The organism is Enterobacter cloacae complex sp. 309I3 (assembly GCF_050031595.1).
In the GTDB taxonomy this organism is placed as follows: Bacteria; Pseudomonadota; Gammaproteobacteria; order Enterobacterales; family Enterobacteriaceae; genus Enterobacter; species Enterobacter cloacae.
Window position 1 is genome coordinate 515597 of record NZ_JBLGWI010000001.1, and the last position, 57671, is coordinate 573267.

Here is a 57671-nt window from a genome sequence, read left to right on the forward strand (position 1 = left end):
CCCAGCTTTATTGCCGACAGCAAAGCAGTGAGTTCACCGGTAGCATGAGAGAACTCGTGCTGCTTTTCGACAATAAATTCACCTAACGTTTTCATAACACTTTCCCTGCATCTTTGTGAGTAGAGCGATTGTATGTTCACTAAAACGACTAATGCCCAACAATCTTAACAAATATTCAAATAGTAGCGCAGAGGTGAATCGCGCCAGCAATATACGGATTTACCTGAAATGCGTTTCACACCCGCTAACATGTGAGTAAAATGTGCGCCACATTGAAGAAGGATAGTGACGTATGCGCATTCATATATTGGGGATTTGTGGCACTTTCATGGGCGGACTGGCAATGCTGGCGCGCTCGCTGGGCCATGAAGTGACTGGTTCGGACGCCAATGTGTATCCGCCGATGAGCACGCTCCTGGAGAAGCAGGGCATCTCTCTGATTCAGGGTTATGATGCCAGCCAGCTGGATCCCGCGCCGGATCTGGTGATCATTGGCAACGCCATGACGCGAGGTAATCCGTGCGTTGAGGCGGTACTGGAACGCAATATTCCGTTCATGTCTGGCCCACAGTGGCTGCATGATTTCGTCCTGCGCGACCGTTGGGTTGTTGCCGTGGCCGGTACGCACGGTAAAACCACCACCGCCGGTATGGCGACCTGGATCCTTGAAGCCTGTGGTTACAAGCCTGGCTTTGTCATTGGCGGCGTTCCGGGCAATTTCGACGTGTCTGCGCGTCTGGGGGAGAGCCCGTTCTTTGTGATCGAAGCCGATGAGTACGACTGTGCGTTCTTCGACAAGCGCTCCAAGTTTGTACACTACTGCCCGCGCACGCTGATCCTCAACAACCTTGAGTTCGATCATGCGGATATCTTTGACGATCTGAAAGCCATTCAGAAACAGTTCCACCATTTGGTGCGCATCGTTCCGGGTCAGGGCCGTATCATCCTGCCGGAGAACGACATCAATCTTAAGCAGACCATGGCGATGGGCTGCTGGAGCGAGCAGGAGCTGGTGGGTGAGCAGGGCCACTGGCAGGCGAAAAAACTCAACGTGGATGCCTCGGAGTGGGAAGTGTGGCTCGACGGCGAGAAAGTGGGTGAGGTGAAGTGGGGCCTGGTTGGCGAACACAACATGCATAACGGCCTGATGGCAATCGCTGCCGCACGCCATGTGGGTGTTCAGCCTGCGGACGCGGCGAATGCACTGGGTTCATTTATCAATGCCCGTCGCCGTCTGGAGCTGCGCGGTGAAGCCCACGGCGTAACCGTGTATGACGATTTCGCGCACCACCCAACTGCTATTCTGGCGACGCTTGCAGCGTTACGCGGCAAGGTCGGCGGTACCGCGCGCATTCTGGCGGTGCTGGAGCCACGCTCTAACACCATGAAAATGGGCATCTGCAAAGACGATCTCGCGCCATCCTTAGGGCGTGCCGACGAAGTCTTCCTGCTGCAGCCACAGCATATTCCGTGGCAGGTAGCTGAAGTGGCCGATGCCTGCATTCAGCCTGCGCACTGGAGTGCGGATGTTGATGCTCTGGCGGATATGGTGGTGAAAGCCGCTCAGCCGGGTGACCATATCCTGGTGATGAGTAACGGCGGTTTTGGTGGGATCCATCAGAAGCTGCTGGACGGTCTGGCGAAAAAGGCTGAGGCCGCAGAGTAAAAAAAGCCCGGTGGCGCTAGCGCTTACCGGGCCTACATTACTCTTCTCCCTCTCCCCTATGGGGAGAGGGCTGGGGTGAGGGGGGAACAGGCGGTTCGATATTACTCTTCGTTCTCAGACAGCTCGCGCAGATACTGGAAAATCAGACGCGCGGACTTCGGCGGCTTATTCCCTTCTTTCTCTTTCTTCGCGTTGCGGATCAATGAACGCAGCTGCTGGCGGTCGGCATCCGGCCACAGGTTCAATACTTCCGGTACCGCATCATCACCCTGTTCAATCAGACGGTCGCGGATCTGCTCCAGCTTGTGGAACAGCGCAACCTGCTGGTTGTGGCGGTTTTTCAGTTTATCCAGCGCCTGGCGGATCGGATCGACGTCGCGCTGACGCAGCATTTTACCGATAAGCTGAAGCTGGCGACGACGGCCTTCTTTTTTGATTTTCTGTGCCAGTTCAATGGCATCACGCAGATCCTGGTCGAGCGGGATCTTATCCAGCGCGTTTTTACCCAGTTCCACCATTTCTGCGCCAAGCTGTTTTAACTCTTCGGCGTCGCGTTTAATTTCACTTTTACTGACCCAGATGATCTCATCATCTTCGTCTTCGATGTCATCACCGGGAACGTCGTCGAGCCAGTCTTCGGGCTGCTTAGTCATGTCAGGCTCCTTAAAAAAAGAGGCTAATGTTACCAGTTAAGACGCGCACTGAAAAACGGTTCTCTGTTAGACTTCAGTTAACTCTCTCTTACAGTATGGCATTTGCGATGAAAGTAACCTCACAAGTTGAAGCGCAGCGTAAAATTCTGGAAGAAGCCGTCTCCACCGCGCTGACGCTCGCTTCAGGTAAATCAGATGGCGCCGAAGTGGCGGTCAGCAAAACCACCGGCATTAGCGTGAGCACCCGCTATGGCGAAGTGGAGAATGTAGAATTCAACAGCGATGGCGCACTGGGGATCACGGTCTATCACCAGAACCGCAAAGGCAGCGCGTCGTCTACCGATCTCAGCCCCGATGCCATTGCCCGTACCGTGCAGGCGGCGCTGGATATTGCGCGTTACACCTCACCGGATCCTTATGCTGGCGTTGCGGATAAAGATCTGCTGGCGTTTGATGCCCCGGATCTCGATCTTTTCCACCCGGCGGAAGTTACCCCGGACGAAGCCATCGAGCTGGCCGCGCGTGCCGAACAGGCGTCTTTGCAGGCGGATAAACGCATCACCAATACCGAAGGCGGCAGCTTCAACAGCCACTACGGCATCAAAGTCTTCGGCAACAGCCACGGAATGCTGCAGGGCTATTGCTCAACCCGTCACTCGCTTTCCAGCTGCGTGATCGCCGAAGAGAACGGCGATATGGAGCGGGATTATGCTTACACCATCGGCCGCGCGCTGGGGGATTTGCAGTCTCCGGAGTGGGTGGGCAAAGCGTGTGCCGAACGCACGCTGTCTCGCCTGTCACCGCGTAAGCTCTCCACCATGAAAGCCCCGGTTATTTTTGCCAATGAAGTGGCGACCGGCCTGTTTGGCCATCTGGTGGGCGCTATCGCGGGCGGCTCAGTTTACCGTAAATCGACCTTCCTGCTCGGCTCACTGGGCAAACAGATCCTGCCGGAATGGCTGACCATTGAAGAGCACCCGCACCTGCTGAAAGGGCTGGCCTCCACGCCGTTCGACAGCGAAGGCGTGCGCACGGAACGCCGCGATATTGTTAAAGACGGCATTCTGACCCAGTGGCTGCTGACCAACTACTCCGCGCGCAAGCTGGGGCTGAAAAGCACCGGACATGCGGGGGGCATCCATAACTGGCGCATTGCCGGACAGGGCCTGAACTTCGAGCAGATGCTGAAAGAGATGGGCACCGGCCTGGTGGTGACAGAACTGATGGGCCAGGGCGTGAGCGGCATTACCGGAGACTACTCTCGCGGTGCGGCAGGCTTCTGGGTCGAAAACGGCGAGATTCAGTATCCGGTGAGCGAAATTACCATCGCCGGCAACCTGAAGGACATGTGGCGCAATATCGTTACGGTCGGTAACGATATTGAAACACGTAGCAATATACAGTGTGGTTCTGTATTACTGCCGGAAATGAAAATTGCCGGCCAGTAATACCCGAAAAGCGTTTTAATAATAAAAAAGGAAGTGAGCAATGCGTAAACACCTGTTAGCGATCGTCGCGGCTTCAACGCTGGTTCTTGGTTCTTCTGCGTTTGCTGCCGATCTTGAAGACAACATGGACATCCTCAGTCAAAACCTGAAGGTCGTTCAGAAAACGGACAATGCGGCAGAAATGAAAAGCGCATTGACCAAAATGCGTGAAGCGGCGCTGGACGCGCAAAAAGCGACGCCGCCAAAGCTGGAAAGCAAAGCGGCAGACAGTGCAGAGATGAAGGACTATCGCCACGGCTTTGACGTGCTGGTCGGTCAGATTGACGGCGCGCTGAAGCTCGCTAACGAAGGCAAAGTGAAGGAAGCCCAGGCGGCAGCCGACCAGTTTGTCGCGACGCGTAACACGTATCACAAAAAGTATCGTTAATTGGGTGCCTGAGCTGTACGTCCTTTCCCGTATGCGGGGGCGCAGTTAGCGCCCCCGCATCTTTGCTCCCTACTGGCCGGAGCGACACTCCATCCGCGCTGTCACTTCAAGCGAGCCGTTTCGAAAACGGATCTCGCACAGTGTTTTCCTCGTCACCAGCGTTAAGATGATTATTGTCAAAGCAATAATCATCAAAACCCGGATAATTGGGGATTGGCGTTTCATGGATGCCTCCTTGCTTTAAAGCGGGCGAGGTAGCGAACTCCACGGTCCGACGTGTCGTTTCGAGCCCCCGCCCTGATTTTTTATCAGGCGGGGCTTTCCACTTTCCGTCCCATGCCTGAGACGGTCAGTCTCAAGCACCCGCCGCCACTCTAGCGAATCCCCATAAGAAAACCTTATCCACGTCACATTTCTACGAGTCGGCTCGTAATCTTTTCCGCTTCGCTCTCCCTGTATTTGCCGTCAGATAACGTGATATTCATCACGCAAATACAGCGATTTATCCAGATTCAGCCTATTTATGTGGCACAGATCACTGCTGCGGCTCGCCTTTCCACTTCGAAGTGGAAAACAACTCGCTACAAACCCGCCATCGCCAACGTTAGTTTTATTCCAGAGCCATTAACGGGGTAAGACCAGTGAGTAACGGAGCGGTAATGAACGACGTTGGGGATCAGGCGGAGCAAACAGAAAAGCTCGCGAACACCATGCTACAGCAGGTTTATGCCCTGCTGGCCCGGCACAACATCATCCCCAATGCAGTACAGGAACAGATGCTCACCTCCCATGTCCGCGCGATGGCGCACCGGTCCGTGACCGGCGAGCCGCTGCCGGAAGTGGAGGCAGAGCTGTTCGACGAAATTTCACCGGATTCAATGCGGCTCGCCCGTGAAGTGGTAGCGCAGTTTGGCAACCTTCCTGATGAAGAAGCCTGGCTGCTCTCCGTTCACTTTGAAGTCGCGAAAGACAACCTTTAAGGAGCAACACATGGAACAGATTACAGTCGTGATTGGCGATCGCCTGGGTAAAGGCCAGAAAGTGGCTGCCGGTGTGGAAAAAGCGGGTGGACGTGCGGTTGTCGTGCCGGGTATGGCGGCAGATATGAAACTCGGCGACGTCATGAAAGCGGAAAACGCCACCTTCGGCATCTCCTTCTGCGGCAGCGGCGGCGCGGGTGCCATCACGGCGCAAACCAAATATGGCTACAAAGCGAAATACGGCATGCGCTCCGTGGATGAGGGGGTGACCGCCATCAACGAAGGCTGCAACGTGCTGGGCTTTGGCTTTATGGATAAAGAAGAGCTGGGCGAGCGTCTGGTGCAGGCGTGGCAGAAGAAGCACGGCGCATAAGCATGAAAGAACAGTTCACAACCACGGTGAGAGTGAAGGGGAAGGGCGACGCCAAAGCGCGCGCCTTTGCCGACGCACTCAACCACGTTCAGGCCGCGGTGATGAAAGCCTCACCGCATATCTTACTGCGTATTGAGCCACAGGATGTGCAGGTCGTTCAGGCGCAAGAAGCGGTGCGTAAAGAAGCGTTTCTGTTCTTCTTTTTGCGCCGGGAAAGACGCACCTACAGCGTGGAGCTGGATGTGACCGTCAACGTGACCGCCATCAATCTCGACCAGGTGGATTTCGTCACGCAACGCTGATTATTCATAAAAGGGCAGACTGATGTTCTTAATTATATTAATAAAATCGCTCATCATTGGCGGCCTGGTAGGCGTCGGTGTTGGAGCCGGGGCTGCACGCATGTTTCATGCGCCTACCACTCAGGGTATGGGCGCGTTTCGTACGTTGGGGGAACTGAACTCCTGCGAAGGGGATCCGGCTTCTCACTTCTCCTTTGGGTTAGGCTTCTTCTTTAACGCCTGGGCCTCTTCCGTGGCCGCAGGTGCCTTCACACAGGACGTAGACCACCGCATCATCCCAAACTGGGGTGCTGCAGCCTTGATGATCAAAAACCGTAACGTCGGCGAAACGCTGCACGATCCCCGCAAGATGGCGATTGCCTGCGGCATCATCGGCATGATTGTTGTCACCTTCCTTAACCTGACTGCCTCGTCTGTTCCGGCCGCACTGCAGGTCACCGCCGTGAAGGTGCTGGTACCGGCGGCAAACCTGCTGGTCAACACCGTGATGCCGGTGATCTTCTGGCTGGCGGCCATCGACGCGGGTAAAAAATCCGGCTTCTGGGCGACCATCTTCGGCGGCGCAGCGCAACTGATTATGGGTAACGCCGTACCGGGCCTGGTACTGGGGATCCTGATCGGTAAAGGCGTGGAAGAGAGCGGCTGGAACCACGTCACCAAAGTGATGATGGCGGCCATCGTTCTGCTCTTCGTGCTGAGCGGCTTCTTCCGCGGCTTCGACATGAAGATGATTGAATCCTTCCATCTGACCGTGCCGAACTGGCTCGACATGATCCACAACTCGCTCAGCGGTAAATAACAGGAGCCTCTACATGGAACAGAATAAAGGTTTTTGGTATGCCGACTGGTCGTTCCCGATCTTCGTTGGCCTGCTCTCCTCCGGCGTGTTTGCCGGGACGCACATGTACTACCTCTACGGCATCGGCGCGTTTAACGAAGTGGCCTTTGTGGCGATGCTGAAGGCGGGAATTGATACCGGTGTATACGGCGCAGTGGCGGCGTTCGGCGCAAGCTTCCTGTTCGCCCGTATTATCGAAGGATCGCTGGTAGGGATCCTCGACATCGGCGGGGCTATCCAGACCGGCGTGGGTCTGGGTGTGCCAGCACTGCTGCTGGGCGCGGGAATCATGTTCCCGGTGACCAACTTCATTGCCTCGCTGATTACCGGCCTGGTGATTGGTCTGGCGATCGGCTACGTCATCATCCTGGCGCGTAAGTTCACCATCAACCAGAGCAACTCCACCTACGGGGCGGACGTGATGATGGGCGCGGGCAATGCCTCCGGTCGTTTTCTGGGGCCGTTGATTATCCTCAGCGCCATGACCGCTTCTATTCCGATTGGCGTCGGTTCCCTGCTGGGCGCGCTGCTGTTCTACATCTGGCAGAAGCCGATCACCGGTGGTGCCATCCTTGGCGCCATGATTTTAGGCTGGTTGTTCCCGGTCGCCCTTTAATACCTGCGGGCGCGCTGGCGCCCGCCTTATCAGGAGAACCCCATGTTTGATTTACTCCTGCGCCGTGCGCGCCTTAGCGACGATACCCTGACCGATATCGCCATTCTGGACGGGAAAATTGCCGCAACAGGCGATATAGACGCTCCCGCCCGCAAAACGGTGGAGCTGAACGGTGACGTGTTCGTCAGCGCAGGCTGGATCGACTCCCACGTCCACTGCTACCCGAACTCCCCTATTTACCACGACGAACCGGACAGCGTGGGTATTGCCACTGGCGTCACCACCGTGGTGGATGCGGGCAGTACCGGTGCCGACGACGTGGACGATTTCTACGAAATCACCCGCAAAGCCTCAACCGAGGTCTTTGCCCTGCTGAATATCTCCCGCGTGGGGCTGATTGCCCAGAACGAGCTGGCCAATATGGCGAATATTGATGCCGATGCCGTGAAGCAGGCGGTGAAACGGCATCCTGATTTTATCGTCGGGCTGAAAGCGCGCATGAGCAGCAGCGTGGTGGGTGAAAATGGTATTACGCCGCTGGAGCGCGCGAAAGCCATTCAGAAAGAGAACGGCGACCTGCCGCTGATGGTGCACATCGGCAATAACCCGCCTAACCTCGACGAAATTGCCGAGCTGCTGAGTTCGGGCGACATCATTACCCACTGCTACAACGGCAAGCCAAACCGCATTCTGACGCCCTCCGGCGAGCTGCGCGCCTCCATCACCTCCGCCCTGAAACGCGGTGTGCGGCTGGACGTAGGCCACGGTACGGCGAGCTTCAGCTTTGAAGTGGCGAAACGCGCCATCGCGATGGGCATTCTGCCGCACACCATCAGCTCGGATATCTACTGCCGCAACCGCATCAACGGCCCGGTGGGCTCGCTTTCGAGCGTGATGTCGAAATTCCTCGCCATCGGCATGTCATTGCCGCAGGTGATTGACTGCGTCACCGCCAACGCCGCCGACGGCCTGCGCCTGACGCGCAAAGGGCGTATCGAACCCGGCCTCGACGCCGACCTGACGCTGTTCACCCTTAAACGTCAGCCGACGGTGCTGACGGATGCTGAAAACGACAGCCTGCAGGCTGAACACATTCTGGTGCCGCTTGCCGCGATCCGCGCGGGCAAGGGCTACATGACCGAACAAGGGAGCACGGAACATGCCTTCGATTTATGAGAAGTACAACTTAAAGCAGGTTATCAACACCTCCGGCCGCATGACGGCGCTGGGTGTCTCCACGCCGCGCCCGGAGGTGGTGCAGGCGGCGATGGACGGCATGAATCACTATTTCGAGATGAAAGATCTGGTCAATAAAACCGGGGAATACATCGCGAAGCTGCTGGATGTGGATGGCGCGACGGTGGTCTCCTGCGCATCCGCGGGCATCGCCCAGTCCGTGGCGGCGGTGCTGGTGAAAGACAGCGACTGGCTGCTGGAAAACCTGCACGTTACCCCAATTGAGAACAACGAAATCGTGCTGCCGAAAGGGCACAACGTTAACTTTGGCGCGCCGGTGGGCACCATGGTGGCGCTGGGCGGCGGCAAGCTGGTGGAAGCGGGCTACGCTAACGAATGCTCAGCCGAGCAGCTGGCGGCGGCCATCACCCCGCGCACCGCGGCGATCCTTTACATCAAATCGCACCACTGCGTGCAGAAAAGCATGCTCAGCGTTGAGCAGGCAGCGGTCGTGGCGCGCAAACACGATCTGCCCCTGATCGTCGATGCCGCAGCGGAAGAAGATCTGCATACCTATTACCGCTCCGGCGCCGACCTGGTGATCTACAGCGGCGCGAAAGCGATCGAAGGGCCCACCAGCGGCCTGGTGATCGGCAAGACCCAGTACGTTGAGTGGGTGAAGCGCCAGACGGCGGGCATTGGCCGCGCCATGAAGGTGGGTAAAGAGGGGATCCTCGGCCTGACCTGTGCCATCGAACACTACCTGACGGCGACTAAAGAGAGCGGGGCGGAGATGGTGGCGAAGATGACGCCGTTTATCGACGCGCTCAACACCCTGAACGGCGTTACCGCGCGCGTGGTCTGGGACAGCGCCGGTCGCGATATCGCGCGTACCGAGATTAAGTTCGACGAAGCCGTAACCGGCATCGGCACCGGCGAGCTGGTGAATGCCCTGAAGCAGGGCGAATACGCCATTTATTTCCGCGGCTACAAGGCCAACGAAGGGATTATCGAAGCGGACGTGCGCAGCGTGAACGCTGACCAGCTGAACATTGTTTACCGCCGCATAAGCGAAGTGTTAGGACAGGAGAAAAAGGCATGAAACTGACCCCCAATTTTTACCGTGACCGCGTCTGCCTGAACGTGCTGGCAGGCTCAAAAGCGAACGCCAGCGCCATTTACGAGGCGGCGGAAGGTCATGTGCTGGTGGGCGTGCTCTCCAAAAATTACCCGGACGTGCCCAGCGCGGTTGCTGATATGCGCGAGTACGCGGCGCTGATTGATAACGCGCTCTCGGTAGGCCTGGGGGCGGGTGACCCGAACCAGTCGGCGATGGTGAGCGAAATCTCCCGTCAGGTGCAGCCGCAGCACGTTAACCAGGTTTTCACTGGTGTAGCCACCAGCCGTGCGCTGCTGGGGCAGAATGATTCGGTGGTCAACGGTCTGGTCTCCCCGACCGGCACCGTCGGGATGGTAAAAATCTCCACCGGCCCGCTGAGCAGCGCGGCACCGGACGGCATTGTGCCGGTTGAAACGGCGATCGCCCTGCTGAAAGATTTTGGCGGCAGTTCAGTCAAATACTTTCCGATGGGCGGCCTGAAGTGCCGTGACGAATACCTGGCCGTGGCGGAAGCCTGCGCCCGTCACGACTTCTGGCTGGAGCCGACCGGGGGAATCGATCTGGAAAACTACGAGGCGATCCTGCAGATCGCCCTGGACGCGGGCGTGAGCAAAATCATTCCGCATATTTATAGTTCGATTATCGATAAAGCCAGCGGCGATACGCGTCCGGAAGATGTGCGTACGCTGCTTGCGATGACGAAGAAGCTGGTGAAGTAAAACAAAACCTTACCCCTCACCCCAGCCCTCTCCCCAAAGGGGAGAGGGTGTAATCGTCCCCTCTCCCCTTTGGGGAAAGGGTTAGGGTGAGGGGGGAACACACCGCATAACCCCAAAGGAGCCACCATGCACACCCGTACCCTGCTTGTCGCTTCACTCTCTTTACTGGCTAACGCCGCTATCGCCCAGCCGCAGTACGCCTGGGTCGGCACCTATAACCCCAACGGGGAAGGGCTGTACCGCTTTACCGTCGACCCGAGCACCGGTGCGCTCGGCGATAAAACGCTGGTGAGTCAGCTGCCGAACGCCGCGCAGCTGGCCGTCTCGCACGATGGCAAAACGCTGTATCTGGCAAGCGAAGTGGAGCAGGGCGTGGTGCAGGCGCTGCGGATAGATGATAACGGCGAGCTGAGCGAGCTGAATCAGGTCTCCTCCGGCGGTGCGGGGCCGGTGTATCTTTCGCTCACGCCGAACGGTCAGCATCTGCTGGTGGCGAACTACGTAAGCGGATCGATCGCAGTGCTGCCGATCAAAGCCGATGGCAGCCTGGGTGACGCCACGGATCGGCATCAGGATCAGGGTGAGCCAGGCGCTGCGAAACCGGAGGCGGCAGCAGAAGGCAGTTTTGCTATCAGCGATCATAATGGCCCCCATGCGCACATGATCGCCGCCGATCCGAGCGGGAAATATGTGTTTTCCACCGATCTGGGGCTGGATCGTATCTATCAGTACCGCTTTGACGATCGAACCGGCAAGCTGACGCCGAACGATCCGCCGTTTATCAGCGCCTCCTCAAAAGGAGCCGGGCCGCGGCACTTTGCCTTTACGCCGAAGGGGGATGCGCTGTGGCTGATTAACGAAGAGGCGTCTACGCTCACCCATTATACGCTGGACAGCAACGGCAGGCTGAAAGAGGGCAAAACGCTCTCCGCGCTGCCAGAAGGTTACAAAGGCACCAGTTTTGCGGCCGGACTGGCGCTGAGTGCAGATGGTAAACAGCTGTACGTGGCTAACCGTTTGCATAACAGCATCGGGCATTTTACCGTAACAGCGGAGGGCACGCTGACGCATCAGGACGATGTCTGGACGCGTGGCGACTACCCGCGCACCCTGACGCTCGATAAACAGGGGCGCTGGCTGTACGTCATGAACCAGCGCAGCGACAACATTACCCGTTTCCGCGTCGGTCAGGACGGCAAGCTAAGCTTTGAGTCAGACTACACCCCGGTCGGCAGCCCATCCCAGATGGTCATTTCACCCTGAGCAGTAAGAGGACAACGACGTGCGATTTCCGAACCAACGTTTAGCGCAACTTTTTGATCTGTTGCAAAACGAGACGCTGCCGCAGGACGAGCTGGCGCAGCGGCTGTCGGTCTCCACGCGAACCGTCCGGGCGGATATTTCCGCCCTGAACGCGCTGCTGGCAAGCCACGGCGCGCAGTTTATTCTCAGCCGCGGCAATGGCTACCAGCTCAAAATTGACGATGCGGTACGTTATCAGCAGCTACAGGCTTCCCATCCGCGCGCGCTGCGCATTCCCCGTACCGGGCCGGAGCGCGTGCATTATCTGGTGGTGCGTTTTCTCACCTCGGCGTTTTCACTCAAGCTGGAAGACCTGGCCGATGAGTGGTTCGTCAGCCGCGCCACGCTGCAGAGCGATATGGTGGAGGTGCGGGAGTGGTTCCACCGCTACAACCTGACGCTGGAAACGCGTCCACGCCACGGCATGAAGCTGTTTGGCAGTGAGATGGCGACCCGCGCCTGTCTGACCGATCTGCTCTGGGAGCTGGCCCAGCAGGACAGCCTGAACCCGCTGGTGACCGACGTGGCGCTCAATGCCGGAGTAGCAGAGCAGATGGTGCCCGTACTGCACGAGGCGCTGACGCGGCATCACATCCGCCTGACCGACGAAGGCGAGCTGTTCCTGCGACTCTACTGCGCGGTGTCGGTGCGCCGGATCAGCGAGGGGTATCCACTGCCGGAATTCCACGCCGAAGATGTGGAAGAGAATGTGCGTGACGCGGCGAAAGATATCGCGGTGACCATTCAGCAACTGGCGGGCAAAGCGCTGTCCCCTTCGGAAGAGAGCTGGCTGTGCGTGCATATCGCCGCGCGGCAGATCCAGGATATCGCGCCGAGCGCCATCAATGCGGATGACGACGAAGCGCTGGTCAACTACATCCTGCGCTATATCAACACCCACTATAACTACAACCTGCTCAGCGACGAGCAGCTGCATGCGGATCTGCTTACCCATATCAAAACCATGATCACCCGCGTGCGGTATCAAATCATGATCCCGAATCCGCTGCTGGATAACATCAAGCAACACTATCCGATGGCGTGGGATATGACGCTGGCGGCAGTCTCAAGCTGGGGCAAATACACGCCGTATGTGATCAGCGAAAACGAGATTGGCTTCCTGGTGCTGCATATTGGCGTCGGGCTGGAGCGCCACTACAACATTGGCTACCAGCGCCAGCCGCGCGTGCTGCTGGTGTGCGATGCCGGTAATGCCATGGTGCGTATGATTGAGGCGGTGCTGCAGCGCAAATACCCGCAGATTGAGGTCACACGCACGCTTACGCTTCGCGAGTACGAGCAGACGGAATCCATTAACGAAGACTTTGTGATCTCAACTGCCCGCGTCAGTGAAAAGTCTAAGCCGGTGGTGATGATCGCCCCGTTCCCGACGGACTACCAGCTGGAGCAGATTGGCAAGCTGGTGCTGGTTGACAGAACCCGTCCGTGGATGCTGGACAAATACTTCGACGCTGCGCATTTCCGTATTCTCAACGCCCCTGTGGACCAGCAAACGCTGTTCCGCGAGCTCTGCGTCCAGCTTGAAGAGGAGGGTTTTGTGGGGGCTGAGTTCCTCGACTCGGTCGTTGAGCGTGAAGCCATCGTCAGCACCATGCTCGGCGACGGCATCGCGCTGCCGCACTCCCTTGGCCTGCTGGCACAGAAAACGGTGGTCTATACCGTGCTCGCCCCGCACGGCGTCCAGTGGGGCGACGAAACCGCCCACGTTATCTTCCTGCTCGCCATCAGCAAAAGCGAATACGAAGAGGCGATGGCGATCTACGATATTTTCGTCACCTTCCTGCGCGAACGTGCGATGTCACGGCTCTGTAGCTGCGGAGATTTTGCCGAGTTTAAGGCGGTGGCGATGGAGAGTTTGAGCCGGTTTTGAGAGGCGTTATCCAGAATTCGATGTAATGCGAATGTAATGCTAAACTGCATTACACATTCGATTCGCCTGGAGGCATAATGGCTACGCTTAACGTCCGTCTGGATGACAAACTCAAAAACGAGGCTTATGCCGTGCTGGAAAAACTCAATATCACCCCAACAGAAGCCGTGCGACTCCTTTTTCAGTACGTTGCGGAGACGGGGCGCATGCCGGTGAAAACGGTCACGATTAGCGACAGCGAAGATGCGCTGATACAGACAGTCCGGGAGCGACTGGCTAATCCGCAAAAGGGAATTAAGGTTAGTCTGGATGACTTATGAACTGGAATTTGACCCGAGGGCGTTAAAAGAGTGGAGCAAGCTGGGGGAGACTGTAAAAAAGCAGTTCAGGAAGAAACTTGCCGAGGTGTTGGTAAACCCCCGGATCGAATCGGCCCGTCTGCATACCCTGCCTGATTGCTACAAAATAAAACTCAGATCCCAGGGTTACCGTTTGGTCTATCAGGTTCAGGACAACGTGGTAACGGTAGTTGTCATCGCTATTGGGAAAAGAGAGAAATTAACCGTATATCACGATGCTAACAAACGGCTATAGCGTTCAGCGCAAATGATGCACAACCTGGTTACTGCTGCCGCGCCAGATAAGCGCCGGGTCTTTTAAATCCTGTACAAATTTGCCGTCGACCAGCACGTTAATCAGATCCACCACTTCCCTTTGCTGCGCGTTCAGCTCGTCCAGCTTATAGCCCGTCCAGACCCAGATATCTTTTCCTGCGCACTCGCGGCGAATGCGTTTCACCAGCTTCAGGATCTCCGGCACGTTTTGCGGATGCAGCGGATCGCCGCCGGAGAGCGAAATCCCCTGGCGTTTGATGCGGGTGTCGTTGAGGTCGTTAATGATCCGGTCTTCCACCTCGGCAGTAAACGGCATGCCGGAATTGAGCCGCCAGGTGCTTTTGTTGTAGCAGCCAGGGCATTCGTGCACGCAGCCTGAGACAAAAAGAGTGCAGCGGGTGCCGGGGCCGTTAACGATGTCGACGGGGTAGTACTGGTGATATCGCATAGAAATGTCCAGAGAATGTATGCGCGCTGATGCCCTCACCCCGGCCCTCTCCCACGGGGAGAGGGGGAAGAGTTCCCTCTCCCTTGAGGGAGAGGGCTAGGGTGAGGGGGAGAACACGGAACTTACCCGATCTGCCCATTCCCTAAATGCTTCACGCGGCGTTTCACCTCTTCCTGCTTACCGGCGTTGAACGGACGCGCATCCGGGCTGCCAAGATAGCCGCACACGCGGCGGGTTACCGATACGCGGGCCGCATCGTGGTTGCCGCATTTCGGGCAGGTAAAGCCTTTACTGGTACACTCAAACTCGCCGGTAAAGCCGCACTCGTAGCACTCGTCGATAGGCGTGTTGGTGCCGTAATACGGCACGTGCTGATAGCTGTAATCCCACACGTCTTCCAGCGCTTTAAGGTTGTGCTGGATGTTCGGGTATTCGCCGTAGCAGATAAAGCCGCCGCTGGCGATAGGGGGATAAGCCGCTTCAAAGTCAATCTTGTCGTACGGGTTAACCTTTTTCTCCACGTCCAGGTGGAAGCTGTTGGTGTAGTAACCTTTATCAGTCACCCCTTCCACAATACCGAACTCGGCGGTGTCCAGACGGCAGAAACGGTCACACAGGTTTTCGCTCGGCGTGCTGTACAGGCTAAAGCCGTAGCCGGTCTCTTCTTTCCACTGGTCAACGGCATCGCGCAGGCGCTGAACAATGGCGATGCCTTTCTCGCGCAGCGCGTCGCTGTCATACATATGCGTGTTGCCAAACAGGGCGTTGATGGTTTCGTGAATGCCGATATAGCCCAGCGAGATCGACGCACGACCGTTTTTGAAGATCTCAGACACATCGTCGTCCGCTTTCAGACGTACGCCGCAGGCCCCTTCCATATAGAGGATCGGTGCCACGCGTGCCTTGACCCCTTCCAGACGGGCTATGCGGGTCATCAGCGCTTTACGTGCCAGGTGTAAACGCTCATCCAGCAGCGCCCAGAAGGTGTCTTCATTACCTTTGGCTTCCAGCGCGATGCGCGGCAGGTTCAGGCTTATCACGCCCAGGTTGTTGCGGCCGTCATGCACCTGCTCACCATTTTCGTCCTCATACACGCCGAGGAAGCTGCGACAGCCCATCGGGGTTTTAAACGAACCGGTGACTTTCACCACCTGGTCGTAGTTCAGAATGTCCGGATACATACGCTTGCTCGCGCACTCCAGCGCCAGCTGTTTAATGTCGTAGTTCGGGTCACCAAACTTATGGTTCAGGCCGTCGCGGATGGCGAATACCAGTTTCGGGAACACCGCCGTTTTGCGGTTTTTGCCAAGACCGGAGATACGGTTACGCAGAATGGACTGCTGAATCAGACGCGATTCCCAGCTGGTTCCCAGACCAAAGCCGAACGTGACAAACGGCGTCTGACCATTCGCGGTATGCAGCGTGTTCACCTCGTACTCCAGCGACTGGAACGCGTCATAGCACTCTTTCTCGGTGCGGGAATGGGCGTAGCCGTCAGCATCGGGGATCTGCCACTCTTCCGCCGTTTTACGGTGCTTCTTAAAGCTGGCGGTAACAAACGGGGCCAGCACTTCATCAATGCGGTTAATGGTGGTGCCGCCGTAAATGTGGCTCGCGACCTGGGCGATAATCTGCGCCGTGACGGCCGTCGCTGTGGAGATGGACTTCGGCGGCTCAATCTCGGCGTTACCCATTTTAAAACCGTGGGTCAGCATGCCTTTGAGGTCGATCAGCATGCAGTTAAACATCGGGAAGAACGGCGAGTAGTCGAGATCGTGGTAGTGGATCTCACCGCGCTCGTGCGCCGATACCACGTCGCGCGGCAACAGATGCTGACGGGCGTAGTGTTTAGCCACGATACCGGCCAGCAGGTCGCGCTGGGTCGGGATCACCTTGCTGTCTTTATTGGCGTTTTCATTGAGCAGGGCGGAGTTGGTCTGCTCGACCAGACCCCGGATTTCCTGATTCAGACGACCGCGCTTCTCACGCTGGACGTCGCGGTCGTGGCGGTACTCAATATAAGCGCGCGCTAACTGCTTGTAAGGACCAGACATCAGCTGGTTCTCAACCGCAGTCTGGATCTCGCTGATATCCACCTGGCTGCGTTCGTTCATCTGGCGGCTAACGACGTCTGCGACGGTGGCGCAGTAATCTGCGTCATCGACTCCCGCTGCTTTAGCTGCACGCAGAATGGCTTCCTGAATGCGCTCTGATTTAAACGGCACTTTACAGCCATCACGTTTCATCACATGCGGTGTCATGATCACTCCATTTTAAAAACAGGTTATCCACAGAGGTGGGGAAGTATGCACCGGGTGGATTATCAGCCAGCCCAATGACTTCCCGCGTTCCCGACCCTTGTTATCCACAATCCCGGAGAGCGGAGTCGCCGTGTTGTTGTTGGAATAGTAGACGATAAATACAAGATGTTGGGTCGGCCAGCATTTTAAGTGCTACATATAGTGATTTGCATCAAACATGTTTGCGATTTTTTTGATTCAGAACAAAGTAAAAAGACGAGAGTACAAACGGCGGGCGCTGGAGCGAATGTAAATCCGCAAAGGAAAAATCTGATTAATTATTCAACAAAAACAGTAAAGTAAGCCGGGCGCTGCTGTTACGCCCGGCGGGAGATTACGCCTGTAGCCACCAGACGGCTTCAAACGGACGTAGCGTGGTGGTATGTGGGGCCGGGTAATTACTCATGACGGCCTGCCACTCACCGCTGAGAACATCAGATTCCCATTCATGAGACTGATGGCTGAGGTTAGCCACCACCACCAGGGTTTTCCCCTGCCACTGGCGGCGATAACACCACAGGAACGGATGTTCCGGCAGCAGATCCTGATAATCGCCCCACGTCAGCACCGGCAGGGTTTTGCGCAGGCGAATCAGCGACTGGTAGGTATAAAACACCGAATCGGGATCGTCCAGCGCCGCGCGGGCGTTCACCGTCTCGTAGTTGTCGCAGACGCCAATCCACGGCTCACCTTCGGTAAAACCCGCATTGTGCGAGGCATCCCACTGCATCGGCGTGCGCCCGTTATCGCGCGACTTACTCGCCAGAATCGCCAGGAGTTCGTTCGGATCGCGGCCGTTAGCCCGCAGTTCGGCGAACATGTTCAGGCTTTCCACGTCGCGGTAATCGGTGATGCGGCTGAAGTGCGGGTTGGTCATGCCAAGCTCTTCACCCTGATAGATATACGGCGTGCCCTGCATCCCGTGCAGCACCATGCCCAGCATCTTCGCCGCCGGTACGCGGTATTCGCCTTCATCGCCAAAGCGCGACACAATGCGCGGCTGATCGTGGTTACACCAGAACAGCGCGTTCCACGCTTTGTTATGCATCCCCTGCTGCCAGTGGTTGAAGAGGGTTTTCAGCGCCACGAAATCCGGTTTTGCCAGCGTCCATTTTTCGCCGCCGGGGTAATCCACCTTCAGATGATGGAAGTTAAAGGTCATCGACAGCTCGCGCCCGTCGAGAGACGCATACTGCTGGCAGTTCTCCAGCGAGGTGGAGGACATCTCGCCCACCGTCATCAGATTACGCGGCGTAAAGACGTCGCGGCTCATCTCCTGGAGATATTCATGAATGCGCGGCCCATCGGTGTAGAAGCGGCGACCGTCGCCAATATCGTCATTCGGGAAAGCCTGGTCTTTCGAAATCAGGTTAATCACATCCAGACGCAGGCCGTCCACGCCGCGATCGGCCCAGAACTCGCACACCTTTTTCAGTTCGGCGCGCACGGCCGGATTCTCCCAGTTGAGATCCGCCTGCTCCGGGGCGAAGAGGTGCAGATAATACTGCTCGCTCTCGGCGTGCCAGCGCCAGGCGTTGCCGCCGAATTTGGAGCGCCAGTTGTTGGGAAGCTGCTCCGGCGTGCCGTCGCGCCAGATATAAAACTGGCGGTACGGGCTGGCTTTATTCAGTGATTCACGGAACCAGGCGTGCTGGGTTGACGTGTGGTTAAACACCATATCCAGCACGATGCGAATGCCGCGTTCATGCGCCCGGGCGACCAGCTCGTCAAAGTCATCCAGCGTGCCGTACGCCGGGTCGATGGCGGTGTAATTCGCCACGTCGTAGCCGTTATCCACCTGCGGGGAGATGTAAAACGGCGTCAGCCAGATGGCGTCAATACCGAGGGTTTTCAGGTAGTCCAGCCGCTGCGTCACGCCGCGCAAATCGCCGGTGCCGCTGCCGGTCGTGTCCTGAAAACTTTTTGGGTAAATCTGATAGATGACTCCGTTCTGCCACCAGTGAGGAAGGGTATTCATAATGCGTTCCTGCAAATGCGAAGGGGCGCAACTGCGCCCCGAAAGATGAAGTTAAACAATCTGCAGCGCGCCCTGACGGAACTTACGCTGGTAAACCACGGTAGTGAGCGCCATAGGGACGATGATCGCGATGGCCATCGCCAGGGCAAACACCTGCCAGAAGGCGGGCTGAATGGAGAGAATACCCGGCAGGCCACCAACGCCGATGCCGTTTGCCATCACGCCGTTGAGACCACACACCAGACCCGCCAGACCAGAGCCGATCATGGCGCAGAGCATCGGGAAGCGGTATTTCAGGTTGATACCGTACATCGCCGGTTCGGTGACCCCGAGATACGCGGAGATGGCGGCCGGAACGGAAATTTCACGCTCGTTATGCTTACGGCTGACCAGAATAATGCCCGTTACGGCAGATGCCTGAGCGATGTTAGACAGCGCGATAATCGGCCAGACCGGCGTGCCGCCAAGGCTCTGGATCATCTGCATATCAATCGCCAGCGTGGTCTGGTGTACGCCGGTGATCACCAGCGGGGCGTACAGGAAGCCGAACAGCGCGGCACCAATCGGCGCGAAGCTGCCGGTCATCAGGTGACGGACGGCAAAGGCCACGCCGTCGCCGATCATGCGGCCAAACGGACCGATAAAGGCGTGCGCCAGGAACACCGCCAGGATCAGCGAGCAGACCGGCACCACTACCAGATAGAGGTAATCTGGCACGATGCGTTTCAGGCGCGTTTCAATAAAGCCCAGCGCCAGACCCGCCAGCAGTGCCGGGATAACCTGCGCCTGATAGCCCACTTTGGCGATGGTGAACAGGCCAAAGTTCCACACTTCCGGCGCCTGCTGGCCAAGTAAGTAAGCGTTCATTAACTGCGGAGAGACCAGCGTTACGCCGAGTACGATACCCAGAATCGGGGTACCGCCCATTTTACGCACGGCGGACCAGCAAATCCCCACCGGCAGATAGAAGAAGATCGCTTCGCCAATCAGCCACAGGAAGTCGTAAATGGTTTTCAGCGCCGGGTACATCTGCGCCAGGGTTTTGCCGTCGCTCATCGGCACATCACCGATGACGTTACGGAAGCCTAAAATTAAGCCCCCGCTGATCAGCGCCGGCAGCAGCGGGAAGAAGATCTCTGCGAAGTGGGAGATAAGCTGCTCGTGCCATTTCATATTCTGGCGCGCGGCTTTTTTGGCCTGCTCTTTATCTGCCGCGTTGTGCCCGGTAGTGGCGAGCAGAGCCTGATAGTAATCGCCCACTTCGGTACCAATAACCACCTGGAACTGCCCGGCGTTGGTGAAGCAGCCTTTCACCATCGAAAGCGCTTCAATCGCTTTCGGATTGGCTTTGGCCGGATCGTTCAGCACGAAGCGCAGGCGGGTAATACAATGGCTGACCGTCGCGATGTTTTCGCGACCGCCCACCAGGACGATCAGCTGATCGATATCTGCTTGTTTGACTTTACTCATCATGAAACCTCATGACAGATGGGAGGGGTGTAATGACCTGAGCGCAAGCCTACTCCTTCAGCGGGACGGCGAAAATGGGAACGTTCCCGAAATCGGGCGAAGATCACAATAAACCGATTTATGGCGGTTATGAAAGATGGACGGGAATGACGATTTGGCGGGGTTCTGCGCGCCCGTTGATCTGCTCAATCAGCTGTGCGGCGGCCTGACGGCCGGACTCAGCGTAGCCCGGATCGACGGTGATGATCTCCGGGTGCAGGAACTTCATCAGCGGGGTACTGCCTACGCTGGCAACCTGCAGCTCGTCGATGCGCTGTTCCTGTAAATATTTGCTCGCACCCAGCGCCAGGGTGTCGGTCGCGCACACCAGCGCGGTGGTCTGCGGGGTCAGCACGCTGGCGACCTGTTCATAGCCCTGCTTCATGCCAAGCCCGGGCAGGGAGGCCACGGCAGAGAGGTTGTGCTTTTTGCAAAACGCCAGATAGGCTTCGTGACGGCGTTTGCCGGTGGTGACGTCCGCGTGCGGTACGCCAAGATAGCTGATATGACGATGGCCTTTTTCGTACAGGCGCTGCATCAGGGTAATAATCGCCCCTTCATCGTCATAGCAGACGGAGGCAAATCCGTGGGCATCGCGTGCCAGCAAGACCAGCGAGGGTTGCCAGGGTTTGAGCATCTCTTCTTTAATGCCGGTAAAGCCAAACAGGACCACCCCGTCGATGTTGCGTCGCGCCAGCATCCCCAGATGCTCTTCCACCAGCTGTGGCGAGAACTGGCTCTCCATCATGATTGGATCGTAACCCTGCTCATAGAAGGCGGGCAGCATGGTTTGTACGGCGAGGTTTTCAGAGAGGGAATCCAGACGCGAGACAATAATGGCGACCACTTTATCGCTCTGTCCGCGCATGGCGCGTGCGGAACGGGAAGGGGAAAACCCGTGCTGATTCATCACCGCCTCGACGCGCTCGCGCGTGCGTTCGCTGACACCGCTCTCGTTGTTCAGCACGCGCGACACGGTGGATTTCCCCACGCCGCTTAAACGCGCAATGTCTTTAATCGTAAGGCGGTTTTGCATGCTGTATTCCCTGTAACAACGATAACGGTGTCAAATGAGCCTAATGCTATAGCGCTAATTCGCTATGGGCAAAGTCTGGTTTACGTTCGGTTTATTTGAGGGTGGGTATAATACCGCCCGACGCGCCGCTTAGGGTACGGTTAAATCCTTATACTGCGCGGCGTACCCCTTATTTTTACTTACCGGAGGCGACATGGATCCCGATCCCACACCTCTCCTGACCAGGAGAACCCCTTCTTTCCGGTAAGCCAGCCTTGTGCTGTCTCACCGGTGATGTGAGGCAGCAACGTTCTGAACGTTCCTGCTTGAAAATTTAAGTGCCTGTCAGGTACGGCTTTGCCACGCCTGCAGGAATGACTGCGTCCGCCCTGGCGGATGCGGGGGAATGACTATGTTTAAAAATATCACCCGGCAGCTGCAGGCGCTGCTGAGCCGCCACCTGCCACACCGTCTGGTTCAGCGCGATCCGCTGCCAAACGGCAAAAATTTCTCCGGCGCCACTATTCCCGCCAGCCTGACCGAGCGTTGCCTTAACGTGGCGGCGATGGATGAGAACGAAGTCTGGCGCGCCTTTAACGGACACCCGGAAGGGCTGAATGCGGCTGAAGTGCAAAAAATCCGGGCCGTGCATGGCGATAACCTTATCCCGGCGCAAAAGCCAGCGCCGTGGTGGGTGCATCTGTGGATCTGCTACCGCAACCCCTTCAACCTGCTACTGACGGTGCTGGGCATTATCTCTTATGCCACTGAAGATCTGTTTGCCGCAGGCGTTATCGCCCTGATGGTGGGGATCTCCACGCTGCTTAACTTTATCCAGGAAGCGCGCTCCACCAAAGCGGCGGATGCCCTGAAGGCGATGGTCAGCAACACCGCGACTGTGTCGCGAGTCATTAACGATCTGGGTGAAAACGCCTGGGTCGAACTGCCCATCGACCAGCTGGTGCCGGGCGATCTGGTGAAGCTCGCCGCCGGGGATATGATCCCGGCGGATTTACGCATCATCCAGGCGCGCGATCTGTTCGTGGCCCAGGCCTCGCTCACCGGGGAGTCCCTGCCGGTGGAAAAGGTGGCGCGGAGCCGCGATCCGCAGCAGATGAACCCGCTTGAGTGCGACACCCTGTGCTTTATGGGCACCACGGTGGTCAGCGGCACGGCGCAGGCGATTGTCACCGCCACCGGTGGCAATACCTGGTTTGGTCAGCTTGCCGGACGTGTGACAGAGCAGGAGAGCGAGCCGAATGCGTTCCAGAAAGGGATTGGCCGCGTCAGCATGCTGCTGATCCGCTTTATGATGGTGATGACGCCGATTGTGCTGCTGATCAACGGCTACACCAAAGGCGACTGGTGGGAAGCCGCGCTGTTTGCGCTCTCCGTGGCGGTTGGCTTAACGCCGGAAATGCTGCCGATGATTGTCACCTCCACCCTGGCGCGCGGGGCGGTGAAGTTGTCAAAACAGAAGGTAATCGTCAAACACCTCGACGCCATTCAGAACTTTGGCGCGATGGACATTCTCTGCACCGACAAAACCGGCACGCTGACGCAGGACAAAATCGTGCTGGAGAACCACACCGATATCGCCGGTAAAACCAGCGAACGCGTGCTGCACAGCGCCTGGCTGAACAGCCACTACCAGACCGGGCTGAAAAATCTGCTCGATGTTGCTGTGCTGGAAGGGGTGGATGAAGAGTCTGCCCGCTCACTCTCTGGCCGCTGGCAGAAGGTGGATGAGATCCCATTCGATTTTGAGCGCCGCCGGATGTCGGTGGTGGTCAGCGAGCAGCCGGATGTGCACCAGCTGATCTGCAAAGGCGCGTTGCAGGAGATCCTCAATGTTTCCACCCAGGTGCGCTACAACGGCGACATCGTGCCGCTGGACGACACCATGCTGCGCCGCATCAAACGCGTCACGGATAACCTGAACCGTCAGGGGCTGCGGGTGGTGGCGGTGGCGAGCAAATTCCTGCCTGCACGCGAGGGAGACTATCAGCGTATCGACGAATCCGATCTGATCCTCGAGGGTTATATCGCATTCCTCGATCCGCCGAAAGAGACCACCGCTCCGGCGCTGAAAGCGCTGAAGGCCAGCGGGATCACCGTGAAAATCCTTACTGGCGACAGCGAGCTGGTGGCCGCCAAAGTGTGCCACGAAGTGGGGCTGGACGCGGGTGACGTGGTGGTAGGCAGCGATATCGAACACCTCAGTGACGACGAGCTGGCTCAGCTTGCCCGGCACACCACGCTGTTTGCCCGCCTGACGCCGATGCATAAAGAGCGCATCGTCACCCTGCTGCGTCGCGAAGGGCACGTGGTGGGCTTTATGGGCGATGGTATCAACGATGCGCCCGCGCTGCGTGCGGCGGATATTGGCATCTCCGTGGACGGGGCGGTGGACATCGCCCGCGAAGCGGCAGACATCATCCTGCTGGAAAAGAGCCTGATGGTGCTGGAAGAGGGCGTGATCGAAGGGCGTAGGACTTTTGCCAACATGCTGAAATACATCAAAATGACCGCCAGCTCCAACTTCGGTAACGTCTTCAGCGTGCTGGTGGCGAGCGCGTTTCTGCCGTTCCTGCCGATGCTGCCGCTGCATCTGCTGATCCAGAACCTGATGTACGATGTCTCTCAGGTGGCGATCCCGTTTGATAACGTCGACGACGAGCAGATCCAGAAGCCGCAGCGCTGGAACCCGGCGGATCTGGGGCGTTTTATGCTCTTCTTTGGCCCGATCAGCTCCATCTTTGACATCCTGACCTTCTGCCTGATGTGGTTTGTGTTCCACGCCAATACACCGGAACATCAGACCCTGTTCCAGTCCGGCTGGTTCGTGGTGGGGCTGCTGTCGCAAACGCTGATTGTGCATATGATCCGCACACGTCGTATTCCGTTCATCCAGAGCCGAGCCGCCTGGCCGCTGATTGTGATGACGGGGATTGTGATGGCGCTCGGCATCGCGCTGCCGTTCTCACCGTTGGCCAGCTACCTGCAGCTGCAGGCGCTGCCGCTGAGCTACTTCCCGTGGCTGGTGGCGATCCTCGCGGGCTATATGGTGCTGACGCAGATGGTGAAAGGGTTTTACGCGCGTCGGTATGGGTGGCAGTAAAAACATACCCTCACCCTAACCCTCTCCCTGGAAGGGAGAGGGGATGATTACACCCTCTCCCCTTTGGGGAGAGGGCCGGGGTGAGGGGATTGGCTTTCCTCTCAAATTCAAGAACCTGTGATCTCCGTCGGCGCATTCGCTTGACGACAAATTGAGCGCATGTTAACAGAATGTTTTGCCTTTATACCCTAAATAATTCGAGTTGCATGAAGGCGGCAAGGGAGTGAATCCCCGGGAGCTTACATAAGTAAGTGACCGGGGTGAACGAGTGCAGCCAACGCACAGGCAACTTGAAGTATGACGGGGATATTTGGCCCGTCAGATAAGGAACATTCATGTTACGGTACAGCCTCTTAACCGCCGGGCTGCTGCTCGGCGCGTCAGCGTTTGCCGCCCCGGCAGGCGATCTTCCCCTGATGCCCTGGCCTGCGAAGGTTGAACGCCCGACCACTCAGGGCGCGCTGGTGCTCAATAATCAACTCTCCGTAAGCGTCAGCGGAGACGATCTCGGTGACGCCGTTAACCGCCTGCGCCAGCGCATTGCCCTGCAAACCGGCTGGACGCTGCAGCCGCAGGCCGACAAACCCGAAAAACCGACCATCCGCATTGCCATCGCCAAAAAAGTGAAGCCGCAGCCGCTGCCGGACAGCGACGAAAGCTACAGGCTGACGGTGGATGCCAACGGGGTGGATATCTCCGCCAATACCCGTTTCGGCGCGCTGCGTGCCATGGAAACGCTGCTCCAGCTAGTGCAAAACGGCGCGGAAAACACCTCTGTACCGTGGGTGACCATTGAAGATTCCCCGCGCTTCCCGTGGCGCGGGCTGCTGCTGGACTCGGCGCGCCACTTTATCCCGCTGGCGGATATCAAACGCCAGATCGACGGTATGGCCGCGGCAAAACTCAACGTGCTGCACTGGCATTTAACCGACGATCAGGGCTGGCGTTTCAGCTCAAAGCGCTATCCTAAGCTGACCCAGCTTGCCAGCGACGGGCTGTTCTACACGCCAGAGCAGATGCGCGAGATTGTCCGCTATGCTGCCGATCGCGGTGTCCGCGTGGTGCCGGAGATCGATATGCCGGGCCACGCCTCGGCCATTGCCGTGGCCTACCCGGCGCTGATGAGCGCGCCGGGGCCGTACGAAATGGAGCGCCACTGGGGAGTCTTAAAGCCGGTGCTGGATCCGACCAAAGAGGCCACTTACGCGTTTGCTGACGCGATGGTCAGCGAACTGGCGGCGATCTTCCCCGATCCTTATCTGCACATCGGTGGCGATGAGGTGGACGACAGCCAGTGGAAAGCGAATCCGGCCATTCAGCAGTTTATGCGCGACCACAAGCTGGCGGACAGCCACGCGCTGCAGGCGTATTTCAACCGCAAGCTGGAAACGATCCTTGAAAAACACCACCGGCAGATGGTGGGCTGGGATGAGATCTACCATCCCGATCTGCCCAAAAGCATTCTGATCCAGTCCTGGCAGGGGCAGGATGCGCTGGGACAGGTGGCGCAGAACGGCTACAAAGGGATCCTCTCGACGGGCTTCTATCTCGATCAGCCGCAGTCCACCGCTTACCACTACCGCAATGAGATCGTGCCGCAGACCTTAAACGGCGTGGACGTGATTGCCGACACCGACAGCGCCCAGAGCTGGGCCTTCTCCATGCCTCGTCTGAAAGGCAAGCCGATCGAAGGCAGCTTTACGCTGGTGAAAGGGGAGTCCGGCTGGCGCGGATTTATTGATTTTGCCGGCAAGTCCCGCCGCGCGGTGGATAACATTGCGTGGCGCGATGACAATCAGGTGACGTTTACCGTTGATACCTGGATGGGCGAAACGCGCCCGGTGGTGTCGGTTGATAACGATAAGCTCACGGGTTATTTCCTGGTGGGGAATGTCCGCTACCCGATCAGCGGCACGCGTCTGGATGAGGTCCCTAAAGGCACTCCGCCGGTAGTGCCGGATATCGCGCATCAGGTTAATCTGCTTGGCGGAGAAGCCGCGCTGTGGGCGGAAAACGTGGTGGCGCCGGTGCTGGATATCCGTCTGTGGCCGCGTACCTTTGCGGTGGCGGAGCGGTTATGGTCCGCGCAGGATGTTACCGATGTCGACAACATGTACACCCGCCTGCAGGCGATGGACAGCTGGTCGACGGTCTCGGTCGGGCTGCAGCAGCACACCCAGCAGCAGGTGCAGTTCACGCGCCTTGCCGGGAATGCCGATACGCTGCCGCTGCAAATCCTCGCCCAGGCGGTGGAGCCTGTGCAGTATTACACTCGTCAGCATCTCAAATTCCAGGCCGGAAACTACCATCAGTTTGAGCCGCTCAACCGCTTCGCGGATGCGCTGAACGCTGAAAGCGCCACCGTGCGCCAGATGAACAAATGGGCCGACCGTCTGGTAAGCGACGCCGAGGATACCGAAAGTGCCGACGCGCTGCGCCATGTGTTTAACCGCTGGCAGAGCAATACCAGCGACGCGCTGGCACTGAGTGAAAACAGCTATCAGCTGAAGGCGATCAAGCCGGTGATGCAGGAGGTGGACAAGCTGGCCTCGATTGGCCTGAGGCTCACCGATCTGGTGGCGCGTCAGGGCACGCTGGACGATAAAGAGATCGCCTCAATTCAGAGCGAGCTGGATAACGCGGCGAAGGTTCAGGACGAAGTGGTGATTGCGGCGGTGTACCCGCTGGAGACGCTGCTGCGCGCGACGCGGAATCAGTAGACCCCCTCACCCTAACCCTCTCCCAGGGGGAGAGGGAATTAATACACCCTCTCCCTTTGGGCTGAGGGTTCCCCAGAAAAATGAAAAGCACGATGAAGTGTGATCTACTGGTTGCGCTAACAAATCAGAAGAGACCTCATCGTGCCTTTACAGACAGTCTGCCAGAAATTTTTCTCCGCGTCTTTACCGGACGTTCACAGCTTCCGGATTAATGTCCTTGTTTCCATGGCCGTTGCCCTCACGCACGGTGCGGATCTGACCCTGACCAGCCTTGGTCGCACTCTTCCCGGCAGGGCGCACGTCAAAAATAAAATTAAACGTGTTGACCGTGCCCTGGGTAATACCGCCCTTCACCGGGATATTCCCCGTATTCAGCATCTGCTCACACATACCATCACCTCCCTTATGCCCTTCTGTGTGATTGCTGTCGACTGGACAGGCTGGCATGACAGGAACTGGTATCTTCTGCGGGCAAGCCTGGTCTGTAATGGTCGCTCACTGCCGCTTATGAGTGAGGTTGTCCCCGCAGAGCTGGCGCAGAACAGCGATGTACAATGCCGCTTCCTTGACCGCCTGCATGATGCCATCCCGAAAGATAAAGCCGTCACCATCATTACGGATGCAGGCTTCAGGACAGACTGGTTCCGGCATGTCAGCCAGCTGGGCTGGAGCTTCACCGGCAGGGTCAGGGGCTGCATCAGCTTCCGGCTGGACGGAGATAAAAAGTGGATGAAAATCAGTGAGCTTGAGGCTACCGGACAACCGGTCTGCGTGGGTTACGGTGTCCTGTCCCGTAAACCACGAACGCCCTGTTACGGCCGGTTCTATCTGCATAAGCGCCCTGACGCAGGGCGTCAGGGAAAAGGGGGGATGCCGAAAACACAGCGGGAACACCGCAGTAGCGCGCGGGAGCCCTGGCTGCTGTTCAGTAATGCAGAGGGACTGGAGCCGCACCAGATAATGGCCCTGTACAGCCGCAGAATGCAGATAGAACAAAACTTCCGGGACGACAAAAGTCCACGCTTCGGGTTCGGTCTGAGGCTGAGCCGGAGTCAGGGAAAAGGGCGACTGGAAGTGCTGAATATGGTCGCGGCAATGGCAAGCCTGGTGATGTGGCTGGCAGGTTACAGGGCAGAAAGGCAGTGTTTACACTGGCACTATCAGGCAAGCAGCATCAGGCACAGACGGGTTCTGTCATACCTGAGTCTGGCAGAAGAAGTCATCCGGCATGAGCCCGGGAAAGTGAGACGGCTGAATATAGTTAACGAGATGAAAAAGCTGGGAAAAGAGTACAGTAATATGGTCATGGTGGCATGACCATATTACTGGGGATCCCTCAGCCCTTTGGGAGAGGGCAGGGGTGAGGGAATCAGACGACTCAGTGCTTAAGCACCCACGCCTCTTTCCAGTGTGAACCGGTGCCCGGCTCAAACTGGGTCGCATACTTGCTCCACTGCACGCAGTAGCCGCTGTACGGGAAAGGCTTACACTGGTAGGTCTTACCATCTTTTGGCTGCAGCACCACGGTGCCTGCTTTGTACGACGCGATGTTATCCGGGAAGATGTAATCATGCTGACCGGTGCTGTTGTCCGCCGCGGCTTCCTCTTCCAGCATCAGGTTCAGCACATCCTGCGCAAACAGCGTGCCGTCTTTATTGGTGGCGTAGTACTTCAGCATGTGGTGACCCGCCTCAACGCCGGTCAGCGTCAGGGTGACGTCCTGATTCACGTTATTCATCTCCTGCTTCAGGTACCCTTTTTCCGCCCCGTGATGGTTCATGACGTGGGCTTCGAAATCGACGTTACCGTGGGTATTCACATGGAAGGTGACGGTCGCATTGCCGTTCTCGATTTTGCTGTAGTGCAAATTGCTGACGGCGATGGTTTCATTGACCTCTGCCTTCTGCTCTTCGTACGAAATCGCAACGGACTGCAGGGCGCTGCCCTCTTTGACGAATACGCTGTTCGCGCCATGGACCGGGCTAATCTCGCCGCCCTCATCCTTCACGCCGACGCGAATGTCCTGGTGCGCGGTATTAATTTTCTGCGCCAGATCGTACGACCACTGGTTAGCATCCCCCTGCGCGGCCGTGGCGATCGTTATTTCTGTGCGCAGGGAGGTTACTTCACCGTGCGCATCGAAGAAGCGGGCAATGACCTTATCGCCGACGTTCAGGTTATTTCCTGCAATCTGGCCGCTGAGGACCTTGCTCCACTCTGATTCGATGCTGGCACCGTCATCCGGGGTAACATTGCCGCCGTTACCAAAATCAACGTCAATGGCCTGGTAGAAACTGTTCGAAGTATCCGCTATTTCCCAGACGCCATAAATCACCTGGTAACCCGTGCGAGCCGGTACATTACAGGTCATGGCTTTGCGCATCGCGGGGGCCTGGCCATTTCCATTCACGGTACAGAACGGGGTTAATTCAAACTGATCGCGGGTCAGGGGTTTATTCGGATCCCAGTTTTGTTTGGTGATGTAGTAACGCCAGTTGGTGGTTTTGTGCGGCGCGGTGTGATACCAGACAAACTCATGCGGGCCGGCGGTCATGGGGCTTTTCGTCCACGCGTTCAGGCTCTGTTTATCCAGCTGGGAGTAATTCGCAATCCCCGCGCTGGCAAGCTGGCCGTCTGGCGGCATCGCACCGCCCGGGAAGCCGGAGGTTTTCTCCACGCTCTGCGGTTCATACTGAACGGAGCCACAGTCAATGTTTTGACCGAGCTTGCACATATAAGCGCGGCTGGCAGGAGACTCAATATATCCGTGCGCTAAAGCGGATGAGGCAACGGTCAGGGTCGCCATCGCAAGGGCAATCTTTGATAATTTCATTGTTAGTCCATTAATAATAAATACGCAGGGTGATGTTATTAATGGCGGGTGGGGAAGGTCATGCTGTGGTGAGAGGAAAAATAACCAAAAAAAATGGACAGCCGAAGCCGCCCATTCCCTGCTGCTATCAATCAGCGACGTACGGCAATCGCTTCGATTTCAATTTTCACGTCTTTTGGCAGACGAGCCACTTCCACGCAGGAGCGCGCCGGGAAAGAGGCGTTATGCTCGGTGAAGAACGCTTCATAAGTAGCGTTAACGGTGGCGAAATCGTTCAGATCTTTCACGAAAACGGTGGTTTTCACGATGTCGCCCACTTTCAGGCCTGCGGATTCCACAATCGCCTGCACGTTTTCCAGCGACTGACGCGCCTGCGCCGCTACGTCGGCTGGCACTTCACCGGTCTTCGGGTTCACCGGGATCTGGCCAGAGGTAATAATCATGCTACCCAGATCAACGCCCTGAACGTATGGGCCGATAGCCGCTGGTGCATTTTCCGTCGCGAGTACTTTGGTCATGATTTCTCCAGAATAACAGCTGATTTAAGAGTCCCGGCCATTATAGGGAGGCCGGGATCCTTTACCAACCTCAATTAGTTGGCCAGCACCACATAATGAGAAAACTCTTTTTCGCAGTATTTGCATTTGAGTGCGATGTCATCGGCGCGTTTTTTCACTGCGAAGCTGGAGGAGACCGGTTCCGCGTGGCTGATGCAGTTGCTGTTCGGGCAAACCAGCACGCTCTCAATCCGCTCCGGCAGGCTTGGGCGTGATTTGCCCACCACGTCGTAATTGTCGATACGGTTAACGGTGGCGTCCGGCGCGTACAGCGACAGCTGGTTAACCTGCTCGTCGGTCAGGAAAGTATTCTCGATCTTGATCAGGTCCTTGCGGCCCATTTCGCCTGACGGCAGATTCAGGCCGATGGTGATGCGCTGGTCGGTTTCGGTCAGTTTAAACAGCGTCAGCAGCTTAAAGCCGACCTGCGCAGGGATGTGGTCAATCACGGTGCCACGTTTGATGGCTTCAACCTGGAGTTTGTTATCGTGTGTCATTGTCGTTTCCCCTTACAGAGCCAATTCGCGATTCAGAACCAGTGCCAGTAACGCCTGGCGGGCGAAGATGCCGTTTCCGGCCTGCTGGAAGTACCAGGCGTGCGGCGTTTTATCTACGTCTGTGGTGATCTCATCGATGCGCGGCAGCGGGTGCAGCACCTTCATGTTGTCGCGCGCGCCCTCGAGGTCGCTGGCGCGCAGCACAAACTGCGCCTTCACGTTGGCGTACTCGGACGGATCCAGACGCTCTTTCTGCACGCGGGTCATATACAGAATATCCACGTTGCCCATCACCTCTTCGATGCTGGCGTGCAGGCTCCACGGAATGCCTTTTTCATCCAGCATGTCGAGAATGTACTGCGGCATCGCCAGCGCGTCCGGGGCGATGAAGAAGAAGCGGTTGCCGTTGAATTTCGCCAGCGCCTGGGTCAGGGAGTGAACCGTGCGGCCATATTTCAGGTCACCCACCATGGCGATGTTCAGGTTTTCCAGACGGCCCTGGGTCTCCTGAATGGTGAACAGATCCAGCAGGGTCTGCGTCGGATGCTGGTTGGCACCGTCACCGGCGTTCAGCACCGGAATACCGCCGGAGAACTCGGTCGCCAGACGGGCCGCGCCCTCCTGCGGGTGACGCATTACAATAGCGTCAACGTAGGTGCTGATCACTGAAATCGTATCCGCCAGGGTTTCGCCTTTTTTACCCAGCGACGTGTTACTGCTGTCTGAGAAGCCCACCACGCTCGCGCCCAGGCGGTGCATGGAGGTTTCAAAGGAGAGGCGCGTGCGGGTCGAGGCTTCAAAGAAGCAGCTCGCAATCACCTTGTGCTTCAGCAGCTCCGGTTGCGGATTGGCCTTCAGTTTTGCCGCGGTTTCCAGAACCAGTTCCAGCTCTTCGCGGCTGAGGTCGTTTATGGAAATGATGTGTTTTTGATAAAGCGGATTCATGTTTATCTCCTGACGCCGGGCAAAAAAAAGCCCCTCAAATGAGGGGCTCTGGGAATAGGTTTAGCAACGGGAAGAAAAACGGCAGGCCAGCGTCTGATTTCAGACGCGGTAAGACGTTATGTCGAACACGCTTGACCATGCTTCCTCCCGGCAAATTGTCGGGCATTATACGCACCCCGATGTCCGGATCAAGCAATTTAATGCACGCTTTACTCAATGCAAACGGTTCTTTATGAATATTAATGCGTTCTGAGTAAATAATTAATTTGCTTATGCACCAGCGCGGTACGCTTCACCACCCGGGGGGCGACCCAGACAATACTGCTTCCGGCAACCACGCCTAAAATTTCCGGTAACTGGTGATAATCCAGAATGCGCGCCACCGCGCGGCCATATCCGGCCACGGTATGAATAAGGATAAATTCGCTATTATGCTCCACGCTGACCACCATTTCGGAAACGGTACGCGCGGCGTCGGGGGCAGGGCGCAGAAGAGGATTCAACGAATAAATTTTTAGCCCTTTGGCATTTCGAATTTTTATGACACCAAGCAACTTGAGCAGACGTGAAACGGTGGACTGGCTGATGGTCTCAAAACCACGCTCCTGCAAATCGCGGCGAATCTCTTCCTGGGAGAGATAGCTCTTTTCTGCGATCAGGCGCTGACAGACCGTCAGCTGTAGCTGTTCTTTTGGAGAGTAATCACCATATTCCGTCATAACTATTTCCCATGTAAGTGGCTGAAACAAAACGCCCGGTGGCGCTACGCTTACCGGGCCTACAACGTCAAAACATCACAATACTGCCCCCAGGCTTAACGCCACCATGATCACCACCGTGAGTATCCCCAGCAGCGGCGCCACCCATTTCAGGTAGCGCACATAGGGCACGCGGGCGATAGCCAGCCCGCCCATAACCACCGCGGAGGTGGGCGTCACCAGGTTAACGATACCGGAGGCTGACTGGTAAGCCGTGACTACCAGGTCGCGGTTGACGTTAGCGAAATCGGCAAGCGGTGCCATGATCGGCATCGTCAGAACGGCCAGGCCGGATGAAGAAGGCACAAGAAACGACAGCACCACCTCCAGCCAGTACATCACGTTGATAAACGCCACCGTGGATAACCCGCTGACCAGCCCTTCCGCGCTGTGCAAAATGGTGTGGGTAATCATGCCCTTATCCATGATGACTACGATACCGCGGGCGATGCCGATAATCAGCGCGACGCCCAGCAAATCTCGTGCGCCGTTGATAAACGTTGAGGTCAGCTCCTCTTCGCTCATGCGGGCGATAAGCCCCACGATAATGGCACTGGCGAGAAACACCACCGAGATCTCCGCCATCCACCAGCCCAGCACCGCCACGCCGTAAATCATCACCGCGAAGGCGAGGGCGAAAATGACCAGGATGATTTTGCGTACCGGGGTAAATTCCAGCGTCTGTGCGTCTTTGTTACCGAGGAAATGGGCGCGGTTCTCTTCCTGTTTGTCTGCAACGATGGAAAGAGACGGATCCTGGCGCACCTTACGGGCGTAACGCATTACCCATGCCACGCAGATGATCCAGCCGATGACCAGCAGCGCCACGCGCAGGGCGATCCCGTTGGTGAAGGGGATCCCGGCGGCGTTGGCGGCGATCACCGTGGCGAAGGGGTTGATGGTAGAGCCGAGCGTGCCGATCCCCGCGCCGAGCAACACGGTGGAGGCCGCGACAACCGGATCAAAACGGGCGGCCAGCATCACCGGCACCAGCAGGGTGTAGAACGGCAGTGACTCTTCGGCCATGCCGTAGATGGTGCCGCCTGCGGCGAACAGCGCCATCAGGATCGGGATCATCCACTCTTCACGCCCGCGTAATCGCGTGGTGACGCGCTCGATCCCGGCGTCGATCGCCCCGGTTTTGGTGACGATCCCGAGAAATCCCCCGATGATCAGGATAAACAGCGCTACGTCGATCGCCCCGGCCTGTCCGGACTCCGGATCGTACAGCCCGGCAATGGGAGCCATCAGTACGGAAACCAGCCCCTGCGGGTGGGCCGCCACGTGCGCGTAGGTCCCGGCAACCGGCACGTCTTTGCCGAGCGCCTCGTTCATTGCCATATGGTACTGTCCGGCCGGAATAATCCACGTCAGCACGGCCACGACGGCAATCAGAAAAAAGAGAATGGTGTAAGCGGAGGGAAACTTAAACTTGCCCATGATGTTCTCCTGAACCCCGGCGCACCCCGTGGCGCGCCGGGCGGTGATTAGTCGCCGAGTGTCGCCACCATGACGGCTTTTATGGTGTGCATACGGTTTTCTGCTTCGTCGAAGACAATAGAGTTTGGTGATTCAAAGACCTCTTCCGTCACCTCCAGCCCTTTCAGGCCGTAGGCCATCTCAATTTCGCGGCCCACTTTGGTGTGTTCGTTGTGAAACGCCGGCAGGCAGTGCATAAACTTGACGTTCGGGTTGCCGGTGGCCTTCATCACCTGCGCATTGATTTGATACGGCTTCATCAGGCTGACGCGCTCGGCCCAGGCTTCCTTCGGCTCTCCCATGGAGACCCACACGTCGGTGTAGAGGAAATCGGCTCCCTGCACACCTTCTTCTACGTCGTCGGTAAGGGTGATGCGTGCGCCCGTTTCTTTTGCGATGGCGCGGCACTGCTCAACCAGCCCCGCTTCCGGCCAGAAGGACTTTGGTGCCACCAGGCGGATATCCATTCCCATCTTGGCCGCACCGACCATCAGCGAGTTGCCCATGTTGTTGCGCGCGTCGCCCAGATAGGCAAAGCTCAGCTCCGGCAGGGTTTTGCCCGGCGAGTGCTCCAGCATGGTCATCAGATCGGCGAGGATTTGAGTGGGGTGGAACTCGTCAGTCAGGCCGTTCCATACCGGCACACCCGCGTACTCGCCCAGCTCTTCGACGATGGCCTGGCCGTAGCCGCGATACTCGATGCCGTCATACATGCGGCCCAGCACGCGGGCGGTGTCTTTCATCGACTCTTTATGGCCAATCTGCGAGCCGCTTGGGCCGAGGTAGGTGACCTGCGCGCCCTGGTCAAATGCGCCCACTTCAAAGGCGCAGCGGGTACGGGTAGAAGTTTTCTCAAAAATCAGGGCGATGTTTTTCCCGACCAGGGTTTGCTTCTCACGTCCGGCTTTTTTGGCGGCCTTCAGTTCGATGGCGAGGTCGATCAGGTACTGGATCTCCGCCGGGGTATAGTCCAGCAGTTTGAGGAAGTTGCGGTTTTTCAGGTTGATGGTCATGTGTAAATCCTTTTTAAATCGTTAGCTGTCTGGTGCCCTCACCCCGGCCCTCTCCCCCGGGGAGAGGGAGAGTCGGGTGAGGGGGAAGTTATTCAGTTACGAATCAACGTGCCTTTCTCGCCCGCGAGGATCTCCGCGCCGTCGGCCAGCGCGCCGATCCCGGCAATCCCGTTGCAGGCCTCAACAAACTCGCGGCAGGCGGCCACTTTCGGCCCCATTGAACCGGCGTCGAACGCCATGCCCTTGAGCAGTTCCGGCGTCACCTGTGCCAGCGGACGCTGGGTTGGTTTACCCCAGTCTAGGTACACCGCGTCGGCATCGGTGAGGATCAGCAGGGCATCCGCCTCAATCTGGCGCGCCAGCAGGGCGGCGGAGAGGTCTTTGTCGATCACCGCCTCAATGCCGTGATAGCCATTGGCGTTTTCCACCACCGGTACGCCGCCACCGCCGTTGCAGATCACCAGATGGTCGCGCTGGATCAGCGCCGCGATGGCGTCGCTCTCAACGATGCGTTTCGGCTGCGGAGAGGGCACCACGCGGCGGAAGTAGCTGCCGTCGGCCTTGAACACCCAGCCTTTCTCCGCCTGCAGCGTTTTTGCCTGGGCTTCGCTGTAGACCGGGCCGATGTACTTGGTCGGGTTGCTGAAGGCCGGGTCGGCGGCGTCCACCTCCACCTGGGTGAGCAGGACGCTCACCTCGCGCTGGGGCAGGCTGTTTTTCAGCGCCTGCTGGAGCATGTAGCCGATCATCCCCTGGCTTTCGGCACCGAGAACGTCCAGCGGGTAGGGGGCGACTTTGTCGTAGGCGCTGTTCTGCAACGCCAGCAGCCCGACCTGCGGCCCGTTGCCGTGCACCAGCACCACGCGCCACTGCTCCGTCAGCCCGGCGATGGTTCGGGCCGCGAGATCGATGTTTTTACGCTGGATCTCGGCTTCTAGCGGTTCGCCGCGTTTGAGCAATGCGTTGCCGCCCAGGGCCACAACCAGAGTGGGTTTTCGTTCCATAGTGGCTCCTTAAATTCCGTCGCGTTCCAGTGGGCAACTCATGCAGCGCGCGCCGCCGCGACCGCGTCCCAGTTCGTCGCCCGGGATAGGCAGCACGGTGATCCCCGCTTTATCGTATTTCTCGTTGGTCCAGACGTTGCGCTCGTAGCCGATCACCACGCCCGGGCGGATGGTGAGCACGTTGTTGGCGTCGTTCCACTGCTCGCGTTCAGCTTCAAAGGCGTCGCCGCCGGTGGTGATCAGGCGTACCTGATTAATACCGAGCGCTTTCTCGATGGCGTGCAGCAGGTCGGTTTCCTGGGTGCGCAGCAGGCCGCCGCGTCCGTCCGGGGTGAGCGTCCAGCACTGGGCGTCTTTACGCACCACTTCCGGGTAGACGGAGAAGGTGTCCACGTCGATGTGGGTCATGACGGTGTCGAGGTGCATGCAGGAGCGGTGTTTTGGCAGCTCAACGGCAATCACGCGCTCGGCCTGGCGATGTTTAAACAGGCTGTTAGCGAGGAACTCCACGCCCTGCGGGGTGGTGCGTTCAGACATGCCAATTAATACCGCGCCGCGGCCAATCACTAATACGTCGCCGCCCTCCAGGGTGGCGTGGTCATAATTAATATTCTCGTCGCCGAAATACTTAATAAATTCGCCATCGGCGAATGCCGGGTGCCAGCGATATATGGCTCGCAGGTTATTGGTTTCACGCTGGCGGGCCGGTTTGGCCATCGGGTTAATGGAGACGCCGTTATAAATCCAGCACGAGGTATCGCGGGTAAATAAATGGTTTGGCAGCGGCTTCATAATAAAATCATTCGCCGTGTGGGTATCCACCACCATATTTTTAATCGCCGCCGGAATTTCACCGTAGGTTAATCCGCCGCTCAGTCTGCGCGCCAGTTCCCGGTGCGGCATATCCGCCAGCCAGCCGCGGACATCGCTGGCAAAGGTGGGGCCGAGACGGTAGTCGGAGATTTGCGTCTCCAGCAGCCAGGCTTTCGCCTCTGCAATATCAAGCGTTTGAGTGAGAAGGTCGGTCAACAGCAGGACTTCCACACCCTGCTCGCGCAGCGTGTTTGCGAAAATGTCATGCTCCTCACCCGCCCGCTCAACCGAGAGCACATCATCAAATAACAGCTCCTGACAGTTTGATGGCGTTAAGCGTTTAAGACTTAAATTAGGGCGGTGCAGCATCACGCTACGCAATTGACCAATTTCAGAACCGACATAATGCTTTTCCATAATTATTCCTTTAACTGTTTTTCAGAATAAAAAGGGCATGCGCCATATTCGTGTAATGATATGGCGGCTAAGCTCAATTGATTTCGTGGTCAATAGTAGGCGCTTAAATAAACCGTATTGTGATGTTGCTCACGTGAAATTAGGTATTGAGTAGTTTGTTTTCATTTGCATGATTCGCATCAGATAATGATTAATTTGATATTATTAGCCGGTGAATAGCTAAGCAGGATCCGTTGGCATTATTTGAGGTTGTTATTATTTTGTAGAATTTAATGTTTTGACATATTTGGTTATGCTATTGATTTCAAATGATTTTATTTGATGTGCGGAATGGCTATGCAGAATAGCCAATTAACTATTTTTGACTTAAGAAAAATCAATAAATAATTATGGAATTTAATAGCAAATAATCAAAATGATAAAGTGTGAAGCTGGCGCGAGTTTTATGATGAAGGCAGTATAATCAGTGAGTTAGCGTCACGGCACCGTCACGACGCGCTGAGGTTATGCATAACAACTGCATAAATGCCTGTGAGGGATTAACAGCAGATTAACACCTTTCCCGATAAACATGCGTTCGCGCAACTCTCCGCGAAAAAGGGCTGGTATGGCAGTTTGAATTCTCGTATAAAAGATTAAAATGAAACAGCGTTTTATTATGAGGGTTTAATTATGATTATCGGCAACATCCACCATCTGCAAGCCTGGCTACCGGAACCCCTGCGTCTGGCCATCGAGCACGTTAAGGCCCACGTCACCGACGCCACCCCGCCGGGCAAGCATGACATCAACGGCAGCAACCTGTTTTATCTGGTCTCCGAAGACATGACCCAGCCGTTTGCCGAGCGCCGCGCGGAGTACCATGCGCGCTATCTGGACATTCAGATTGTGCTCAAAGGGCAGGAAGGGATGACGTTCAGTACCTTGCCACACGGCACGCCGGACACCGACTGGCTGGCGGATAAAGACATCGCGTTCCTGCCGGAAGGCGAGCAGGAGAAAACCGTGGTGCTGAGCGAAGGGGATTTCGTGGTGTTCTGGCCGGGTGAAGTACATAAGCCGCTGTGCGCGGTGGGAGCCCCTGCTAAGGTCAGGAAAGTGGTTGTTAAGATGTTGGTGGGGTAATTTTCCCTCACCCTAACCCTCTCCCACAGGGAGAGGGAACTTTTACACCCTCTCCCCGTGGGAGAGGGCCGGGGTGAGGGCACCAGACCGCACCCACGCATAATGTGATCCAGCTTAAACTTCCCACACTCCCTCCTCATCTCTCATTTACCTGCGCTTTTTCTGCGTCATAGTATGATCGTTAAATTAATGAACGCCGTTCTATAATGTAGAACAAATTGATTCAGCAAGGAGATCTCATGCCGCAGTCTGCGTTGTTCACGGGAATCATTCCCCCTGTCTCCACCATTTTTACCGCCGATGGCCAGCTTGATAAGCCGGGCACCGCCGCGCTGATCGACGATCTGATCGCGGCAGGCGTTGACGGCCTGTTCTTCCTGGGCAGCGGCGGTGAGTTCTCCCAGCTCAGCGCCGAAGAGCGTAAAACCATTGCCCGCTTTGCTATCGATCATGTCGATCGTCGTGTGCCGGTGTTGATCGGCACCGGCGGCACCAACGCCCGGGAAACCATTGAACTGAGCCAGCACGCCCAGCAGGCGGGGGCGGACGGTATCGTGGTGATCAACCCCTACTACTGGAAGGTGTCTGAAGCGAACCTAATCCGCTATTTCGAGCAGGTGGCCGACAGCGTCACGCTGCCGGTGATGCTCTATAACTTCCCGGCGCTGACCGGGCAGGATCTGACGCCGGCGCTGGTGAAAACCCTGGCCGACTCGCGCAGCAACATCGTCGGCATTAAAGACACCATCGACTCCGTGGCGCATCTGCGCAGCATGATCCACACCGTCAAAGCCGCCCATCCGCACTTCACCGTGCTGTGCGGCTACGACGATCATCTGTTTAATACCCTGCTGCTCGGCGGCGATGGGGCGATCTCGGCCAGCGGCAACTTTGCTCCGCAGGTGTCGGTGAATCTTCTGAAAGCCTGGCGGGATAAAGACGTAGCGAAAGCGGCTGAGTATCATCAGACCTTACTGCAAATACCGCAGATGTATCAGCTGGATACGCCGTTTGTGAACGTCATTAAAGAGGCAATTGTGCTCTGCGGCCGCCCGATTTCTACCCACGTGCTGCCGCCCGCCTCTGCGCTGGACGCGCCGCGTAAGGCGCAGCTGAAAACCCTGCTGCAACAGCTCAAGCTCTGCTGAGCCGGACGATAACCATGACCATCGAGAAAATTTTTACCCAGCAGGATGATGCGTTTTATGCCGTCATCACCCATGCGGCGGGGCCGCAGGGCGCGCTGCCGCTGACTCCGCAGATGCTGATGGAATCCCCCAGCGGCAACCTGTTCGGCATGACCCAGAACGCCGGGATGGGCTGGGACGCCAACAAGCTGACCGGCAAAGAGGTGCTGATTATTGGCACCCAGGGCGGCATCCGCGCCGGGGACGGACGACCGGTTGCGCTGGGCTACCACACCGGGCACTGGGAGATCGGCATGCAGATGCAGGCCGCGGCGAAGGAGATCACCCGCAACGGCGGGATCCCGTTTGCGGCCTTCGTCAGCGATCCGTGCGACGGCCGTTCTCAGGGCACGCACGGCATGTTTGATTCCCTGCCGTACCGCAACGATGCGGCGATTGTGTTTCGTCGTCTGATTCGCTCCCTGCCGACGCGCCGGGCGGTCATTGGCGTGGCGACCTGCGATAAAGGGCTGCCTGCCACCATGATTGCGCTGGCCTCGATGCACAATCTGCCGACCATTCTGGTGCCGGGCGGGGCGACGCTGCCGCCGACCGTGGGGGAAGACGCGGGCAAGGTGCAGACCATCGGCGCGCGCTTCGCCAACCATGAACTCTCCCTGCAGGAGGCCGCCGAGCTGGGCTGTCGCGCCTGCGCGTCGCCGGGCGGCGGATGTCAGTTCCTCGGCACGGCGGGCACCTCGCAGGTGGTGGCCGAAGCGCTGGGTCTGGCGCTGCCGCACTCCGCGCTGGCGCCGTCCGGGCAGGCGGTGTGGCTGGAAATTGCCCGCCAGTCGGCGCGGGCGGTGAGCGAGCTGGATAACCGCGGCATCACCACGTGCGATATCCTCACCGATAAAGCCATCGAAAACGCCATGGTGATCCACGCGGCGTTCGGCGGCTCCACCAATTTACTGCTGCACATCCCGGCCATCGCCCACGCGGCGGGCTGCACGATCCCGGACGTAGAACACTGGACACGCGTCAACCGCAGGGTGCCGCGCCTGGTCAGCGTGCTGCCCAACGGCCCGGACTATCACCCGACCGTGCGCGCCTTCCTTGCGGGTGGCGTGCCGGAGGTGATGCTCCACCTGCGCGATCTCGGCCTGCTGCATCTGGATGCCATGACCGTCACCGGCCAGACGGTGGGCGAAAACCTCGACTGGTGGCAGGCGTCCGAGCGCCGTAAGCGCTTCCGCCAGTGCCTGAGCGAGCAGGATGGCGTGGATCCGGATGACGTGATCCTGCCGCCCGAGAAGGCAAAAGCGAGAGGGCTGACCTCAACGGTCTGTTTCCCGACGGGCAACATCGCGCCGGAAGGCTCGGTGATCAAGGCCACGGCCATTGACCCGTCGGTGGTGGGTGACGATGGCGTTTACCGTCATACGGGCCGGGCGAGGGTATTTGTCTCGGAAGCTCAGGCCATTAAGGCCATCAAGCAGGAAGAGATTAAACAGGGCGATATCATGGTGGTGATCGGCGGTGGGCCGTCCGGTACCGGCATGGAAGAGACCTACCAGCTCACCTCTGCGCTGAAGCATATCTCATGGGGCAAGACGGTGTCGTTAATCACCGATGCGCGCTTCTCGGGGGTGTCGACGGGCGCCTGCTTCGGCCACGTGTCGCCGGAAGCGCTGGCAGGCGGGCCGATTGGCAAGCTGCGCGACAACGACATCATTGAGATTGCCGTGGATCGCCTGACCCTGACGGGCAGCGTCAACTTTATCGGCACCGCAGAAAACCCGCTGACGCCGGAAGAGGGCGCGCGCGAGCTGGCAATAAGACAGACGCACCCGGACCTGCACCCTCACGACTTTTTGCCGGACGATACCCGCCTGTGGGCAGCATTGCAGTCGGTGAGCGGCGGCACCTGGAAAGGCTGTATTTATGACACCGATAAAATTATCGAGGTAATTAACGCCGGTAAAAAAGCACTCGGACTTTAATTATTTTCTGAGCGATACCGTCTACGGGAAATATCCCGTGGACGGTTTTCGCGCATCTTAAATTTATCAATTTAAACAATGCGTTGCGATATATCGGTGGCGTCACAAAAGCAAAATATCGTAATTCGGAAATAAGATATGACCATTGCTGGTTAATTGAACAGCTCATTACACTCCATTAACACGATGTTGTGAAATCAGCATACGAAAATAAAGGTGCGATGATGATGCAATTAACCATGAAAGATAAAATTGGCTACGGGCTGGGTGACACCGCCTGCGGCTTTGTCTGGCAGGCCACCATGTTCCTGCTGGCCTACTTTTATACCGACGTGTTTGGCCTGTCGGCGGGCATTATGGGCACGCTGTTTTTGGTCTCCCGCGTGCTCGACGCCGTGACCGACCCGCTGATGGGGCTGCTGGTGGACCGCACCCGCACGCGCTACGGCCAGTTCCGCCCGTTCCTGCTGTGGGGGGCGATCCCGTTTGGCATCGTCTGCATGCTGACCTTCTACACGCCGGATTTCTCTGCGCAGGGCAAAATCATCTACGCCTGCGTAACCTACATTCTGCTGACCCTGGTCTACACCTTCGTTAACGTGCCGTACTGCGCCATGCCGGGCGTGATTACCGCCGACCCGAAAGAGCGTCACGCCCTGCAGTCGTGGCGTTTCTTCCTGGCGGCGGCGGGCTCGCTTGCCATTAGCGGCATCGCGCTGCCGCTGGTGAGCATCATCGGCAAAGGGGACGAGCAGGTGGGCTATTTCGGCGCCATGTGCGTGCTGGGGCTGACCGGCGTGGTGCTGCTCTACGTCTGCTTCTTTACCACCAAAGAGCGCTACACCTTTGAGGTGCAGCCGGGCTCGTCGGTGGCGAAAGACCTTAAGCTGCTGCTGGGCAACGGCCAGTGGCGGATCATGTGCGCGTTCAAGATGATGGCGACCTGCTCTAACGTGGTACGCGGCGGGGCCACGCTCTACTTCGTCAAATACGTGATGGATCACCCGGAGATGGCGACCCAGTTTTTACTCTACGGCAGCCTCGCCACCATGTTCGGCTCGCTCTGCTCCTCCCGTCTGCTGGGCCGCTTTGACCGGGTAAAAGCCTTCAAGTGGATCATCGTCGCCTACTCGCTGATCAGCCTGCTGATTTTCGTCACCCCGGCGGAGCATATCGCCCTGATTTTCGCCCTCAACATCATGTTCCTGTTCGTCTTCAACACCACCACGCCGCTGCAGTGGCTGATGGCCTCTGACGTGGTGGATTACGAGGAGAGCCGCAGCGGGCGACGCCTGGACGGGCTGGTGTTCTCCACCTATCTGTTCAGCCTGAAGATTGGCCTGGCGATTGGCGGGGCGGTGGTGGGTTGGATCCTGGCGTACGTCAACTACTCCGCCAGCAGCAGCGTGCAGCCGGTTGAGGTGCTGACCACCATCAAAATTCTGTTCTGCGTGGTGCCGGTGGTGCTCTACGTGGGCATGTTCATCATGCTGTCGTTCTATAAGCTCACCGATGCCCGCGTGGAGGCCATCAGCCAGCAGCTGATCAAGCACCGCGCGGCGCAGGGCGAGGCCGTTCCCGACGCTGCGACAGCCGCATCCCATTAACCGGAGGCAATATGGAAATCACCAACCCAATACTCACCGGCTTCAACCCGGATCCGTCTTTGTGCCGTCAGGGCGAGGACTACTACATCGCCACCTCGACCTTCGAGTGGTTCCCGGGCGTGCGCATCTACCACTCCCGCGATTTGAAAAACTGGTCACTGGTCAGCACCCCGCTGGACCGCGTGTCGATGCTGGACATGAAGGGCAACCCGGACTCCGGCGGCATCTGGGCGCCGTGCCTGAGCTACGCCGACGGCAAATTCTGGCTGCTCTACACCGACGTAAAGATTGTCGACTCGCCGTGGAAAAATGGCCGTAACTTCCTCGTCACCGCGCCGTCCATCGAGGGGCCGTGGAGCGAGCCGATCCCGATGGGCAACGGCGGGTTTGACCCGTCCTTGTTCCACGACGACGATGGCCGCAAGTACTACCTCTACCGTCCGTGGGGGCCGCGCCACCACAGCAACCCGCACAACACCATTGTGATGCAGGAGTTTGATCCGCAGACCGGCACCCTCTCGCGCGAGCGCAAAATCCTGTTTACCGGCACGCCGCTCTGCTACACCGAAGGCGCGCACCTGTATCGCCACGCGGGATGGTATTACCTGATGGTCGCCGAAGGTGGCACCAGCTACGAGCACGCGGTTGTGGTGCTGCGTTCAAAAACCATCGACGGGCCATACGAGCTGCACCCGGAGGTGACGATGATGACCAGCTGGCACCTGCCGGAGAACCCGCTGCAGAAGAGCGGCCACGGCTCGCTGCTGCAGACCCACACCGGAGAGTGGTACATGGCCTACCTAACCAGCCGCCCGCTGCGCCTGCCCGGCGTGCCGCTGCTGGCCTCCGGCGGACGCGGCTACTGTCCGCTGGGCCGCGAGACCGGTATCGCCCGCATTGAATGGCGCGACGGCTGGCCGTACGTGGAAGGCGGCAAGCACGCGCAGCTGACCGTGAAAGGCCCGCAGATGGCGGAACAGCCTGCATCCGTTACGGGCAGCTGGCGGGAGGATTTCGACGGCAGCACGCTTGACCCGGAACTGCAGACCCTGCGCATCCCGTTCGACGACACCCTCGGCTCACTCACCGCGCGCCCCGGCTATTTACGGCTCTACGGCAACGACTCGCTCAACTCGACCTTCACCCAGTCGACCGTGGCGCGCCGCTGGCAGCACTTCGTCTTCCGCTCAGAAACGCGGATGCAGTTCTCACCGGTTCACTTCCAGCAAAGCGCGGGGCTGACCTGCTACTACAACAGCAAAAACTGGAGCTACTGCTTTGTGGACTACGAGGAGGGGAAGGGGAGAACCATCAAGGTTATTCAACTCGACCACAACGTGCCGTCATGGCCGCTGCACGAGCAGCCGATTCCGGTGCCGGAGAGCGCGGAGAGCGTCTGGCTGCGGGTGGACGTGGATACGCTGGTCTACCGCTACAGCTACTCGTTCGATGGCGAGACGTGGCACACCGTGCCGGTAACGTATGAGGCGTGGAAGCTGTCGGACGATTACATTGGCGGGCGCGGCTTCTTCACCGGCGCGTTTGTGGGGCTGCACTGCGAGGACATCAGCGGCGACGGCTGCCACGCGGACTTCGACTACTTCACCTACGAGCCGGTTTAACGGCTCAGGCCGGGTAGCCCAGCGCGCGTGAGAGCTGGAGCCCGGCCTGCTGAAGCTGCTCGCGGAAATCAGCCAGCCCGGCATCGTCCACGCGCGAGGTCAGCGTCGACAGGCTCAGGGCGGCAATCACGCGGGATTCATGGTTCCACACCGGCACCGCCACGCAGCGCACGCCCTGCTCGTTCTCTTCGCTGTCCAGGGCATAGCCCTGTTCGCGGGTCTGCGCCAGAGCGGCCATTAATGCTTCACGAGAGGCGAGGGTGGAAGGTGTATAGGTGGTGTACTGATAGCCCTCAAGCAGAGCGTTCAGCTCGGTCTCGCCCAGCCAGGCAATCAACACCTTGCCGATGGCGGTGGCGTGAACCGGCAGGCGGCGGCCGATGCGCGAATAGGCGATGGCGGCCAGCTTGCCTTCAATCTTCTCGATATAAACCCCTTCACGCCCGTCCAGGATCCCCAGATGGGTGGTCTGCCCGGTCCGTTGGGACAGCTCCGTCAGCCAGCCTTTCGCCTTCTGCCGAATATCGATGGAGCCCACGACGAAATGACCGCGTTCGACCAGCTTCATGCCGAGGCGATATTTACCATTCTCCGGGTTCTGATCGATATAGCCATGAAGCTGCAGGGTTTTCAGCAGCGAGTGGAGGGTACTCTTGCTCAACCCCATCAGTTTGCTGATGTCGGTGATCTTAAGCTCGGTGGCCTGCTCGTTGAACAGGTCGAGGATCTGCAACGCACGTTCAACAGACTGAATAATCGGCATAATGCTGGCATGTCCACGCTGGAATTAAGGCGAAAACGTACCTTTTTCGGGGTGAAAAATCAATGAAATGGAGGTAAAAGCAAAAACGACAACAAGGTTGTCGTTTTTTAGTGTTTTCCCCCTCTCCCTGTGGGAGAGGGCCGGGGTGAGGGCACCAACGCGCAGAGGACCCAATCAACCCCCAAGCGTCGCCACCATCACCGCCTTAATCGTATGCATCCGGTTTTCCGCCTGGTCAAACACGATGCTCGCCGCCGACTCAAACACCTCGTCCGTCACTTCCATCCCGCCGTGCAGATCGAACTCCTTCGCCATCTGCTTGCCGAGCGTGGTCTGGTCATCATGGAACGCGGGCAGACAGTGCAGGAACTTCACGTTCGGGTTGCCGGTCAGCGCCATCATCTGCGCGTTCACCTGATACCCGCGCAGCAGCGCAATCCGCTCCGCCCACTTCTCTTTGGCTTCGCCCATCGACACCCACACGTCGGTATAGATAAAGTCCGCACCCTTCACGCCCGCCGCCACGTCTTCCGTCAGGGTGATTTTGCCGCCGTGCTTCTGGGCCAGCGCGCTGCACTCCGCCACCAGGCTCTCTTCCGGCCAGCAGGCCTTCGGAGCCACCAGACGCAGATCCAGCCCGGTCAGCGCTGCCGCTTCCAGCATTGAGTTGCCCATGTTGTTGCGCGCGTCGCCCGCGTAGACCAGCGTCATCTCGTTAAACGCCTTGCCCGGCAGGTGCTCCTGCATGGTCAGCAGGTCCGCCAGCAGCTGCGTTGGGTGGAACTCGTTGGTCAGCCCGTTCCACACCGGCACGCCCGCGTACTGCGCCAGCGTCTCGACCACTTCCTGGCCGTGACCGCGATACTGAATGCCGTCATACATCCGCCCGAGCACGCGCGCAGTGTCCTTAATTGACTCTTTATGCCCAATCTGGCTGCCGCTCGGCCCTAAATAGGTAACGCGCGCGCCCTGGTCAAATGCGGCAACTTCGAAAGAGCATCGTGTACGGGTTGAGTCTTTTTCGAAGATGAGCGCGATGTTTTTACCGGTAAGCTTTTGTACTTCCTTGCCATTTTTTTTATCGGCTTTGAGCTGTGCGGCAAGAGTCAGCAGAGAAGTGAACTGTGCAGGGGTAAAGTCGAGCAATTTCAGAAAGTGTTTCTTGTACAGATCAGACATTTTATCCTCACATGGCGAACGCCACTTATTGAATTAAAATTCACTTTATATGTGTAATTATTCATTTGCAACCCCGTTTAACAAATCTTTCCAACAAAGGTGGAGGCAAACACGTCCGTGTGTGAAAATAGAAGTATCTGCCGCACTTTAAAGAGGAATGACCCATGGCAAACCCGGAACACCTGGAAGAACAACGCGAAGAGACGCGTCTGATTATTGAAGAGCTGCTGGAAGACGGTAGCGATCCGGACGCGCTGTACACCATCGAGCACCATTTCTCTGCGGATGATTTCGACGCGCTGGAAAAAATGGCGGTGGAAGCTTTTAAACTGGGTTACGAAGTGACCGAGCCGGAAGAGCTGGAAGTGGAAGAGGGCGATACCGTCATCTGCTGCGACATCCTGAGCGAAGGCGCGCTGAAGGCGGAGCTGATCGACGCGCAGGTAGAACAGCTGATGAACCTGGCCGAGAAGTTTGATGTGGAGTACGACGGCTGGGGAACCTACTTCGAAGATCCGAACGGTGAAGACGGCGAAGAGGGCGACGACGAAGATTACGTCGACGAAGACGACGACGGCGTGCGTCACTAAGCGTTTCAGGCGGTGGCGCGCGCCACCGCTTTTTCAAGGCAGAACCATGGATTACCCGCAGATACTCTCCCCCGTACTTAACTTCCTCCAGTGCCCGACCCCGCAAGCATGGATTGATAAAGCCCGCGACCCGGCGAATCTGCCGCTGCTGCTCACCGACCACATGGTGTGCGAGCTCAAGGCAGCCCAGACCGCGCTGCTGCTGGTGCGTAAATACGTCGCCGACGAAAGCGGTGCCGACGCGCTGCTCGACTGGCTCAAACCCTACGAACTGTTTACCTTCCGCGACGGCCCGGAGCCGGACTTCATCGCCCTGCACAGGCAGATTGGCAAAAGCGTGATGCCCAAAACCGACGACCCGTGGGGCCAGGCGCTCATCGACAGTATGGTGCTGCTGATTAAAGAGGAGCTGCACCACTTCTGGCAGGTGCGAGAGGCGATGCTGGCCCGCGATATTCCATACGTCAAAATCACTGCCAGCCGCTACGCCAAAGGGATGCTGAAGGACGTGCGCACCCACGAACCGCTGACGCTGATCGACAAGCTCATCTGCGGCGCCTACATTGAAGCCCGCTCATGCGAACGCTTCGCCGCGCTGGCCCCGTTCCTCGACGACGACCTGCAGAAGTTCTATCTCTCGCTGCTGCGCTCGGAAGCACGCCACTATCAGGACTACCTGACGCTGGCCCAGCAGGTGAGCGACGACGATATCTCACCGCGCATACAGCTTTTTGGCGAAATTGAAGCCACACTTATCTCGACACCGGACAACGAGTTTCGCTTCCACAGCGGCGTGCCGGTGTAAACCGGCATAACTCAAGGATAAGGATGCGAGATGAATAAAACGTGGACCCGTATTGTGATTGTCGTCATTGCGGCTGCCGCCGTGGCGTTCTGGGTGTTTTTCGACAGGCAGCGCGCCCCGGAACGGCAGATGGATAACGCCCTCAACGCGATGCCCGCCTGGCAGGTGATTAAGGAGCAGGAGCCCGCGCTGCATCAGCGTATCCTCGACCAGATGGCCGCCCTGCAAAAAGCGGGCGAGCCGGAGCAGCAGATTATCGACACCATCCAGCCGCAGATCCTGCATCTGCAGATGACGCGCCTGCAAAACGCCCCGGACGCCAACGTGGTGAACTACATGACCATCAACATGGAGCAGACCTCCGCCATCCAGAAGGTGAGCGACGACGCCTGCTTCCGCTTCCTCTACCCGATGGTCAAGGGCGGCATCAACCCGATGCGCATGCTGGATAAAGATCTGATGGCGCGGCGCATGCAGGCCGACGCCGACATGATGCGCGCGGCCTACGGCAAAAACAGCCACACCGTGACCCCGGCCGAGCGCGAGGCGGCAGTCGAAGATGTGCGGCCGATTATGAAGGCGCTTGCCGATAAGTACGGTGAGGACATCCAGCTGCTGCAGATGCCGGAGAAGGCGGTGGGCAAAGAGAAGCTCTCCTGCGATATGGTGCAGGAGATGTGGGCGAAGGTGCTGGCGCTGCCGGAGCAGAAGGCGGCGAGGGTGATTAGGCTGGCGGTATCTGAGCTGGACTGACGGTAGCGCTGGTTTTTTGGGCACTTAGCGCAGGTTTAGCGCGTCGTCGCTTGCATGGCGGCGCGCGACAGGTATAATCCACAACGTTTCCGCATCCCCTTCAGTGCCGAAGTGGCGAAATCGGTAGACGCAGTTGATTCAAAATCAACCGTAGAAATACGTGCCGGTTCGAGTCCGGCCTTCGGCACCAAAAGATGTGAATTAAAGTCGCTTAAGGGCGGCTTTTTTTGTGTCTATCTCTTCTAAATCCATCAGATATCTAACTGTAATATAAAAGACTTTTCGCGAGATTTCCCCATGCAAATGATGAGGTTTATTATCTTTAGTTGATTTATGTCTATCAGCATTTAGTTAGTTTGGAATCGACGCAGTTTATTAGATGCTGAAGTAATAAAGTATTAAAACCTCTGATGAGCATATTGCTTTTTCTGAAAGTGGTTACGCAAAAAATTACGTAAATTTAGCTATAAATCTTATCTGTCATTACGTAAAATATCGCGTAACTACTTTTACATGATTTGAGATGGATTACGGTATGGCTAATGTTGACGCAGATTACTGCTATTCTTTTCCAGCTATACGTGGCATACAGGCTGGTCGCCCTTTCTACATCGCCACGTGCCCCATGCGCATCATCCCTAAAATATTCAGCTTCGATGAAAACGACGTTCCGCCTGAGTTACGCGCGCAGCGCACCCTGAATAAATCACGTATCCCAGAAATGGTGCGATATCTTCTGGAAAATCCGAAAGATTATGTTTTTTCTGCTCTGACGGCCTCCATTGCCGTTGATGTCCAATTTGATGAATTTGCAGGTTCTAATAACCTTGGAACGTTATGCGTGCCAATGGACGCTCAAATACTCATCAATGACGGTCAGCATCGCCGTAAAGCGATTGAAGACGCTTTAGACGCACGCCCCGAGCTGGGACAGGATAATATACCGGTGCTATTTTTTGTCGATGAAGGGCTAAAACGTAGTCAGCAGATGTTCGCCGATTTGAATAAATACGCCATTCGCCCCAGCCCATCGCTAGCCTCTTTGTATGACCATCGTGATGCCTGTTCAAATCTGGCACGTTATCTGGCTATGTCCGTAGAACCGTTCGTTGGTATGACGGAGCTGGAAAAATCCGGTATCAGCCAGCGATCGAATAAACTATTTACGTTAAGTAGTATCAAGCAGGCCACCCGCGCGTTGTTGGGCAAAGATCCCAAAGAGAACAATTTTGAAGAATGCACGCTAATAGCCACCCACTACTGGCAGGCTATTTTTCACGTGATGCCGGACTGGCAGTTAGCGGCGAAAAAAGAGGTTTCGCCGGTTCAGCTACGACAGGATTATGTTCATGCTCACGGTATTGGTTTGCAGGCGCTCGGACAATTGGGGTACGCCCTGCTGACAGACTACCCGGAGCAATGGCCGGAGAAAATCGCTGCACTCAAGACCTTTAACTGGCGCAGAAACAATCCGGATCTGATCAAGCGCGCGATGCAGCACGGTAAGCTGAGTAAAACCAGTACGGCAATCCAGCTCACCTGCAATGCACTAAAAACCGCGCTCTCTATTCCCCTCACTCCTGAAGAACAGGAGCTTGAAGCTCAAATGGTTGTCTCATGAGTAAATTAGTTCAGGCCTATGATTTGGCCGAATACGAAGATTTTATTAATCAGGAACAGTTCGCTGGACGACCTCTGGCCGAATATGTTGCTGAGGTTCAACGAATTTATTGTGCGGATAAGCGTCCGTGGGTGATTGGCTACAGCGGTGGGAAAGATTCTTCCGCTGTGATCACGCTGGTGTATCTGGCCTTGCTCGGCCTGCCCCCGGAAATGCGCAGCAAAGATGTTTTTGTGGTGTCGTCCGATACGCTGGTCGAAACGCCGGTAGTCGTGGATCTGATTAAGAAAACGATGTTGCAGATTGAGGCGGGAGCGAAGCGTAACGGCTTGCCGATCACGCAACACGCGGTAACGCCTAAAACGAATGAAACCTTCTGGGTCAATTTGCTGGGGAAAGGTTATCCGGCTCCAACTCGTAGTTTCCGTTGGTGCACTGAGCGCATGAAAATCAATCCCGTGAGTGACTTTATTAAAGATAAGGTCAGCCAGTTTGATGAAGTCATCGTCGTACTTGGTTCGCGCAGTAGTGAAAGTGCTTCTCGTGCGCAGGTGATCGCAAAGCACAAGATTGATGGATCACGCCTTGCCCGGCATACCACGCTGGCAAATGCTTTCATCTATACCCCCATTGATACCTGGGATGTAGAAGATGTCTGGAAGCTGCTGCGGGGCGCGTTCCGCTATGCCCCTGAAGATATCGACGAGTGGGAAAGCCCGTGGGGTGGAAACAACCGTCCTCTGTGGACGTTGTATATGGATTCTTCCGCACAGGGTGAATGCCCGCTGGTAATTGATGATAGTACCCCTTCCTGCGGCAACTCGCGTTTTGGCTGTTGGACCTGTACCGTTGTCACTAAAGATAAGGCTATGGAAAGCCTGATTAAAAACGGTGAAGAATGGATGTCTCCGTTGCTAAAATATCGTGATCTGCTGGCATTTACCACCGATCCGGTGAATAAAGATACGTTTCGAAACTATAAGCGTCGCACTGGTAAGGTGAGCTATCAGTACGCTAAAGAAAGTGATGAGCCGGGAGCTGAGCGTAAGCATGTTCCAGGTCCTTACTGGCTGAAATACCGTCAGCAATGGCTCAAAGAATTGCTGGAGATTGAGCGCGATTTAAATGCTCAAGGCCATACCATTACGTTAATTACCAAACCAGAGCTACATGCGATTCGTCAAGAGTGGTTGAAAGATCCTAATGAACCAGACTGGTATGACACGCTACCGGGTATTTACCGCGAAGTGTATCAGCAGGATTTAGACTGGGTGGTGGACGATCAGTCGCGCTTTGATGCCAGCGATGCAGATCTGTTGGTGCAGATAGCGCAGGGGTTTGACGTTGTGCCTGAAATGGTGATGAAACTCATTGAGCTGGAAGTTTCAATGGAAGGCTTAAGCCGTCGTCAGGGGATTTTTGATAAACTTGGCACGATCTTGAAGCAGGACTGGGGCACTCTCGAAGAAATTGAGCAACAACAAGTCACTCTGCAAAATCGAGTTGAACGGGATATTCATCAGGAAGAGCTTACAAAGCTGGAAGCTGAACTTCAGGTTTTACAGCGCAGAATTGTTGATGCCAGTGAATCCTCGTTACTGATTGGGGAGGAGAAATAACGTGCTCATTAAACAGCTGGTATTACATAATTTTCGGGTATTTAACGGTACACATACCATTGATCTGGCACCCAGAAAGCGTCCGCACGATTTGAATCCACGACCTATTGTGCTGTTTGGTGGTTTAAACGGCGCAGGGAAAACGTCTATCCTGTCGGCGATCCGCATAGCGTTGTATGGACGACTGGCGTTTGGGCTAGCGACGCAACAGCAAGAGTATATCGAACAACTCAGCGCATTGATTCATAACGGCGCGTACTATATTGAGCAGCCGGAAGAAGCATCTGTAGAACTGACGTTTACCTATAATAAAGGCGGTCATGAGGCCGAATTTACCGTTACGCGAACCTGGAAAAAGGGGAAGAGGGACCGCCTTTCTCTGCAACAGGATGGGCAGCCACTCAGTGAGCTGGATTACGATCAGTGCCAGGGATTTCTAAATGAGTTAATTCCGCATGGCATTGCTGATTTGTTCTTTTTCGATGGCGAGAAAATTGCAGAACTTGCTGAGGACGAATCCGGTAATATTTTACGTACTGCCGTACGACGCTTATTGGGGCTGGATCTCATCTCTAAACTGCGTAACGATTTAATGATTTTTGTTAAGCGTCAGCAATCCAGCCAGCTAGCAAGTTCTCAGCAACAACAGATTGCAGAGCTTGAAAAACAGAGTAAAGAATTAGCCTGCCAGACAGAAGCACTGCTGGAAAGCGCCGATTTTGCCAAATCGCGGATTGAGTTCCTGTCTAAAGATATAACCCGTTATGAAGGCTTGCTAAATGCTCAGGGGGGCGCTTTTGCCCAGACTAAAGCGCAGGAAAAACAGAAAGTCGAAACGCTGCTAAAAGATAAAGAACATCTGGAAAAAGCACTGAGACAAGAATGCGATGGCTCGCTACCTTATGCGCTTGCGCCCACTATTTTGTCTCGTTTGCTGCAACAAATTGCTGATGAAACGCAGATTAAACAGGCAAAAAGCTTTGAAAAAGAGCTGAGCCAGTTTTTAACGCAACTCAGAAATGATATTGCATTTCGTTCTGCGGGGACTGGCAAAATAGCAGCTGAAGCGATTACCGATAATCTAAAAGATTATATGGCAACGAAACCAAAAGGTGATTTGCTCTTTGACATCTCTGAGCGTGAAGCTGGTATGCTTCAACAGTCTATTGAGATAGATAGTAAAAGAGCATGGCAGCGTTTTGAGCTTTATCGCACACAGTTATCTGAGATTGAACAACAGTTAGAACAAGCGGCTGCTAATATTGCCCGTGCTCCTGAAGATGATCAGCTGATGGATCTCTTTGAGAAATTACGTGACCTGGATAGGCAGCGCGAAGCCCAATTGCAGAAATATCGGTCATTGCTGGAAGATGCTAAACGCACGAAACAGCAGCAACTGGATTGTGTTCGCCAGATTCAAAAAGCGCATGATGCCGCTCGTTATCAGCACAGTTATAGTAGTGCGTTTAAGAATGCTCAGGAAACGATAAACTTACTCGATCGCTACAGTGATGTATTAACCCAGGCTCGAGTTAAAACGCTGTCTACAAACTTTGAGCTTGCTTACCGTAAGTTGGCTCGCAAAGAGGATTTACAACTTAGTGCGCATATCAACCCTCAAACGTTTGATGTTGAATTAATTGATGAGAATGGATCAGTAATTAACCGTAAGTTACTTTCTGCTGGTGAAAAACAGATTTATGCAATTGCTATTCTTGAGGCGCTGGCGAAAACCTCTGGTCGTGATTTACCAGTGATAATTGATACGCCATTGGGACGTCTGGATTCTCAGCATCGTGATAAATTGATTAACCACTACTTCCCGGAAGCCAGTCATCAGGTTGTATTGCTGTCTACCGATACTGAAGTAGATGAGCGTTATTTTGTCGATCAGTTGCGTGATGATATCTCTCATGCTTATGAGATTGTGTTTAATGCGCATACTAAATCGTCAACGCTGAAACCAGGTTATTTCTGGGAATTAACTAAGGAGGCTATCTGATGCTCCCAAATCGAATGGCGCTTAGCCGTCAGACTGAAGATCAGCTTAAAAAGCTCAAAGGGTATACAGGGATCACCCCCAATATTGCAGCCCGGCTGGCATTTTTCCGTTCGGTAGAGAGTGAGTTTCGCTATTCGCCGGAGAGAGACAGTAAGAAGCTGGATGGTACGCTGGTGCTGGATAAAATTACGTGGCTGGGGGAGACATTGCAGACTACGGAATTGGTGTTGAAGATGCTTTATCCACAGATAGCACCGAAAGATATGATAAAAGCTTGGGCTGCACATGTTGAGGATGGGATTGCGGCACTGAGAAACCACCGGAGTCTACAAAATTTTGCACTATCAGTAAAATAGCTTATAGACGCATCCATCTACTATTTTTATAATAGATGGATGCATAATTTTCACTGAGTACTTGCCACATTAGCAATTAAGAAATCATATATTTTCTTTTTCCCCACACTTGTTGAAGGATAAAGCTCTTGTTTAGTAAATTCATTTGGGTCAATATTTCTCAATGCAAAGCAGAGATTATTAACATTGACAATGTTGATCTCATTCATATCTAATAATTTCTGCCTAAGAAATTGGAATAGTGCAGAAATACCAATAGATCTCGTAAGAACCGTATTTTTTGTTATAAGCTCTTCGCTCCAGAAAATATCTTTTACGGTGCTGAAGAAAATGAATATTACTTGTTCAATCGCACGATCATTGCCGTCTATATATATTTCCCTCAAAGGACTGACGTCTTTTCTTTTAGCATCTAAAAGTCGCCCGCGTCCTTTTTCACTACTTCTGGAATTGGTTGAGTTTATAGTGTATCTATCTGATCTTGGATTCTTAGATATCAAAGATAATACCCCATCAATAAAAACTGAGGACGAAATAGACCAATCTTTCTCCACATTTTCTTTCAATATTCTATTTTTTAGTCTGTTATAGAATGGTGAAACTTCTGTTTTATTAAATTTTTCGCTAAAATATACTGCGAGTAAATCTGGTGGCCAGTAATCCCTAGATATATCATCAAGAGAATATCCAAAAAGTCTATATGCTAAACTTTTCGGTACTTTTTGCTGATTAAAGTTTATTGTAGAAAATATTGATGCTTGTCCTGAAGGGGGTAAAGCATCATAAATTGAGCATGGTAACTGAATATCTTTATTACTTGAGTAACTAAATCCCAACAAGCGATGCTGTCCATCGATAACAGAACACAGTTTTAAATTAATATTTGGTATTGTTAATTTATACAAACAGTCATCGACAGGCTCAAATCGCCACTTGTCTTCCTCGAGTGCTGGGATATCATTTTCATCATAATTAACTGATAAAATTATTGAATTTGGAAATGCTGCTTCATCAGAATCTATGAATTTTGCTATATCCAAAGCCCTTGGAGTTGATTCTTTTCGTTGAACGCCAGTTATTTCACCATCTTCTACCTGAGCTTGATTCACATAAGTACACTTGAGTAGGTCTGCTGCAGAAATAACAACTTGAAAGAAATCACCATAGGGCTGAGAAATTTTTAATGCATGAAGTACTAAATCTTTTGACATTTTATAATCCATCCCCTGGTTCACTATCACTCTGAATATTAGATAATTCTTTTCTCACGGTATCATCTGGACTCGTAGGTGTGTCAAAATCAGTTTTTACTACTGTAATGGAAAGCCAAAGCAATAATGTTATGAGGAAAGAAATTATTAATGCAGTATTTACATTGTTTTTCAAACCATAGAATGAAAATACTAGTGATAAAACCCATAGAAATACAGAAAAGGATACTTTCACTTGCTTTCGATACTTATCCTCCGATGAATGGCAGTCATCATCCTCTTTTAATAAATTCTCAGCCGCAAGAACACCCAATGTTGCAATGATAAAAGAAAAAATAGAAAAACCGATCTGCGAGTTATCGTCTAAAAACAAGGGGCCAATCCAAATGCCACAAGTCGATACTGAAAGAGTAACAATGGATATAAAAACAAATTTTGGCTGTATAAATCTAGGGCATAGCCTCTTGATATCAGACCATAAGTTAGCCCAGTGAACAGTACAATTTCTTGACATGCTTATCCTCATAATCACATGGCCATACTATGTAAAGTTGACATGTTAAAGTATTAACTCCCAGAATGCTCGATCACGCATTTTATTGACTTTTTTATCCCCATCTATATACAGACTAAAATGCTTCTCTAGCTGTCGAATCTGACTCATCAAAGACTCCTGCTCGCCTTTATCATCAAGGTTGAATACTGCCTTGATATCAGCATTCTTGATCTCAGAAACTCGATGAATTACCCAAGTGAGAATATAAGAAGCATAATTATTCTCGCCTGTTTTAAAGTGAGTAATTTCTTGTGTTGAGAGGATCGCCCCTACACCATATTCACGGCCTTCTTTAAGGATTTTACGCAAGCTAGCAAAATCCTGGCGCATAAAGTTATCGGCTTCATCAACCAGAATCATTTTGGTTAACTGGCGATAATCACCTCGCACCGTCGGTTTCCCACGCTTTTGCATCTGCGCATAAAAAAGATCCAGTGTCAGTGCAACTACCAGGTTTTGAATCTCTGATGGATAACCCGCGAGTTCGATAACTGTGACACCATCAACCAGATCGTACAAACTGGTCATCTTCTCTGGATCTGTTTCAAAAATCTGGAAACCAGCCAGATTATAAAGCGCAGCATATAATGAATCTTCGTCGACTTTTTCTTGTGCCAGGTACTGCTGCCACACATCTTCAATAGTCGGTGCTATACGATTCCATGTTGATCGATCATGAGGCACTATTCCTGCTAAGTCATAGCACTCCATTATTAGCGTAACCAGCTTCATGCGTTGTTTTACGCCAAGGTTATACGCTTTGCCCATTGTTTCAGCGAATGCCATGGCCGTATGCCTCGGTAACATGGGCATATCACCAAATAACGATAACGGATTGTAAGGTAACAATGATAGCTGATACCTCTTAGCTCCCGTAGCTTCCAGAAACGCATCATCCACATAGTCGGATTTATAGTCGAAGATCAACAAGCCAATTGGTTTACCATCAACGTTACAGGACTGATTGCGCATCAGTTGCGTAACCAGCGATTTAGTAAACTGGGTTTTCCCGGTGCCCATTGTTCCAATAATGCCGGTATTAGTATTCATGAACTTAGCGGTGTTGGTTGGCTCCCAGTACAATGGATTCTGACGCACAGCATCATGACCAAACAAGACCTGTAATGGTGTATTGCTGACATTACTGGGGGTTAGTGCCGATGCTTCAGGTTGTGGAAGCTCCAGCACAGAAATGGGCTG

Annotated in this window: 54 protein-coding genes and 1 tRNA gene (2 of these 55 running past the window's edge); 31 read left to right on the top strand and 24 right to left on the bottom strand. The window is 55.7% G+C overall.

Going from position 1 to position 57671, the window contains the following annotated elements; all coding sequences use genetic code 11:
* Positions 1–95: the 5' portion of a class 1 fructose-bisphosphatase gene (gene fbp / locus ACQG22_RS02450; protein WP_013095345.1), read on the bottom strand. It extends 904 nt beyond the left edge of the window; 95 of the gene's 999 nt are visible here — the first part of the coding sequence; the start codon lies at positions 93–95; the stop codon falls past the left edge of the window.
* Between the two features lie 197 nt (positions 96–292).
* Here fbp and mpl point away from each other — a divergent pair, with 197 nt between their 5' ends.
* Positions 293–1666 carry a UDP-N-acetylmuramate:L-alanyl-gamma-D-glutamyl-meso-diaminopimelate ligase gene (gene mpl, locus ACQG22_RS02455; RefSeq protein WP_013095346.1) on the top strand — a complete coding sequence of 458 codons (1374 nt, stop codon included), beginning with the start codon at positions 293–295 and terminating at the stop codon, positions 1664–1666.
* Positions 1667–1767: 101 nt separating this feature from the next.
* On the opposite strand, the gene yjgA is transcribed toward mpl, so the two are convergent.
* A complete protein-coding gene (yjgA, locus tag ACQG22_RS02460) occupies positions 1768–2319 on the bottom strand; it encodes a ribosome biogenesis factor YjgA (RefSeq protein ID WP_008501414.1) in 552 nt (183 codons plus the stop codon).
* A 95-nt stretch (positions 2320–2414) separates the two neighbouring features.
* Here yjgA and pmbA point away from each other — a divergent pair, with 95 nt between their 5' ends.
* Together pmbA and cybC are read left to right on the top strand one after the other, a co-directional pair.
* Positions 2415–3767, top strand: a complete 1353-nt coding sequence (gene pmbA / locus ACQG22_RS02465) for a metalloprotease PmbA (protein ID WP_369706915.1) — start codon at positions 2415–2417, stop codon at positions 3765–3767.
* Positions 3768–3807: 40 nt separating this feature from the next.
* Complete coding sequence (cybC, locus tag ACQG22_RS02470) at positions 3808–4194, top strand: cytochrome b562 (protein ID WP_013095348.1); 387 nt, start codon at positions 3808–3810, stop codon at positions 4192–4194.
* Positions 4195–4263: 69 nt separating this feature from the next.
* On the opposite strand, the gene ACQG22_RS02475 is transcribed toward cybC, so the two are convergent.
* Positions 4264–4419: a Hok/Gef family protein gene (locus tag ACQG22_RS02475; protein ID WP_020688727.1), complete on the bottom strand. Its 156-nt coding sequence runs from the start codon at positions 4417–4419 to the stop codon at positions 4264–4266.
* A 416-nt stretch (positions 4420–4835) separates the two neighbouring features.
* Between ACQG22_RS02475 and ACQG22_RS02480 the strand changes: the two genes are divergently transcribed.
* The 12 genes from ACQG22_RS02480 (at position 4836) to ACQG22_RS02535 (ending at position 14105) form a co-directional block, all read left to right on the top strand.
* Positions 4836–5174 carry a glycine dehydrogenase gene (locus tag ACQG22_RS02480; protein WP_028027887.1) on the top strand — a complete coding sequence of 113 codons (339 nt, stop codon included), beginning with the start codon at positions 4836–4838 and terminating at the stop codon, positions 5172–5174.
* A gap of 10 nt (positions 5175–5184) precedes the next feature.
* Positions 5185–5547 (top strand): SFCGS family glycine-rich protein, encoded by a 363-nt coding sequence (locus tag ACQG22_RS02485; RefSeq protein WP_006179053.1) that lies wholly within the window; start codon positions 5185–5187, stop codon positions 5545–5547.
* 2 nt (positions 5548–5549) lie between these two features.
* Positions 5550–5849 (top strand): DUF4312 family protein, encoded by a 300-nt coding sequence (locus tag ACQG22_RS02490; RefSeq protein WP_006810338.1) that lies wholly within the window; start codon positions 5550–5552, stop codon positions 5847–5849.
* Between the two features lie 22 nt (positions 5850–5871).
* Complete coding sequence (locus ACQG22_RS02495) at positions 5872–6648, top strand: DUF4311 domain-containing protein (protein ID WP_006810337.1); 777 nt, start codon at positions 5872–5874, stop codon at positions 6646–6648.
* Positions 6649–6661: 13 nt separating this feature from the next.
* On the top strand, positions 6662–7303 hold the full coding sequence (locus ACQG22_RS02500; RefSeq protein ID WP_013095350.1) for a DUF4310 family protein: 642 nt from the start codon (positions 6662–6664) through the stop codon (positions 7301–7303).
* A 42-nt stretch (positions 7304–7345) separates the two neighbouring features.
* Complete coding sequence (locus ACQG22_RS02505) at positions 7346–8479, top strand: amidohydrolase/deacetylase family metallohydrolase (protein WP_038418558.1); 1134 nt, start codon at positions 7346–7348, stop codon at positions 8477–8479.
* Positions 8463–9581, top strand: coding sequence for a DgaE family pyridoxal phosphate-dependent ammonia lyase (locus tag ACQG22_RS02510; RefSeq protein ID WP_369706913.1), 1119 nt, complete (start codon positions 8463–8465; stop codon positions 9579–9581). Before ACQG22_RS02505 ends, ACQG22_RS02510 begins: the two co-directional genes overlap by 17 nt.
* Positions 9578–10318 carry a 2-dehydro-3-deoxy-phosphogluconate aldolase gene (gene dagF, locus ACQG22_RS02515; protein WP_013095353.1) on the top strand — a complete coding sequence of 247 codons (741 nt, stop codon included), beginning with the start codon at positions 9578–9580 and terminating at the stop codon, positions 10316–10318. Before ACQG22_RS02510 ends, dagF begins: the two co-directional genes overlap by 4 nt.
* Before the next feature lie 126 nt (positions 10319–10444).
* On the top strand, positions 10445–11581 hold the full coding sequence (locus ACQG22_RS02520; protein WP_222169091.1) for a lactonase family protein: 1137 nt from the start codon (positions 10445–10447) through the stop codon (positions 11579–11581).
* 19 nt (positions 11582–11600) lie between these two features.
* Positions 11601–13511 carry a BglG family transcription antiterminator gene (locus ACQG22_RS02525; RefSeq protein ID WP_151347751.1) on the top strand — a complete coding sequence of 637 codons (1911 nt, stop codon included), beginning with the start codon at positions 11601–11603 and terminating at the stop codon, positions 13509–13511.
* A 77-nt stretch (positions 13512–13588) separates the two neighbouring features.
* Entirely contained in the window at positions 13589–13831 is a 243-nt protein-coding gene (locus ACQG22_RS02530; RefSeq protein ID WP_008501400.1) for a type II toxin-antitoxin system RelB/DinJ family antitoxin, read from the top strand.
* Positions 13821–14105, top strand: a complete 285-nt coding sequence (locus ACQG22_RS02535) for a type II toxin-antitoxin system RelE family toxin (protein WP_222169090.1) — start codon at positions 13821–13823, stop codon at positions 14103–14105. The genes ACQG22_RS02530 and ACQG22_RS02535 overlap by 11 nt, the downstream gene beginning before the upstream one ends.
* A 3-nt stretch (positions 14106–14108) precedes the next feature.
* Here the strand turns inward: ACQG22_RS02535 and nrdG are convergent, their stop codons facing one another.
* From nrdG to treR, 5 genes are all read right to left on the bottom strand, one after another.
* Positions 14109–14573, bottom strand: coding sequence for an anaerobic ribonucleoside-triphosphate reductase-activating protein (nrdG, locus tag ACQG22_RS02540; RefSeq protein ID WP_013095356.1), 465 nt, complete (start codon positions 14571–14573; stop codon positions 14109–14111).
* Positions 14574–14695: 122 nt separating this feature from the next.
* The gene (gene nrdD, locus ACQG22_RS02545) at positions 14696–16834 is read right to left on the bottom strand and encodes an anaerobic ribonucleoside-triphosphate reductase (protein WP_246932100.1); all 2139 of its coding nucleotides are present in this window, start codon (positions 16832–16834) and stop codon (positions 14696–14698) included.
* Positions 16835–17207: 373 nt separating this feature from the next.
* Positions 17208–18851 (bottom strand): alpha,alpha-phosphotrehalase, encoded by a 1644-nt coding sequence (gene treC / locus ACQG22_RS02550; RefSeq protein WP_246932098.1) that lies wholly within the window; start codon positions 18849–18851, stop codon positions 17208–17210.
* A 51-nt stretch (positions 18852–18902) separates the two neighbouring features.
* Positions 18903–20321: a PTS trehalose transporter subunit IIBC gene (gene treB / locus ACQG22_RS02555; protein ID WP_038420863.1), complete on the bottom strand. Its 1419-nt coding sequence runs from the start codon at positions 20319–20321 to the stop codon at positions 18903–18905.
* A 127-nt stretch (positions 20322–20448) separates the two neighbouring features.
* Positions 20449–21396, bottom strand: a complete 948-nt coding sequence (gene treR / locus ACQG22_RS02560) for a trehalose operon repressor TreR (protein ID WP_020688716.1) — start codon at positions 21394–21396, stop codon at positions 20449–20451.
* 391 nt (positions 21397–21787) lie between these two features.
* Between treR and mgtA the strand changes: the two genes are divergently transcribed.
* The 3 genes from mgtA to ACQG22_RS02575 all read left to right on the top strand — a co-directional run bounded on the left by mgtA (position 21788) and on the right by ACQG22_RS02575 (position 28533).
* Positions 21788–24496, top strand: a complete 2709-nt coding sequence (gene mgtA / locus ACQG22_RS02565) for a magnesium-translocating P-type ATPase (RefSeq protein ID WP_038985657.1) — start codon at positions 21788–21790, stop codon at positions 24494–24496.
* A gap of 335 nt (positions 24497–24831) precedes the next feature.
* Positions 24832–27216, top strand: a complete 2385-nt coding sequence (locus ACQG22_RS02570; protein ID WP_369706912.1) for a beta-N-acetylhexosaminidase — start codon at positions 24832–24834, stop codon at positions 27214–27216.
* A gap of 141 nt (positions 27217–27357) precedes the next feature.
* Positions 27358–28533 (top strand): IS4 family transposase, encoded by a 1176-nt coding sequence (locus tag ACQG22_RS02575; RefSeq protein WP_038418736.1) that lies wholly within the window; start codon positions 27358–27360, stop codon positions 28531–28533.
* Positions 28534–28594: 61 nt separating this feature from the next.
* On the opposite strand, the gene gbpA is transcribed toward ACQG22_RS02575, so the two are convergent.
* From gbpA to arcA, 10 genes are all read right to left on the bottom strand, one after another.
* Entirely contained in the window at positions 28595–30049 is a 1455-nt protein-coding gene (gene gbpA, locus ACQG22_RS02580) for an N-acetylglucosamine-binding protein GbpA (protein WP_094085370.1), read from the bottom strand.
* Between the two features lie 131 nt (positions 30050–30180).
* Positions 30181–30567, bottom strand: a complete 387-nt coding sequence (ridA, locus tag ACQG22_RS02585; RefSeq protein ID WP_006810315.1) for a 2-iminobutanoate/2-iminopropanoate deaminase — start codon at positions 30565–30567, stop codon at positions 30181–30183.
* Positions 30568–30641: 74 nt separating this feature from the next.
* Positions 30642–31103: an aspartate carbamoyltransferase regulatory subunit gene (pyrI, locus tag ACQG22_RS02590; RefSeq protein WP_013095364.1), complete on the bottom strand. Its 462-nt coding sequence runs from the start codon at positions 31101–31103 to the stop codon at positions 30642–30644.
* Between the two features lie 12 nt (positions 31104–31115).
* The gene (pyrB, locus tag ACQG22_RS02595; RefSeq protein ID WP_014830458.1) at positions 31116–32048 is read right to left on the bottom strand and encodes an aspartate carbamoyltransferase; all 933 of its coding nucleotides are present in this window, start codon (positions 32046–32048) and stop codon (positions 31116–31118) included.
* A gap of 34 nt (positions 32049–32082) precedes the next feature.
* On the bottom strand, positions 32083–32187 hold the full coding sequence (locus tag ACQG22_RS02600) for a pyrBI operon leader peptide (protein ID WP_022646880.1): 105 nt from the start codon (positions 32185–32187) through the stop codon (positions 32083–32085).
* Between the two features lie 100 nt (positions 32188–32287).
* On the bottom strand, positions 32288–32767 hold the full coding sequence (locus ACQG22_RS02605) for an arginine repressor (protein WP_013095367.1): 480 nt from the start codon (positions 32765–32767) through the stop codon (positions 32288–32290).
* A 75-nt stretch (positions 32768–32842) separates the two neighbouring features.
* Entirely contained in the window at positions 32843–34246 is a 1404-nt protein-coding gene (locus ACQG22_RS02610; protein WP_369707024.1) for a YfcC family protein, read from the bottom strand.
* A gap of 47 nt (positions 34247–34293) precedes the next feature.
* Entirely contained in the window at positions 34294–35298 is a 1005-nt protein-coding gene (argF, locus tag ACQG22_RS02615) for an ornithine carbamoyltransferase (protein ID WP_013095369.1), read from the bottom strand.
* 92 nt (positions 35299–35390) lie between these two features.
* On the bottom strand, positions 35391–36302 hold the full coding sequence (locus ACQG22_RS02620; RefSeq protein WP_013095370.1) for a carbamate kinase: 912 nt from the start codon (positions 36300–36302) through the stop codon (positions 35391–35393).
* Between the two features lie 9 nt (positions 36303–36311).
* Positions 36312–37532, bottom strand: coding sequence for an arginine deiminase (gene arcA, locus ACQG22_RS02625; protein WP_013095371.1), 1221 nt, complete (start codon positions 37530–37532; stop codon positions 36312–36314).
* Positions 37533–38204: 672 nt separating this feature from the next.
* Between arcA and ACQG22_RS02630 the strand changes: the two genes are divergently transcribed.
* The 5 genes from ACQG22_RS02630 to ACQG22_RS02650 all read left to right on the top strand — a co-directional run bounded on the left by ACQG22_RS02630 (position 38205) and on the right by ACQG22_RS02650 (position 45016).
* Positions 38205–38657, top strand: coding sequence for a YhcH/YjgK/YiaL family protein (locus tag ACQG22_RS02630; RefSeq protein ID WP_045902578.1), 453 nt, complete (start codon positions 38205–38207; stop codon positions 38655–38657).
* A gap of 239 nt (positions 38658–38896) precedes the next feature.
* Entirely contained in the window at positions 38897–39805 is a 909-nt protein-coding gene (gene yagE, locus ACQG22_RS02635; protein WP_335279191.1) for a 2-keto-3-deoxygluconate aldolase, read from the top strand.
* 14 nt (positions 39806–39819) lie between these two features.
* Positions 39820–41787, top strand: a complete 1968-nt coding sequence (gene yagF / locus ACQG22_RS02640; RefSeq protein WP_369706837.1) for a xylonate dehydratase YagF — start codon at positions 39820–39822, stop codon at positions 41785–41787.
* A 224-nt stretch (positions 41788–42011) separates the two neighbouring features.
* The gene (locus ACQG22_RS02645; protein ID WP_369706838.1) at positions 42012–43394 is read left to right on the top strand and encodes an MFS transporter; all 1383 of its coding nucleotides are present in this window, start codon (positions 42012–42014) and stop codon (positions 43392–43394) included.
* Between the two features lie 11 nt (positions 43395–43405).
* Positions 43406–45016, top strand: coding sequence for a glycoside hydrolase family 43 protein (locus tag ACQG22_RS02650; RefSeq protein WP_369706836.1), 1611 nt, complete (start codon positions 43406–43408; stop codon positions 45014–45016).
* A gap of 4 nt (positions 45017–45020) precedes the next feature.
* Here the strand turns inward: ACQG22_RS02650 and xynR are convergent, their stop codons facing one another.
* The 3 genes from xynR to argL all read right to left on the bottom strand — a co-directional run bounded on the left by xynR (position 45021) and on the right by argL (position 47023).
* On the bottom strand, positions 45021–45779 hold the full coding sequence (gene xynR / locus ACQG22_RS02655; protein ID WP_040020432.1) for a DNA-binding transcriptional repressor XynR: 759 nt from the start codon (positions 45777–45779) through the stop codon (positions 45021–45023).
* A 174-nt stretch (positions 45780–45953) separates the two neighbouring features.
* Complete coding sequence (gene argF / locus ACQG22_RS02660; RefSeq protein ID WP_013095378.1) at positions 45954–46958, bottom strand: ornithine carbamoyltransferase; 1005 nt, start codon at positions 46956–46958, stop codon at positions 45954–45956.
* Positions 46928–47023 (bottom strand): putative translational regulatory protein ArgL, encoded by a 96-nt coding sequence (gene argL, locus ACQG22_RS02665; RefSeq protein ID WP_213014347.1) that lies wholly within the window; start codon positions 47021–47023, stop codon positions 46928–46930. Before argL ends, argF (ACQG22_RS02660) begins: the two co-directional genes overlap by 31 nt.
* 99 nt (positions 47024–47122) lie before the next feature.
* Between argL and rraB the strand changes: the two genes are divergently transcribed.
* The 8 genes from rraB (at position 47123) to dndE (ending at position 54704) form a co-directional block, all read left to right on the top strand.
* Positions 47123–47548, top strand: coding sequence for a ribonuclease E inhibitor RraB (gene rraB, locus ACQG22_RS02670; protein ID WP_006810300.1), 426 nt, complete (start codon positions 47123–47125; stop codon positions 47546–47548).
* Between the two features lie 46 nt (positions 47549–47594).
* Positions 47595–48353, top strand: a complete 759-nt coding sequence (gene miaE, locus ACQG22_RS02675) for a tRNA isopentenyl-2-thiomethyl-A-37 hydroxylase MiaE (protein ID WP_335281432.1) — start codon at positions 47595–47597, stop codon at positions 48351–48353.
* Between the two features lie 30 nt (positions 48354–48383).
* Positions 48384–49106, top strand: coding sequence for a topoisomerase II (locus ACQG22_RS02680; RefSeq protein ID WP_369706835.1), 723 nt, complete (start codon positions 48384–48386; stop codon positions 49104–49106).
* 105 nt (positions 49107–49211) lie between these two features.
* Positions 49212–49296 (top strand) — tRNA-Leu (locus tag ACQG22_RS02685).
* Positions 49297–49641: 345 nt separating this feature from the next.
* Positions 49642–50727: a DNA sulfur modification protein DndB gene (gene dndB / locus ACQG22_RS02690; protein WP_369706834.1), complete on the top strand. Its 1086-nt coding sequence runs from the start codon at positions 49642–49644 to the stop codon at positions 50725–50727.
* Positions 50724–52346: a DNA phosphorothioation system sulfurtransferase DndC gene (dndC, locus tag ACQG22_RS02695; protein ID WP_369706833.1), complete on the top strand. Its 1623-nt coding sequence runs from the start codon at positions 50724–50726 to the stop codon at positions 52344–52346. Before dndB ends, dndC begins: the two co-directional genes overlap by 4 nt.
* Position 52347: 1 nt before the next feature.
* Positions 52348–54348: a DNA sulfur modification protein DndD gene (gene dndD / locus ACQG22_RS02700; protein ID WP_047737536.1), complete on the top strand. Its 2001-nt coding sequence runs from the start codon at positions 52348–52350 to the stop codon at positions 54346–54348.
* Positions 54348–54704, top strand: a complete 357-nt coding sequence (dndE, locus tag ACQG22_RS02705) for a DNA sulfur modification protein DndE (protein WP_187210651.1) — start codon at positions 54348–54350, stop codon at positions 54702–54704. Before dndD ends, dndE begins: the two co-directional genes overlap by 1 nt.
* 50 nt (positions 54705–54754) lie before the next feature.
* On the opposite strand, the gene ACQG22_RS02710 is transcribed toward dndE, so the two are convergent.
* The 3 genes in view from ACQG22_RS02710 to dptH are tightly spaced (at most 45 nt apart) and all read right to left on the bottom strand, a layout consistent with a single transcriptional unit that may run on beyond the window.
* The gene (locus ACQG22_RS02710; RefSeq protein WP_426711482.1) at positions 54755–55915 is read right to left on the bottom strand and encodes a DGQHR domain-containing protein; all 1161 of its coding nucleotides are present in this window, start codon (positions 55913–55915) and stop codon (positions 54755–54757) included.
* Between the two features lies 1 nt (position 55916).
* Complete coding sequence (locus ACQG22_RS02715; protein ID WP_200920855.1) at positions 55917–56429, bottom strand: hypothetical protein; 513 nt, start codon at positions 56427–56429, stop codon at positions 55917–55919.
* A 45-nt stretch (positions 56430–56474) separates the two neighbouring features.
* Positions 56475–57671, bottom strand: partial view of a DNA phosphorothioation-dependent restriction protein DptH gene (dptH, locus tag ACQG22_RS02720; RefSeq protein ID WP_369706831.1) — the 3' end only. 3867 nt of this gene lie beyond the right edge of the window; 1197 of the gene's 5064 nt are visible here — the last part of the coding sequence; its start codon lies off the right edge, out of view — the gene reads right to left on this strand; it ends in the stop codon at positions 56475–56477.

What these genes read in the sequence shown, in the direction of transcription:
- ACQG22_RS02535 (WP_222169090.1), top strand. Translation starts at nt 13,821, where the DNA reads ATGACTTATGAACTGGAATTTGACCCGAGGGCGTTAAAAGAGTGGAGC.
- yagE (WP_335279191.1), top strand. Translation starts at nt 38,897, where the DNA reads ATGCCGCAGTCTGCGTTGTTCACGGGAATCATTCCCCCTGTCTCCACC.
- ACQG22_RS02570 (WP_369706912.1), top strand. Translation starts at nt 24,832, where the DNA reads ATGTTACGGTACAGCCTCTTAACCGCCGGGCTGCTGCTCGGCGCGTCA.
- xynR (WP_040020432.1), bottom strand. Translation starts at nt 45,779, where the DNA reads ATGCCGATTATTCAGTCTGTTGAACGTGCGTTGCAGATCCTCGACCTG.
- ACQG22_RS02490 (WP_006810338.1), top strand. Translation starts at nt 5,550, where the DNA reads ATGAAAGAACAGTTCACAACCACGGTGAGAGTGAAGGGGAAGGGCGAC.
- dndC (WP_369706833.1), top strand. Translation starts at nt 50,724, where the DNA reads ATGAGTAAATTAGTTCAGGCCTATGATTTGGCCGAATACGAAGATTTT.
- ACQG22_RS02605 (WP_013095367.1), bottom strand. Translation starts at nt 32,767, where the DNA reads ATGACGGAATATGGTGATTACTCTCCAAAAGAACAGCTACAGCTGACG.
- argF (WP_013095369.1), bottom strand. Translation starts at nt 35,298, where the DNA reads ATGACCATCAACCTGAAAAACCGCAACTTCCTCAAACTGCTGGACTAT.
- dndE (WP_187210651.1), top strand. Translation starts at nt 54,348, where the DNA reads ATGCTCCCAAATCGAATGGCGCTTAGCCGTCAGACTGAAGATCAGCTT.
- treC (WP_246932098.1), bottom strand. Translation starts at nt 18,851, where the DNA reads ATGAATACCCTTCCTCACTGGTGGCAGAACGGAGTCATCTATCAGATT.
- ACQG22_RS02610 (WP_369707024.1), bottom strand. Translation starts at nt 34,246, where the DNA reads ATGGGCAAGTTTAAGTTTCCCTCCGCTTACACCATTCTCTTTTTTCTG.
- ACQG22_RS02645 (WP_369706838.1), top strand. Translation starts at nt 42,012, where the DNA reads ATGATGCAATTAACCATGAAAGATAAAATTGGCTACGGGCTGGGTGAC.
- argF (WP_013095378.1), bottom strand. Translation starts at nt 46,958, where the DNA reads ATGTCTGATCTGTACAAGAAACACTTTCTGAAATTGCTCGACTTTACC.
- ACQG22_RS02485 (WP_006179053.1), top strand. Translation starts at nt 5,185, where the DNA reads ATGGAACAGATTACAGTCGTGATTGGCGATCGCCTGGGTAAAGGCCAG.
- ACQG22_RS02600 (WP_022646880.1), bottom strand. Translation starts at nt 32,187, where the DNA reads ATGGTCAAGCGTGTTCGACATAACGTCTTACCGCGTCTGAAATCAGAC.
- arcA (WP_013095371.1), bottom strand. Translation starts at nt 37,532, where the DNA reads ATGGAAAAGCATTATGTCGGTTCTGAAATTGGTCAATTGCGTAGCGTG.
- pmbA (WP_369706915.1), top strand. Translation starts at nt 2,415, where the DNA reads ATGGCATTTGCGATGAAAGTAACCTCACAAGTTGAAGCGCAGCGTAAA.
- yjgA (WP_008501414.1), bottom strand. Translation starts at nt 2,319, where the DNA reads ATGACTAAGCAGCCCGAAGACTGGCTCGACGACGTTCCCGGTGATGAC.
- ACQG22_RS02500 (WP_013095350.1), top strand. Translation starts at nt 6,662, where the DNA reads ATGGAACAGAATAAAGGTTTTTGGTATGCCGACTGGTCGTTCCCGATC.
- ridA (WP_006810315.1), bottom strand. Translation starts at nt 30,567, where the DNA reads ATGACCAAAGTACTCGCGACGGAAAATGCACCAGCGGCTATCGGCCCA.
- ACQG22_RS02715 (WP_200920855.1), bottom strand. Translation starts at nt 56,429, where the DNA reads ATGTCAAGAAATTGTACTGTTCACTGGGCTAACTTATGGTCTGATATC.
- ACQG22_RS02475 (WP_020688727.1), bottom strand. Translation starts at nt 4,419, where the DNA reads ATGAAACGCCAATCCCCAATTATCCGGGTTTTGATGATTATTGCTTTG.
- ACQG22_RS02505 (WP_038418558.1), top strand. Translation starts at nt 7,346, where the DNA reads ATGTTTGATTTACTCCTGCGCCGTGCGCGCCTTAGCGACGATACCCTG.
- pyrI (WP_013095364.1), bottom strand. Translation starts at nt 31,103, where the DNA reads ATGACACACGATAACAAACTCCAGGTTGAAGCCATCAAACGTGGCACC.
- treR (WP_020688716.1), bottom strand. Translation starts at nt 21,396, where the DNA reads ATGCAAAACCGCCTTACGATTAAAGACATTGCGCGTTTAAGCGGCGTG.
- ACQG22_RS02530 (WP_008501400.1), top strand. Translation starts at nt 13,589, where the DNA reads ATGGCTACGCTTAACGTCCGTCTGGATGACAAACTCAAAAACGAGGCT.
- argL (WP_213014347.1), bottom strand. Translation starts at nt 47,023, where the DNA reads ATGAATAATTACACATATAAAGTGAATTTTAATTCAATAAGTGGCGTT.
- gbpA (WP_094085370.1), bottom strand. Translation starts at nt 30,049, where the DNA reads ATGAAATTATCAAAGATTGCCCTTGCGATGGCGACCCTGACCGTTGCC.
- dndB (WP_369706834.1), top strand. Translation starts at nt 49,642, where the DNA reads ATGGCTAATGTTGACGCAGATTACTGCTATTCTTTTCCAGCTATACGT.
- ACQG22_RS02680 (WP_369706835.1), top strand. Translation starts at nt 48,384, where the DNA reads ATGAATAAAACGTGGACCCGTATTGTGATTGTCGTCATTGCGGCTGCC.
- mgtA (WP_038985657.1), top strand. Translation starts at nt 21,788, where the DNA reads ATGTTTAAAAATATCACCCGGCAGCTGCAGGCGCTGCTGAGCCGCCAC.
- nrdG (WP_013095356.1), bottom strand. Translation starts at nt 14,573, where the DNA reads ATGCGATATCACCAGTACTACCCCGTCGACATCGTTAACGGCCCCGGC.
- ACQG22_RS02630 (WP_045902578.1), top strand. Translation starts at nt 38,205, where the DNA reads ATGATTATCGGCAACATCCACCATCTGCAAGCCTGGCTACCGGAACCC.
- ACQG22_RS02510 (WP_369706913.1), top strand. Translation starts at nt 8,463, where the DNA reads ATGCCTTCGATTTATGAGAAGTACAACTTAAAGCAGGTTATCAACACC.
- ACQG22_RS02650 (WP_369706836.1), top strand. Translation starts at nt 43,406, where the DNA reads ATGGAAATCACCAACCCAATACTCACCGGCTTCAACCCGGATCCGTCT.
- pyrB (WP_014830458.1), bottom strand. Translation starts at nt 32,048, where the DNA reads ATGAATCCGCTTTATCAAAAACACATCATTTCCATAAACGACCTCAGC.
- ACQG22_RS02620 (WP_013095370.1), bottom strand. Translation starts at nt 36,302, where the DNA reads ATGGAACGAAAACCCACTCTGGTTGTGGCCCTGGGCGGCAACGCATTG.
- dagF (WP_013095353.1), top strand. Translation starts at nt 9,578, where the DNA reads ATGAAACTGACCCCCAATTTTTACCGTGACCGCGTCTGCCTGAACGTG.
- ACQG22_RS02520 (WP_222169091.1), top strand. Translation starts at nt 10,445, where the DNA reads ATGCACACCCGTACCCTGCTTGTCGCTTCACTCTCTTTACTGGCTAAC.
- cybC (WP_013095348.1), top strand. Translation starts at nt 3,808, where the DNA reads ATGCGTAAACACCTGTTAGCGATCGTCGCGGCTTCAACGCTGGTTCTT.
- treB (WP_038420863.1), bottom strand. Translation starts at nt 20,321, where the DNA reads ATGAGTAAAGTCAAACAAGCAGATATCGATCAGCTGATCGTCCTGGTG.
- miaE (WP_335281432.1), top strand. Translation starts at nt 47,595, where the DNA reads ATGGATTACCCGCAGATACTCTCCCCCGTACTTAACTTCCTCCAGTGC.
- yagF (WP_369706837.1), top strand. Translation starts at nt 39,820, where the DNA reads ATGACCATCGAGAAAATTTTTACCCAGCAGGATGATGCGTTTTATGCC.
- rraB (WP_006810300.1), top strand. Translation starts at nt 47,123, where the DNA reads ATGGCAAACCCGGAACACCTGGAAGAACAACGCGAAGAGACGCGTCTG.
- ACQG22_RS02495 (WP_006810337.1), top strand. Translation starts at nt 5,872, where the DNA reads ATGTTCTTAATTATATTAATAAAATCGCTCATCATTGGCGGCCTGGTA.
- mpl (WP_013095346.1), top strand. Translation starts at nt 293, where the DNA reads ATGCGCATTCATATATTGGGGATTTGTGGCACTTTCATGGGCGGACTG.
- ACQG22_RS02710 (WP_426711482.1), bottom strand. Translation starts at nt 55,915, where the DNA reads ATGTCAAAAGATTTAGTACTTCATGCATTAAAAATTTCTCAGCCCTAT.
- nrdD (WP_246932100.1), bottom strand. Translation starts at nt 16,834, where the DNA reads ATGACACCGCATGTGATGAAACGTGATGGCTGTAAAGTGCCGTTTAAA.